This window comes from Bacillus proteolyticus, from assembly GCF_001884065.1.
Lineage (GTDB): Bacteria > Bacillota > Bacilli > Bacillales > Bacillaceae_G > Bacillus_A > Bacillus_A proteolyticus.
In genome coordinates this window covers 57,672-115,342 of the sequence record NZ_MACH01000142.1, presented here as the reverse complement: position 1 = coordinate 115,342, position 57,671 = coordinate 57,672, and the positions used below count along the sequence as shown (strand labels likewise).

At 34.4% G+C, this 57,671-nt stretch carries 55 protein-coding genes, 1 pseudogene and 1 riboswitch (1 of these 57 only partly in view); of the genes and pseudogenes, 39 read left to right on the top strand and 17 right to left on the bottom strand.

Annotation, left to right across the window (positions count from 1 at the left end):
* Nucleotides 1-499 carry the 3' portion of an exonuclease gene (locus BAQ49_RS25860; RefSeq protein WP_071747620.1) on the top strand. Its footprint begins 347 nt before the window's first position, so 499 of the gene's 846 nt are visible here — the last part of the coding sequence; its start codon lies beyond the left edge, outside the window; the stop codon is at nucleotides 497-499.
* 270 nt (nucleotides 500-769) lie between these two features.
* Nucleotides 770-1,117: a hypothetical protein gene (locus BAQ49_RS25855; protein ID WP_071747619.1), complete on the top strand. Its 348-nt coding sequence runs from the start codon at nucleotides 770-772 to the stop codon at nucleotides 1,115-1,117.
* 316 nt (nucleotides 1,118-1,433) lie between these two features.
* Here BAQ49_RS25855 and BAQ49_RS25850 read toward each other — a convergent pair whose 3' ends face one another.
* Nucleotides 1,434-2,525: a DUF3900 domain-containing protein gene (locus BAQ49_RS25850; protein WP_071747618.1), complete on the bottom strand. Its 1,092-nt coding sequence runs from the start codon at nucleotides 2,523-2,525 to the stop codon at nucleotides 1,434-1,436.
* A 115-nt stretch (nucleotides 2,526-2,640) separates the two neighbouring features.
* A complete protein-coding gene (locus tag BAQ49_RS25845; RefSeq protein WP_071747617.1) occupies nucleotides 2,641-2,967 on the bottom strand; it encodes a hypothetical protein in 327 nt (108 codons plus the stop codon).
* Between the two features lie 467 nt (nucleotides 2,968-3,434).
* On the opposite strand from BAQ49_RS25845, the gene BAQ49_RS25840 reads away from it, so the two are divergent.
* The 5 genes from BAQ49_RS25840 (at nucleotide 3,435) to BAQ49_RS25820 (ending at nucleotide 7,984) form a co-directional block, all read left to right on the top strand.
* A complete protein-coding gene (locus BAQ49_RS25840; protein ID WP_071747616.1) occupies nucleotides 3,435-4,346 on the top strand; it encodes a VanW family protein in 912 nt (303 codons plus the stop codon).
* Between the two features lie 225 nt (nucleotides 4,347-4,571).
* A riboswitch (SAM riboswitch) is annotated at nucleotides 4,572-4,678 on the top strand.
* A 69-nt stretch (nucleotides 4,679-4,747) separates the two neighbouring features.
* Nucleotides 4,748-5,416: an amino acid ABC transporter permease gene (locus tag BAQ49_RS25835; RefSeq protein WP_071747615.1), complete on the top strand. Its 669-nt coding sequence runs from the start codon at nucleotides 4,748-4,750 to the stop codon at nucleotides 5,414-5,416.
* A 19-nt stretch (nucleotides 5,417-5,435) separates the two neighbouring features.
* A complete protein-coding gene (locus BAQ49_RS25830; RefSeq protein ID WP_071747733.1) occupies nucleotides 5,436-6,197 on the top strand; it encodes an amino acid ABC transporter ATP-binding protein in 762 nt (253 codons plus the stop codon).
* Nucleotides 6,198-6,208: 11 nt separating this feature from the next.
* Nucleotides 6,209-7,000: an amino acid ABC transporter substrate-binding protein gene (locus BAQ49_RS25825; RefSeq protein WP_071747614.1), complete on the top strand. Its 792-nt coding sequence runs from the start codon at nucleotides 6,209-6,211 to the stop codon at nucleotides 6,998-7,000.
* 75 nt (nucleotides 7,001-7,075) lie between these two features.
* Nucleotides 7,076-7,984 (top strand): VOC family protein, encoded by a 909-nt coding sequence (locus BAQ49_RS25820; protein ID WP_071747613.1) that lies wholly within the window; start codon nucleotides 7,076-7,078, stop codon nucleotides 7,982-7,984.
* 21 nt (nucleotides 7,985-8,005) lie between these two features.
* Here BAQ49_RS25820 and BAQ49_RS25815 read toward each other — a convergent pair whose 3' ends face one another.
* Entirely contained in the window at nucleotides 8,006-8,923 is a 918-nt protein-coding gene (locus BAQ49_RS25815) for a GNAT family acetyltransferase (protein ID WP_071747612.1), read from the bottom strand.
* The gene (locus BAQ49_RS25810; protein ID WP_071747611.1) at nucleotides 8,920-9,438 is read right to left on the bottom strand and encodes a GNAT family N-acetyltransferase; all 519 of its coding nucleotides are present in this window, start codon (nucleotides 9,436-9,438) and stop codon (nucleotides 8,920-8,922) included. Before BAQ49_RS25810 ends, BAQ49_RS25815 begins: the two co-directional genes overlap by 4 nt.
* Nucleotides 9,439-9,752: 314 nt before the next feature.
* On the opposite strand from BAQ49_RS25810, the gene BAQ49_RS25805 reads away from it, so the two are divergent.
* Together BAQ49_RS25805 and colA are read left to right on the top strand one after the other, a co-directional pair.
* Nucleotides 9,753-10,430, top strand: coding sequence for an MgtC/SapB family protein (locus BAQ49_RS25805; protein WP_071747610.1), 678 nt, complete (start codon nucleotides 9,753-9,755; stop codon nucleotides 10,428-10,430).
* Between the two features lie 203 nt (nucleotides 10,431-10,633).
* Nucleotides 10,634-13,549 carry a collagenase ColA gene (gene colA, locus BAQ49_RS25800; RefSeq protein WP_071747732.1) on the top strand — a complete coding sequence of 972 codons (2,916 nt, stop codon included), beginning with the start codon at nucleotides 10,634-10,636 and terminating at the stop codon, nucleotides 13,547-13,549.
* Nucleotides 13,550-13,581: 32 nt separating this feature from the next.
* Here the strand turns inward: colA and BAQ49_RS25795 are convergent, their stop codons facing one another.
* On the bottom strand, nucleotides 13,582-14,085 hold the full coding sequence (locus tag BAQ49_RS25795; RefSeq protein ID WP_071747609.1) for a GNAT family N-acetyltransferase: 504 nt from the start codon (nucleotides 14,083-14,085) through the stop codon (nucleotides 13,582-13,584).
* A 255-nt stretch (nucleotides 14,086-14,340) separates the two neighbouring features.
* Here BAQ49_RS25795 and BAQ49_RS25790 point away from each other — a divergent pair, with 255 nt between their 5' ends.
* The 8 genes from BAQ49_RS25790 (at nucleotide 14,341) to BAQ49_RS33990 (ending at nucleotide 20,448) form a co-directional block, all read left to right on the top strand.
* Nucleotides 14,341-14,739 carry a DUF2871 family protein gene (locus tag BAQ49_RS25790; RefSeq protein WP_071747608.1) on the top strand — a complete coding sequence of 133 codons (399 nt, stop codon included), beginning with the start codon at nucleotides 14,341-14,343 and terminating at the stop codon, nucleotides 14,737-14,739.
* Nucleotides 14,740-14,871: 132 nt separating this feature from the next.
* Complete coding sequence (locus tag BAQ49_RS25785) at nucleotides 14,872-16,263, top strand: FAD-binding oxidoreductase (RefSeq protein ID WP_071747607.1); 1,392 nt, start codon at nucleotides 14,872-14,874, stop codon at nucleotides 16,261-16,263.
* A gap of 4 nt (nucleotides 16,264-16,267) precedes the next feature.
* On the top strand, nucleotides 16,268-17,236 hold the full coding sequence (locus tag BAQ49_RS25780) for a bile acid:sodium symporter family protein (RefSeq protein ID WP_071747606.1): 969 nt from the start codon (nucleotides 16,268-16,270) through the stop codon (nucleotides 17,234-17,236).
* A gap of 39 nt (nucleotides 17,237-17,275) precedes the next feature.
* On the top strand, nucleotides 17,276-17,623 hold the full coding sequence (locus BAQ49_RS25775; RefSeq protein WP_071747605.1) for a DUF4260 domain-containing protein: 348 nt from the start codon (nucleotides 17,276-17,278) through the stop codon (nucleotides 17,621-17,623).
* Between the two features lie 35 nt (nucleotides 17,624-17,658).
* A complete protein-coding gene (locus BAQ49_RS25770) occupies nucleotides 17,659-18,186 on the top strand; it encodes a GrpB family protein (protein ID WP_071747604.1) in 528 nt (175 codons plus the stop codon).
* A gap of 134 nt (nucleotides 18,187-18,320) precedes the next feature.
* Nucleotides 18,321-18,935 carry an FMN-binding negative transcriptional regulator gene (locus BAQ49_RS25765; protein WP_071747603.1) on the top strand — a complete coding sequence of 205 codons (615 nt, stop codon included), beginning with the start codon at nucleotides 18,321-18,323 and terminating at the stop codon, nucleotides 18,933-18,935.
* Nucleotides 18,936-19,222: 287 nt separating this feature from the next.
* Nucleotides 19,223-20,317, top strand: a complete 1,095-nt coding sequence (locus BAQ49_RS25760) for a response regulator aspartate phosphatase (protein WP_071747602.1) — start codon at nucleotides 19,223-19,225, stop codon at nucleotides 20,315-20,317.
* Nucleotides 20,314-20,448: a hypothetical protein gene (locus BAQ49_RS33990; protein ID WP_255444199.1), complete on the top strand. Its 135-nt coding sequence runs from the start codon at nucleotides 20,314-20,316 to the stop codon at nucleotides 20,446-20,448. Before BAQ49_RS25760 ends, BAQ49_RS33990 begins: the two co-directional genes overlap by 4 nt.
* Before the next feature lie 226 nt (nucleotides 20,449-20,674).
* Here the strand turns inward: BAQ49_RS33990 and BAQ49_RS25755 are convergent, their stop codons facing one another.
* From BAQ49_RS25755 to BAQ49_RS25745, 3 genes are all read right to left on the bottom strand, one after another.
* A complete protein-coding gene (locus tag BAQ49_RS25755) occupies nucleotides 20,675-22,141 on the bottom strand; it encodes a protein adenylyltransferase SelO (protein ID WP_071747601.1) in 1,467 nt (488 codons plus the stop codon).
* A 178-nt stretch (nucleotides 22,142-22,319) separates the two neighbouring features.
* Complete coding sequence (locus tag BAQ49_RS25750) at nucleotides 22,320-23,318, bottom strand: NADP-dependent oxidoreductase (protein WP_071747600.1); 999 nt, start codon at nucleotides 23,316-23,318, stop codon at nucleotides 22,320-22,322.
* 18 nt (nucleotides 23,319-23,336) lie between these two features.
* Nucleotides 23,337-23,681, bottom strand: coding sequence for an ArsR/SmtB family transcription factor (locus BAQ49_RS25745; protein ID WP_071747599.1), 345 nt, complete (start codon nucleotides 23,679-23,681; stop codon nucleotides 23,337-23,339).
* A gap of 510 nt (nucleotides 23,682-24,191) precedes the next feature.
* Between BAQ49_RS25745 and BAQ49_RS25740 the strand changes: the two genes are divergently transcribed.
* The 5 genes from BAQ49_RS25740 to BAQ49_RS25720 all read left to right on the top strand — a co-directional run bounded on the left by BAQ49_RS25740 (nucleotide 24,192) and on the right by BAQ49_RS25720 (nucleotide 30,026).
* A complete protein-coding gene (locus BAQ49_RS25740; protein WP_071747598.1) occupies nucleotides 24,192-25,808 on the top strand; it encodes an FAD-dependent oxidoreductase in 1,617 nt (538 codons plus the stop codon).
* A 211-nt stretch (nucleotides 25,809-26,019) separates the two neighbouring features.
* Complete coding sequence (locus BAQ49_RS25735; RefSeq protein WP_071747597.1) at nucleotides 26,020-26,604, top strand: TetR/AcrR family transcriptional regulator; 585 nt, start codon at nucleotides 26,020-26,022, stop codon at nucleotides 26,602-26,604.
* 58 nt (nucleotides 26,605-26,662) lie between these two features.
* Nucleotides 26,663-28,984, top strand: a complete 2,322-nt coding sequence (helD, locus tag BAQ49_RS25730) for an RNA polymerase recycling motor HelD (protein WP_071747596.1) — start codon at nucleotides 26,663-26,665, stop codon at nucleotides 28,982-28,984.
* The gene (locus BAQ49_RS25725; protein ID WP_071747595.1) at nucleotides 28,984-29,580 is read left to right on the top strand and encodes a hypothetical protein; all 597 of its coding nucleotides are present in this window, start codon (nucleotides 28,984-28,986) and stop codon (nucleotides 29,578-29,580) included. Before helD ends, BAQ49_RS25725 begins: the two co-directional genes overlap by 1 nt.
* A gap of 191 nt (nucleotides 29,581-29,771) precedes the next feature.
* Nucleotides 29,772-30,026 (top strand): hypothetical protein, encoded by a 255-nt coding sequence (locus BAQ49_RS25720; protein WP_244159144.1) that lies wholly within the window; start codon nucleotides 29,772-29,774, stop codon nucleotides 30,024-30,026.
* A 55-nt stretch (nucleotides 30,027-30,081) separates the two neighbouring features.
* Here BAQ49_RS25720 and BAQ49_RS25715 read toward each other — a convergent pair whose 3' ends face one another.
* The 3 genes from BAQ49_RS25715 to BAQ49_RS25705 form a co-directional block, all read right to left on the bottom strand.
* The gene (locus BAQ49_RS25715; protein WP_071747594.1) at nucleotides 30,082-30,759 is read right to left on the bottom strand and encodes a YdcF family protein; all 678 of its coding nucleotides are present in this window, start codon (nucleotides 30,757-30,759) and stop codon (nucleotides 30,082-30,084) included.
* A 93-nt stretch (nucleotides 30,760-30,852) separates the two neighbouring features.
* The gene (locus BAQ49_RS25710; RefSeq protein ID WP_071747593.1) at nucleotides 30,853-31,365 is read right to left on the bottom strand and encodes a DUF3916 domain-containing protein; all 513 of its coding nucleotides are present in this window, start codon (nucleotides 31,363-31,365) and stop codon (nucleotides 30,853-30,855) included.
* Entirely contained in the window at nucleotides 31,358-32,209 is an 852-nt protein-coding gene (locus BAQ49_RS25705; RefSeq protein ID WP_071747592.1) for a LysR family transcriptional regulator, read from the bottom strand. The genes BAQ49_RS25710 and BAQ49_RS25705 overlap by 8 nt, the downstream gene beginning before the upstream one ends.
* Nucleotides 32,210-32,321: 112 nt before the next feature.
* On the opposite strand from BAQ49_RS25705, the gene BAQ49_RS25700 reads away from it, so the two are divergent.
* Nucleotides 32,322-33,533: an MFS transporter gene (locus BAQ49_RS25700; protein ID WP_084667564.1), complete on the top strand. Its 1,212-nt coding sequence runs from the start codon at nucleotides 32,322-32,324 to the stop codon at nucleotides 33,531-33,533.
* A 109-nt stretch (nucleotides 33,534-33,642) separates the two neighbouring features.
* Here the strand turns inward: BAQ49_RS25700 and BAQ49_RS25695 are convergent, their stop codons facing one another.
* The gene (locus BAQ49_RS25695; protein ID WP_071747590.1) at nucleotides 33,643-33,870 is read right to left on the bottom strand and encodes a hypothetical protein; all 228 of its coding nucleotides are present in this window, start codon (nucleotides 33,868-33,870) and stop codon (nucleotides 33,643-33,645) included.
* A 256-nt stretch (nucleotides 33,871-34,126) separates the two neighbouring features.
* Between BAQ49_RS25695 and BAQ49_RS25690 the strand changes: the two genes are divergently transcribed.
* From BAQ49_RS25690 to BAQ49_RS25655, 8 genes are all read left to right on the top strand, one after another.
* The gene (locus BAQ49_RS25690) at nucleotides 34,127-35,254 is read left to right on the top strand and encodes a serine hydrolase domain-containing protein (protein ID WP_071747589.1); all 1,128 of its coding nucleotides are present in this window, start codon (nucleotides 34,127-34,129) and stop codon (nucleotides 35,252-35,254) included.
* A gap of 302 nt (nucleotides 35,255-35,556) precedes the next feature.
* A complete protein-coding gene (locus BAQ49_RS25685; protein ID WP_071747588.1) occupies nucleotides 35,557-36,714 on the top strand; it encodes an agmatine deiminase family protein in 1,158 nt (385 codons plus the stop codon).
* Nucleotides 36,715-36,884: 170 nt separating this feature from the next.
* The gene (gene psiE, locus BAQ49_RS25680; RefSeq protein WP_071747587.1) at nucleotides 36,885-37,304 is read left to right on the top strand and encodes a phosphate-starvation-inducible protein PsiE; all 420 of its coding nucleotides are present in this window, start codon (nucleotides 36,885-36,887) and stop codon (nucleotides 37,302-37,304) included.
* A gap of 176 nt (nucleotides 37,305-37,480) precedes the next feature.
* The gene (locus BAQ49_RS25675) at nucleotides 37,481-38,413 is read left to right on the top strand and encodes a bestrophin family protein (RefSeq protein ID WP_071747586.1); all 933 of its coding nucleotides are present in this window, start codon (nucleotides 37,481-37,483) and stop codon (nucleotides 38,411-38,413) included.
* Between the two features lie 231 nt (nucleotides 38,414-38,644).
* Nucleotides 38,645-39,622: an agmatine deiminase family protein gene (locus BAQ49_RS25670; RefSeq protein WP_071747585.1), complete on the top strand. Its 978-nt coding sequence runs from the start codon at nucleotides 38,645-38,647 to the stop codon at nucleotides 39,620-39,622.
* 41 nt (nucleotides 39,623-39,663) lie between these two features.
* Nucleotides 39,664-40,485, top strand: coding sequence for a MerR family transcriptional regulator (locus BAQ49_RS25665; protein WP_071747584.1), 822 nt, complete (start codon nucleotides 39,664-39,666; stop codon nucleotides 40,483-40,485).
* A gap of 81 nt (nucleotides 40,486-40,566) precedes the next feature.
* Complete coding sequence (locus BAQ49_RS25660; RefSeq protein WP_071747583.1) at nucleotides 40,567-42,309, top strand: amidohydrolase; 1,743 nt, start codon at nucleotides 40,567-40,569, stop codon at nucleotides 42,307-42,309.
* 107 nt (nucleotides 42,310-42,416) lie between these two features.
* On the top strand, nucleotides 42,417-43,463 hold the full coding sequence (locus BAQ49_RS25655) for an agmatine deiminase family protein (RefSeq protein ID WP_071747582.1): 1,047 nt from the start codon (nucleotides 42,417-42,419) through the stop codon (nucleotides 43,461-43,463).
* Nucleotides 43,464-43,514: 51 nt separating this feature from the next.
* Here the strand turns inward: BAQ49_RS25655 and pepF are convergent, their stop codons facing one another.
* Both pepF and BAQ49_RS25645 read right to left on the bottom strand, forming a co-directional pair.
* Nucleotides 43,515-45,302: an oligoendopeptidase F gene (gene pepF / locus BAQ49_RS25650; RefSeq protein ID WP_071747581.1), complete on the bottom strand. Its 1,788-nt coding sequence runs from the start codon at nucleotides 45,300-45,302 to the stop codon at nucleotides 43,515-43,517.
* A gap of 118 nt (nucleotides 45,303-45,420) precedes the next feature.
* Nucleotides 45,421-46,212, bottom strand: a complete 792-nt coding sequence (locus BAQ49_RS25645; protein WP_071747580.1) for an arylamine N-acetyltransferase family protein — start codon at nucleotides 46,210-46,212, stop codon at nucleotides 45,421-45,423.
* 216 nt (nucleotides 46,213-46,428) lie between these two features.
* Here BAQ49_RS25645 and amyS point away from each other — a divergent pair, with 216 nt between their 5' ends.
* Nucleotides 46,429-47,970, top strand: a complete 1,542-nt coding sequence (gene amyS, locus BAQ49_RS25640; RefSeq protein WP_071747579.1) for an alpha-amylase — start codon at nucleotides 46,429-46,431, stop codon at nucleotides 47,968-47,970.
* Nucleotides 47,971-48,063: 93 nt separating this feature from the next.
* Here amyS and BAQ49_RS32535 read toward each other — a convergent pair.
* Nucleotides 48,064-48,219: pseudogene (locus tag BAQ49_RS32535) on the bottom strand (exosporium leader peptide); the annotation flags it as partial.
* A 615-nt stretch (nucleotides 48,220-48,834) separates the two neighbouring features.
* On the opposite strand from BAQ49_RS32535, the gene BAQ49_RS25635 reads away from it, so the two are divergent.
* The 5 genes from BAQ49_RS25635 (at nucleotide 48,835) to BAQ49_RS25615 (ending at nucleotide 54,107) form a co-directional block, all read left to right on the top strand.
* Nucleotides 48,835-49,551 (top strand): hypothetical protein, encoded by a 717-nt coding sequence (locus BAQ49_RS25635; protein WP_071747578.1) that lies wholly within the window; start codon nucleotides 48,835-48,837, stop codon nucleotides 49,549-49,551.
* Between the two features lie 488 nt (nucleotides 49,552-50,039).
* Entirely contained in the window at nucleotides 50,040-51,941 is a 1,902-nt protein-coding gene (locus BAQ49_RS25630; RefSeq protein WP_071747577.1) for an endonuclease MutS2, read from the top strand.
* Nucleotides 51,942-51,947: 6 nt separating this feature from the next.
* On the top strand, nucleotides 51,948-52,472 hold the full coding sequence (locus tag BAQ49_RS25625; RefSeq protein WP_071747576.1) for a GNAT family N-acetyltransferase: 525 nt from the start codon (nucleotides 51,948-51,950) through the stop codon (nucleotides 52,470-52,472).
* Nucleotides 52,473-52,631: 159 nt separating this feature from the next.
* On the top strand, nucleotides 52,632-53,342 hold the full coding sequence (locus BAQ49_RS25620; protein WP_071747575.1) for a histidine phosphatase family protein: 711 nt from the start codon (nucleotides 52,632-52,634) through the stop codon (nucleotides 53,340-53,342).
* A 309-nt stretch (nucleotides 53,343-53,651) separates the two neighbouring features.
* On the top strand, nucleotides 53,652-54,107 hold the full coding sequence (locus BAQ49_RS25615) for a hypothetical protein (protein WP_071747574.1): 456 nt from the start codon (nucleotides 53,652-53,654) through the stop codon (nucleotides 54,105-54,107).
* A gap of 72 nt (nucleotides 54,108-54,179) precedes the next feature.
* Here BAQ49_RS25615 and BAQ49_RS25610 read toward each other — a convergent pair whose 3' ends face one another.
* Nucleotides 54,180-55,145, bottom strand: a complete 966-nt coding sequence (locus BAQ49_RS25610; RefSeq protein ID WP_071747573.1) for a quinone oxidoreductase family protein — start codon at nucleotides 55,143-55,145, stop codon at nucleotides 54,180-54,182.
* A 122-nt stretch (nucleotides 55,146-55,267) separates the two neighbouring features.
* Here BAQ49_RS25610 and BAQ49_RS25605 point away from each other — a divergent pair, with 122 nt between their 5' ends.
* Complete coding sequence (locus tag BAQ49_RS25605; RefSeq protein ID WP_071747572.1) at nucleotides 55,268-56,155, top strand: LysR family transcriptional regulator; 888 nt, start codon at nucleotides 55,268-55,270, stop codon at nucleotides 56,153-56,155.
* 133 nt (nucleotides 56,156-56,288) lie between these two features.
* Here the strand turns inward: BAQ49_RS25605 and BAQ49_RS25600 are convergent, their stop codons facing one another.
* The gene (locus BAQ49_RS25600) at nucleotides 56,289-56,777 is read right to left on the bottom strand and encodes a DinB family protein (protein WP_071747571.1); all 489 of its coding nucleotides are present in this window, start codon (nucleotides 56,775-56,777) and stop codon (nucleotides 56,289-56,291) included.
* Between the two features lie 204 nt (nucleotides 56,778-56,981).
* On the opposite strand from BAQ49_RS25600, the gene BAQ49_RS25595 reads away from it, so the two are divergent.
* Nucleotides 56,982-57,437 (top strand): DinB family protein, encoded by a 456-nt coding sequence (locus BAQ49_RS25595; protein ID WP_071747570.1) that lies wholly within the window; start codon nucleotides 56,982-56,984, stop codon nucleotides 57,435-57,437.
* Nucleotides 57,438-57,671 lie beyond the last annotated feature (234 nt).

The following is a 57,671-nucleotide window of genomic DNA, read 5'->3' as shown; positions in this document are numbered from 1 at the left end:
CCCATGTATGGAAAAAGAGAGCAGATTTGATGTGCAAAAATTTGTTTTCCAGGCGTATGAAGAATTATTTGAGCATACACCAAGTTTACAATTTGCAGTGGAGCAGCTTGATTTAACGTGGGAAGGTAGGCAACATCGTGCTTTCGCAGATGCTGAGAATACAGCGAATATATTTCTTAAAGCATATAGTGAGAGAGATATTAATAAGCGATACAAGAGACATGGTGAGCTTGAACTTGTAAAGAACGGAAAACTAACAGAAAAAGCGAAAAAAAAGATGCGAAAATGGGCATTTAAAGAAATGAAAAAAAGTGCAGAGCGTCCTTTTGTATGGAGTGTATTTGAAAGTAGTGACACGTGGGAAAGTATAACGGAAAGATATTATATAAGTGAATCTGCAGTAGAACTTCTAAAAAAACACTTTCCTACTGCAGTGAGAAAGGCAGAGCGGCAACTTAGGTATTTGGCTGAGATGGAGGAGAATACAGAGGTTAAATGAGATCCTCCTCCATTTCTAACTACATAAATTTAATTTTATCGCTTTGACGGTGGATAAAGTCTTCATATTAAATAGAAATTAATTTGTTGTTATAATTGCTTTGAAAATAAAGGCGTAGTAAGAATTGTAAAATGTATTAATAAAATAAGAACTCATAGAAATGAAAGAGTGGACAGTTAAATGGAAGCGATCTTTAATATTTTAACCGTGGGGTATTAACGATTAAAATATAAGAGTAAGATAAGATTTTTATACAAGGGAGGTGTGATAGTGGTAGACTTGGATATTAAAGACGTCAACGTACAGATGGAATTAAACGGAGTCTTTTGGAATGAGGATGGGATTGCTGAAATGATGGTGACTACAAAAGCGGAACATTCTCTTATTCTTCGTCTAGTAGTTGACCTAGAAAGTAAAACTATTCGTGCGATGAATGCCGAGATAGTGAGTGGGTTCTGCCCTCTATGCAAACAGAAAAAGAATGAATGTAGTGAACTTAATGACGCGCAAAATATAATGGATATTTTAGAAGAAGCCTACGATTGGGTGAGAGAGCATCCAAAATATCGTTTTCAATTATCTTTTTACGAGTACAATAAATTTGAGGTAGTGAAGTGAAATTTTAATTTTACCAACATACATAGTGACTAAAAGGACACCAAAAACTTATAGAAGGACCTTGGTCAACTAGAAATATTGAAGCAAATATCTGTAATGGAAATACGCTTGTAGAGCAAGGAAGGGATCTACTTGACCCTACAAAAAAATTTAAAAATAAGCATATTTTGTTATAAAGCAGAGAAACCGATTCTTAGTAGAATCGGTTTTTAATATAAATGGCAACTATGTTCCAAATAGCGAGCATGTAATGCTGTAAAACAAAAAGATACTAAATAGTTTGTTTATGTAAATAACGTTTAGTACATGGAAGCATTTATTCACTCCCGTTCGGATCATAAGAATACTGCTGCTTATTCTCAATCCGCTCAATTACGTCTTGCAACTCATCCGGCTTCAGAAACTCAATCGGAGAGAAGCCTTTTTCAAACGTAAGTGTGTCAGCCTCAATCATTAATACATAGCGGTCGTTTACCTTTGCAATATGTATTAAGTCTCCGAAATCAGCAAGCAACGCCTTCACAGAGATATGATCTGCTTTTAACTTTAATTCTACTTCAGGAGCATGCTCGACGATTTGAGCGGTAGCTTCCATTACTTCTTCGGTTGAAAATTGTTCCATAATTTCGCGTTTCGGACTGGCGGCCCATACTTCCATCGCTTGGTCGAATTGTTCGCGTTCTTCAGTACCTTCTTCAAATACATCTTCAATTTGGTCGTATACCATGTCCATTACTTGTGTTTTCATAATTTCAGGCATAGAGCGTTCGTATTCGACGAATTTTAAGAAGTCTTCAAAGTAACGGGCGTGTGATGCTTGGTGTATTTTTAGTTCGCCTACTTCGACCATGCCTTCCTCAGGCATGTACGGATATTGGATAGATTTCATGTTTTTTGTTGTGATGGCCATTTCAACGTTACGAATCAGTGTTGATTCATCTGAAATAGAAGCAACTTTCGGTTCAAAGTCACATTTCATAACGAAAACGAATGGATCATCAAAGTATTTGCGTAGTTTTGCTTGAGCGATTAAAAATACACCACCACGTACAGCGCTTGTGTCAAGATATGTATAAACGAGAGGTTCGCTCATATCTTTGAAGTTTTCTTTTGTTTCTGCAAAGCGAATACGATTAAAAAGGTTGTAATGAGGGTTTGAATCAAGTTCATGTCCTTCTTCTACAATAAAGCGACCAATTTTGGTTGGGGCTTGTTCTGTTTTTGCGTGACGTTCTACTTTTCGCTTTGAAATTTTTAATAATTCACCATTCAAAAATTCTTTTAAAGAGCTATCTTCATACTCTTCAGCGTCTAATGTTTGAAAATGTTTATAGCGTTTATCAACTGCTTCACCTTTTCCTTCTACTTGTACTACATAAAAGGAAAGAAAATTTATTTCAAAATCCATATTTATCACCTTGTTTCATTTCATTAACTCTTATCAGTATAGAGATGGAAAAAACTTTCGTCAATTTATATAAGGAAGGGGGAGCCCCTTCCTTATATATTTGTTATTTTCGAAATTAAAAGCCGTCTTCTAATGCTGAAAATGGAATGTTTAGTCTATTTTCTACTGTACGTAAACGCTGATTTAAGCGGTTTAATCTACGCGTATGACGCTCAACTGTGTTTTCTAGTTGACGTACTCTTTGCTCAAGCTCATTTACTCGTCGTTCTAGTTGACGGTTTCCAGTACCAGGGAAAGAGATTGGAAGTTGAAATTGGCGATTTTGATCATATGGATTAACTTGTTCTGATTGATCTATATATTGTTGGTATTGTGTCTCTAAATCATACTGAGGTTGGTAACCATATTGGTTATATGGATCATAAGGATTGTAGGGATACATAAACACATCCTCCATTTCTTTATAATTAGGTTAAATTCACCATAATGTATGTGCAGAAGCGGAGTAGTGGCACGGCAAATACCTAGATGCGCTGAAGGGATTGATTGTTTTGATCTATAAAAATTTGGTTTCAGTTGTTTAATAATGATCATATATGAGAAATCAGCATTACGTTTTATGAAGCATGTAGGTGAATAAAGAGGTGAAATGAAAGAGTTTTACAATTGTATTTCATGCGTTAAATGGTATATACTGGATAGGGATAGGTTACATAAAAGTTACAATCTTATCAAACTCGAAAATTTATATTAATATGTATAGACATTTACAAAAGAAAAGAGTAATTTAGATAGAGTAAAAAATAACTTGTAACATTTTCTAAATATATTGTAAAATGATTGTAACAAAACATACATAAAAATGAAATAATACATAAGAAATGATGTTGGGGAAAAGGAGAGAGTATATTGTTCCGAAAAATAAAGGGTATATTAGTAGGGGTGCTATGCGTAGCTATAGTAAGTGGTTGTGGCGCAAAAGTAAGTGATGTTGCATTAGTGAGTGATATTGGTGGGAACGTTGTAGAGGCTAAGGCTGATGTACAGGATTCAATTAGCTTAGTGGATGGTCGTACTGGTACTGAAGTGAAGAAACTAGATTTATCGAGTTTAGGCTATTTTGAAGATGAAGCGAAATTCAAAAAATCGGTAACGAAGGTTGCTGGTGAAGTTGGGAAAAGCGTCGATAAAAAGATGGTCCCTTCGCGTATAGCGCCTGATGGATCATGGCAAGAAGGAAAACCTTCGTATGAATTAATGGAAAAAGAGTTAGTAGACAAATTATTAAATGTAGGTATGTGGGATTCTACTTATCAGTTACCAATTGTGGAGAAAAAACCTACTGCAACATTAAGTGATGCGCAAGGCAGTGGTACTGTAATTGGTAGATATGAAACGAATTTAGGTGGTTCAACAGGTGGTCGAATTGAAAATATTCGTTTATCTGCTCAGAGCGTAAGTGGAGTTGTTTTAGCAAAAGGAGACCGTTTCTCTTTTAATGCACTAATTGGAGATACAACACCAGATAAAGGGTACCAATTAGGAAAAGAAATTGTAGATGGTAAATTAGTAGATGGATATGGTGGTGGTGTTTGTCAAACATCATCTACTTTATTCAATGCGGCAGATCAAGCTGGTTTGAAAATGGTAGAGAGAACTACACATTCTAAAACAGTAGGTTATGTACCACAAGGAAGAGATGCTACAATTGCGTATCCATATTTAGACTTAGTATTTGAAAACACGAATGATGCTCCTGTTAAGTTGTATATGGGCATACAAGGTGGAAAGCTAGTTGCTGAAGTACATAAAATGAGATAAATATCATAAGCTATAAGAGTAAAAGATTGGAAGCTGGTATTTCTAAGTTTGTTAGAAGTACCGGCTTTTTGTGTGCAATTTATTAAGAAGAGTAATTTTGATGGCGTATTGTTCGTATGTACGAAAAAAAGACTGGGTTTAATTCTTAGTTTTCCTATTGACATTGTTTTAATTCAGCTGTATTCTTCATAATAACAACTTAATAAATGGAAAAATTTATTAGTTTTCTTATCAAGAGAGATGGAGGGATTGGCCCGATGAAATCTCAGCAACAGGCTACAAAAGTACTGTGCTAATTCCAGCAAACGAATGATGCGTTTGGAAGATGGGGGGAAATGGATTAACATTCAACTCTTCTTATATGTATAAGAAGAGCTTTTTGTTTAGAGAGGGGGGATAGAATGAAATTTGATGTAACGTATTTTTTAGAAAGTTTTCCGCAATTATTTAAGTATGTATACATAACTTTAGGGATTACTGTTGTTTCCATGATTATTTCTTTCTTTATAGGGATTGGCTTGGCAATCATAACAAAAAACAAACCGAAATTTTTATATCCAATTGCAAGGGTGTATATCTCTTTCTTTAGAGGAACACCGTTATTAGTTCAATTGTTTGTGTTGTATTTCGGATTGCCACAAATATTTCCGGCTTTTACAGTACTTACAGCTATGCAAGCAACCTTAATTGGTCTCAGTTTAAATAATGCTGCTTATTTGTCAGAGATAATTCGAGGTTCATTAAATGCTGTTGAATCAGGGCAAATGGATGCTTGTTTATCAGTAGGGATGACAAAAGCACAAGCCATGCGGCAAATTATCTTTCCGCAGGCTATTCGTGTAGCAGTGCCGTCACTTGGAAATAATTTTGTTGGATTGTTAAAAGAATCTTCGTTATCTTTTGCGCTTGGGGTGGCTGAAATTTTAGCACAAGCGAAAATGTTAGCTGCTCAATCGTATCGTTATATGGAAAGTTATTTAGCGGTAGCGATTGTGTATTGGATTATTACAATTGCAATTAGCTGGGGGCAGAAAAAATTAGAAAAGAAACTTGATGCGCCGTATTTATAACAGAAATGAGGTGAAGTATGTGATTGAGATAAGTGATTTGTATAAATCCTACAAACTTAATGAAGTGTTAAAGGGAATTTCACTTACTGTGAAAAAAGGGGAAGTGGTAGTAATTATTGGACCTTCTGGTTCAGGGAAATCGACCCTATTGAGATGTTTGAATTTATTAGAACAACCGAATGATGGAAGTATTAGAATTGAAGATTTAGAGATTCATGCGAAGAAAATTTATAAAAAAGAAATAATACAATTACGGCAAAAAACAGCTATGGTTTTTCAAAACTATAATTTATTCAAAAATAAAACAGCACTGCAAAATATTACAACGCCATTAACGGTTGTACAGAAAAAAAGTGAAGAAGAGGCAAAGAGAATAGCGAGAGAAATATTAAAACAAGTAGGATTAGCTGATAAAGAAGATTTTTATCCAACGATGTTATCAGGGGGGCAACAGCAAAGGGTAGGGATTGCTAGAGCAATGGCTTTAAATCCCGTTGTATTATTGTTTGATGAACCGACTTCTGCGCTTGATCCAGAATTAGTTAATGAGGTACTGCAAGTTATTAAAGACTTGGCAAGACAGCATATAACGATGGTTATTGTTACGCATGAAATGAATTTTGCAAAAGAGGTGGCGGATCGCATTATATTTATGGCAGATGGAATTATCGTAGAGCAGGGAACGCCAAAAGAGATTTTTAGAAACCCACAAAATGAACGTACGAAAAAGTTTTTACGACAATTAAATGCATCTGAAGAAGGAAATCATTTCGTTATTTAGGAGGAAGAGTTATGAGGAAATCGTCATTATTACTAACGATAGCATTAACATTATCAGTTGGAGCTTTGTCTGCATGTGGTTCAAACGTATCAAGTGAAAAAACGAATGAAAAAGTAGTGAAAGTTGGGACTTCTGCAGGTCGTAGTCCATTTATTTTTAAAGAGGGTGAGAAAGTAAAAGGTTTTGATGCTGAAATTATTGAAGCAGCTGCTAAAAAAGCTGGATATAAAGTAGAATGGAATGTTTCTGATTTTGAAGGATTATTTGGTTTATTAGATTCTGGTCGTATTGATACGATTGCAAATGAACTATCCGTTTCTCCGGAAAGAAAAAAGAAATATGATTTTTCAATCCCGTATGTGTATTCAGGATCTGTTTTCGCAGTGAAGAAAGATAATAATACAATTAAATCGATAGAGGATCTGAAAGGGAAGACTGTAGGTGTTGGACTTGGTACGGCAGGAGAGCAAGAGTTAAAAGCTTTAAATAAAAATAATGCTTTTACGATTAAAACATACTCAGAGGATCCGACAGCGGAATTGAATGAAGTAGGATTTGGACGCGTCGATGCTTATTATAATGATAAAGTTCAAGTAGAAACAACAATAACAAAGGCGAAACTAGATAATGTGAAAGTAGGATTTGGTCCACTTGAATGGGGAGAGATTGCATTTCCATTTGCAAAAAAGAGTGAAAAGTTAGAAGATATAAATAAAGCGTTAAAAGAATTAGAACAAGATGGAACATTAAGCGATATATCGAAAAAATGGCTAAAAATTGATGCTACAAAAAAACAAAATTAAGGTGTATTCGTTGAATGGGCCTATTGCCTATCAACTTACATAAAAAACTAAAGGGAACTGGAGAGGAAGCTATTCATGGTACAAATTCATTCGAAAACATATATTGGTCATGTGGAATTTAAAGTTAAAGATTTAGGGCGTCAAATTGCTTTTTATGAGAATGTAGTAGGATTAGAAGTAATTAAACAAGAGGGGAATAAAGCATATTTATCTGGAAAGGGTGGTAAGAATACGCTGCTTGTTCTTGAAAAGTTGGAGGATGGGGTACTGCAAGAACCACGTACGACTGGTATATATCATGTTGCCTTTTTGGTTCCGACTCGTGAGGCTTTTGCTTCGGCATTATTTGGTGTGCTTCGTAATAAGAACGTAATTGATAGTCCAGCTGAGCAAGAAGGGCGTTATACATATTCAAATGAAATTTTACCAATTTCAAGGTTTAATAGCGCAAGTGATCATACGTATAGTGAGGCGTTTTATTTACAAGACTTAGAGGGTAATGGTATCGAAATATATGCAGACCGACCGCGAGATCAGTGGGGAGAAGGGCCAGGAGGAAGTACGCCACTTGATTTAAAAGAACTAGCAGTGCTCGTTGATTATGAGTTTGATGGCCTACCAGCCGAAACGGTGGTTGGGCACGTACATTTACGAATAGCTGATGTTGAGAAGGCACATGAGTTTTATGTAGATACAGTAGGTTTTGAAGTACAACAGCGTGAAGATGATTGCTTATTTATTTCGGCAGGAGGCTATCATCATCATATTGGTGCAAATACGTGGAACGGGGTAAATAATCCACATCCACCAGCATATGCAACGGGACTAAAAGTGTATACGATTGTACTGCCTCATAAAGAAGCGTTAGATGAAGTGAAAGAAAGATTAATAGAAAAACAACATGAACTAAATGAAACTTCAAATGGATTTACGGTAGTGGATCCAAGTGGTGTTACAGTACAGTTTGAAATAGAAGCAGTATAAAAGAAACCAGAAAGTGTGTAATCACTTTCTGGTTTCTTTTTGATACGTAATCCAAGTAGGGCAAGGATTAAAAGGAAAGGATTTTAATATTTCCATTGCATATATACTCGTTGAATCGAATTCACCTTGTATGAAAGAATAGCTGTGTTTATTTGCATATGTAGTTTGTTCGAAAACGAGCAGTTTCAGTAATGGTAAATCTTCTGTAGTGTGAGTCCCACACCATCCTAATTCTAACGTATTATCCTTTTCTGATGTATGGAGGAAAGAGTACGCAATAATTTGATTCTCTTCATCTATAATGAGAAAGCTCCCATCTAGTAGTACATCATCAGCCAAAATCATTTCTTGCCAAGTTTCGAGAGGGAATGAGGCAACAGGATTTACTAAGTGAGTATGCTCGTAATTTGCTTTTACTAAGTGAGCTAGTTTTTTAAGTAAACTATTATCGGATAAAATATTTGATATAGTTTGTAAACGATAATTTGAAGTAAGAACTGTATTGGTAAGAACTATTTTTTGTAAGTCTAATATCGGCATATATGTTCTTCGGATTTCAATAAAATTATTTTCTTCATAAAAGGCTTTTAGCTGAGCTAAAGTTTCCCATATGGAAGTCTGCAATGGTAGAGTGAATTTTTCTCGTTTTTGAACCTCAGTTAATAAATGTTTTTTAATTTGTAGTTTTGAGCAGAGAGGGTTCGTGTATATTCGAAAGTATGTGCAGTATGGATGGAAGTTACTGCTCCAGGCGATAAAAATGCCTACTACATCTTTGTTATAGTAGGCAACATACGCACATTTTACTTTATTATTTCGTAATAAGTGAAGTAGATTAGATTCTTCATTGTATAAAGCAATAAGTTGTTTTACTTCTAATTCATTGCTTGCTTTATATTTCTTTATAAAAAGAGTGTTTTCGTTGGATGATTTATTCATAGTTCAATCCAAAACCTTCTTACAACATTACCATCTTCTTCAGTGAAATCTTCATCACGAAGACCGCCGTTATGTAAAATCGTTTTTTCTGAAGCCGTATTCACTTCGTCGCAAACGACAAGTGCTTTCGTGATGTTTAATTCCTTCGTTTTTTCTAATGATAATGCTAGTAACTTCGTAGCATAGCCTTTTCTTCTTTCAGAAGGACGAATGCCATAACCGATATGGCCTCCAGCATTAAACAAATGATCAGTTAAACTATGACGTATATTAACAGCTCCTACAATTCTATTTTCAGCTGTAACGAGCCAATATGTAGAATCCGGTACCCAAGTTTCAGGGATATTTATTCCATTATGGGCATCGAGTAGTTCTTGAATCATAGCTGGGAAGTTGGCAGGATCTTTTGAGATAACCCACGGAATCATCGTTTCACCGCTATCTTTCCATTCGTTATAGAAATCTAAGTATTCTTCTTGTAAATCGGTAGTAGGTGTAAGTAAAGAGACGTTCATTGTTAGTAAGCTCCTTTTATTTTATGTATTATTTCACAAAAATTGCGGCATAAAATGAAAGCGTTTTCTTATTTTCTCAACTTCATTTCATGCAATCCACATTCTGTTTTCAAATGAAAATGAGTTGTGCTTTGAAATTTAAAGGTTTTCGTATGAAAAGTAGGATGTTTTTATTTATGTTAATATTTAAAATATTAACATAAATATATCGGGATATTAAGTGAATTTTAATGGAATGATTTTATATCGATAAATGGATGTGTGTGATAATTTTTGTTGCATCTATCTATAATGAATGAAAGGGGGAAGTGTTCGTGAGCTTACATATTGATTTTATTATGCGAATCGGTGTTGCTGGTTTATTAGGAGCGATGATTGGTATTGAAAGGGAAATTCGATCAAAAGAAGCGGGATTAAAGACTCATTTCCTCGTAGCGGTAGGGAGTGCTTTAATAATGGTTGTTTCAAAATATGCCTTTTCAGATATTATATTTGAAGATCATATGTCTCTTGATCCAAGTCGTATTGCAGCGCAAGTTGTTAGTGGAGTGGGGTTTTTAGGTGCAGGTACAATTATTATTCAAAAGCAGGCAGTGAAAGGGTTAACGACAGCGGCTGGTTTATGGGCTACAGCAGGAATTGGGCTAGCAATTGGAGCGGGTATGTATGTAGTAGGGATTGGAGCTACGATTCTTGTTTTAATTGGTTTAGAGATTGTAAGTCGTATTTTTAAGTTGCGATTTTTATTTTCGCAAAATATTACAGTCCAAATTTGTATGAATAAACATGAAGCGGTGCAACAAATATTAGAGACGCTACAAGTACAAGGTATTCCAATAATTTCATATGAAGTTGAAGCTTTACAGCAAGATACAGGTGTGGTTTATAAGGTAGGAATGCAGCTGAAAAGTATATCACCTGAAGAAAAGAATGCATTCATTCAGTATATGCAAACATTACCGGAAATCACGTTTATAAAGTTAAAATCATAGTGTTGAAATATAGGATAGATGTAGCAGGAATTTCGCTATTATCTATCCTTTTTTTACATAAATCACATGTGAAGTCAAGTGTTAATTTCACTTTGAATGGATACATGTGTGAACGTTCCCTTCTTTTTTCTCAATACAGAATAAATAGCCAGAATAGTAAAATAATGGTGTGGGACACTAAAATATGTAAGGTAGGGGAGAGCATAAAAGGCTATTCAAAAAAAGTTTTAGTAGGGGTAAGTTTTGCTAGTTTAATGTTAGGGAGTTTTCAAGGAAGCATATTGGCGGAAGATACTAAGGGAGAGCAAGTTTCATATCGAAATGTGCTAAAAATGGAGCCGGTTGGTGTACAACTGCCAGTGGAAGAATTAGCTCATTCATCGAAAGTATTAGAAAGCAAGTCTTTTGAGAAAAGGCTACAATTTGCTGATTTATCGCAAAGACCGCCTGAAGTAAAAAAGGAAAGTAAGCAATTAGCTGTAGCGAAAACTTATACAATTGCTGAATTAAATCAATTAAGCAATCAACAATTAGTAGATTTACTTGTAACAATCGATTGGGAGCAAATTACGGGGCTATTTCAGTTTAATAAGGACAGCCTTGCATTCTATCAAAATGATAGTAGGATGCAGGCGATTATTGATAAATTGAAGCAGCAAGGACAAGCTTATATGAAGGATGATTCAAAAGGAATTGAGACACTAGTAGAGGTATTGCGCTCTGGATTTTATTTAGGTTTTTATAATGCAGAATTAAGTAAACTTAATGAGCGGAGCTATCATGACAAGTGCTTGCCGGCGTTAAAAACGATTGCGAACAATCCAAATTTCAAGCTCGGTACATTGGAACAAAATAGAGTTGTATCATCATACGGAAAATTAATAGGAAATGCTTCGAGTGATGTGGAAACGGTAACATCGGCTGCAAAGATTTTTAAGCAGTATAATGATAATTTTTCTACATTGGTAGATAATCTTTCAGCTGGAAATGCGATTTACGATATTATGCAAGGTGTTGATTACGATATTCAATCGTATTTGTACGATACGAGAAAAGCACCGAAAGATACAGTATGGTATCAGAGAATAGATAGTTATATTAATGAGTTAAGTAGATTCGCGTTAATGGGAACGATTACAGAGAAAAACGGATGGCTTATTAATAATGGTATTTATTATACAGGTAGACTCGGCACATTCCATAGTACAGGGACAAAAGGATTACAAGTTGTAACAGATGCGATGAAAATCTATCCTTATTTAGGTGAGCAATATTTCGTAGCAGCTGAGCAAATTACGACGAATTATGGCGGAAAAGATGCAAATGGAAATACGGTTAATTTAGATCAAATACGAGAAGATGGTAAGAAAAAATATTTACCGAAAACGTATACGTTTGATGATGGTGCAATTGTTTTAAAAGCTGGAGATAAAGTGACTGAGGAAAAAGTAAAACGCCTATATTGGGCAGCAAAAGAAGTGAAGGCACAATTCCATCGTACCGTTGAAAGTGACCAGCCCTTAGAAAAAGGAAATCCTGATGATGTATTAACGATGGTTATTTATAATAGCCCAGATGAATATCAATTTAACCGTCAATTGTACGGATATGAAACAAATAACGGTGGTCTTTATATAGAAGGAACAGGTACGTTCTTTACTTATGAACGTACGCCACAAGAAAGTATTTATAGCTTAGAGGAATTGTTCCGCCATGAGTTCACGCATTACTTACAAGGTAGATATGAAGTGCCAGGACTTTGGGGACAAGGTAAGCTGTATGAGAATGAGAGGTTATCTTGGTTTGAAGAAGGGAATGCTGAGTTTTTTGCAGGTGCAACGAGAACGGACAACGTCGTTCCAAGAAAGAGCATTATAGGAGGACTATCTTCAAATCCAGCAGAACGTTATCCAGCAGAACGGACGTTAAATGCACAGTATGGAACTTGGGATTTTTATAACTATTCCTTTGCTTTACAATCTTATATGTACAACAAGAGATATGATATGTTTGATAAAATTCATGATCTTATTAGAAAAAATGATGTAACAGCATATGATGCTTATCGCTCTGCTTTAAGTAAAGATGCGAATTTAAATAAAGAATATCAAGACTATATGCAAATGTTAGTTGATAATCGTGATAAATATAACGTTCCGTTAGTATCAGACGATTATTTAGCAACTCACGCACCGAAACCAGTTTCGGATATTGCAGCAGAAATTACAGCAGAAGCAAAATTAAGTAATGTATCGGTAAAGAAAAATAAGTCTCAGTTCTTTAATACATTTACACTACAAGGAACATATACAGGAACAGCTGCAAAAGGAGAAAATGAAGACTGGAAAACAATTACGCAAAACGTTAATGATACGTTAAAACGTTTAAGTGCGAAAGAATGGACAGGTTATAAAACAGTAACTGCGTACTTTGTGAATTACCGTGTGAATGCATCAGGCCAGTTTGAATATGATGTTGTGTTCCACGGCATTAATACAGAAGAAGGTGCAGTGAATAAAGCACCAGTTGCGGTAATAAATGGTCCGTATAGCGGAAATGTGAATGAAGCAATCTCGTTTAAAAGCGATGGATCAAAAGATGAAGATGGGAAAATTGTTTCTTATAAATGGGAGTTTGGCGATGGTACTGTAAGTAATGAACAAAACCCAACGCACGTTTATACAAAAGAAGGAACGTATACAGCGAAATTAACAGTAACAGATGATAAAGGATTAACTAATACTGTTACAACGAATGTAACGGTTCAAAAGAAAGAAGATAACAGTGTAGAAAAAGAATCAAACAATTCATTCCAGACAGCAAATAAACTGCAATTAAATCAAGTTTTACGTGCTAGTTTAGGGAACGGTGATACGAGTGATTACTTTGAAATAAATGTGGAAACTGCAAAAAACCTTCAAATTAACGTAACGAAGGAAAATAATATTGGAGTAAACTGGGTTCTTTATTCAGAAGCTGATTTAAATAATTATGTTACGTATGCTAAGACGCAAGGAAGTAAATTAGAGGGTAGCTACAATGCGCATCCAGGTAAGTATTATTTACATGTATATCAATATGGTGGGGGATCAGGGAATTATACGGTAGAAGTGAAATAGCAAAAAGGTCGCCATGAATGGCGACCTTTTTATTACGCGTTATACCCAAATAATTTTAAATCTTCTCCTGAGTCTGAAATTATTTTTTCGAATCGCAATCCTACTTTTTCTAACAGATTGCCTGAAGCAGCATTATCTATAGAAGTAATTGCTACAATTCGTTTCATACCTAGCTTATGTACACCGTATTCGATTACCGCAGCAGCTGATTCATAGCCGTATCCTTTTGAACGGAATTTTTCTAAAAAGGCAAAGCCGATATCAACATCTTCTAATGAATCCCTTTTAATAAGGCCGCACATACCAAGTGGAGTGAGATCTCCTTTTCGTTCAACTAAGTAAAGACCAAAGCCCATTTTATTATACATATCGATAGGTCCGTTTAAGATGTAATTTTTTGCATCTTCTAAGTTTTTAACCCTTTTATCACCGATAAACTGAATCCATGCAGGATCGTTTACTAACTCGAGAATGAACGGAGCATCTTGTATATTGAACCAACGAAGAGTGAGTCGTTCAGTTTCAAGAACTATCAATCTATTGCACCCCCTTTAAAAGTTATAATAATTAGTATGGATTGTGTAACACAAAAGCGCAACATATTTTAATAGAGCCCTGCTTGTTCACATAAAGTTCGGTTGTTTTGTATAAAAGGATATTTTATAATTAGGATTGACTGTAAAGAGTGAGATGCTTATACAATGACTCCTAGGAAACTAGGGGTTTTTACTATATAACTATCATTATTACTAAATATGACGCACTACACATTCTACTTAAGGAGGTACATAATGAAGAAATTATATAATGCATCGTTTACGTATTTAATTATTGGTTTACTATCAGGAATATTCGCTAGAGAGTATGGAAAATTTAAAGGGATTCTAGGATCTACACTATTAAATCTTTTGCATACACACACGCTAGTGCTTGGCTTTTTCTTCTTTTTAATTGCTTTAGGATTAGCAAAAGTATTCGCGTTTCATGAAGTGAAAGGATTTAATAACTGGTTTATTTTACATAATATTGCGTTAACATTAATGTTAGGTTCGCTGGCAGCGAGAGGTCTTCTTCAACTAAATGGAGCGGACTTTAAAGGGTTAACTTATATTGTAGGGTTCTCTCATTCTCTGATGGCATTCACATTAATTTGGTTTATGCTGTTAATAAAGAAATCATCTAAAATGTAGTTAAGAAGAACTTGTAGCGTGTGCTGCAAGTTCTTTTTTTATGTGTAAACAAGGTAAACTTACTATTCTGATTATTTTGTATAAAAATGGTATAATTAATGTAGAGTAAATAATATAAAAGGAGAGTACGTAATGGAAATAACAATTGAGCGTTTAGTAAATGAATTAAAGGATGTACTTCCTGAAGATCAAGTAGTGGTTAATAAGACAGTAAGAGAGTTACATAGTAAAGATGAATCTTACCATACTAGTAGTTTACCTGATGTAGTTGTTTTTCCAAAAACGACGGAAGAGGTTAGAGCAATAATGAAAGTAGCGAGTGAGCATAAAAAACCTGTCATTCCATTTGGAGTAGGTTCTAGTTTAGAAGGTCATATAATTCCTTATGAAAAGGGGATTACAGTTGATTTTTCATTAATGAACAAAATACTTGAAATAAGAGAGAAAGATTTTCTAGTGAAGGTACAACCGGGAGTGACACGCTCTCAGCTCAATAAAGAATTGAAAAAGTACGGTCTGTTTTTTAGTGTAGATCCAGGTGCAGATGCAACGTTAGGTGGAATGGCTGCTACGAATGCAAGCGGAACGACAGCGGTGAGATATGGAGTTATGCGTGATCAAGTTCGTGATTTAGAGGTGGTACTTGCTGATGGACAAGTGATACATACTGGAAATCTAGCGGCGAAGTCATCATCAGGTTATCATTTAAATGGAATTTTCGTAGGATCAGAGGGTACGCTTGGATGCTTTACAGAGCTAACATTAAAAGTATACGGCATACCAGAACATGTTATGGCTGCGAGAGCATCGTTTCCGGCTATAAGTGATGCAGTTGAAGCTGTTATTAACATATTGCAAGCTGGTATTCCAATTGCGAGAATAGAGCTCGTTGATGAACTATCTATGAAACAAGTAAATCATTATAATGAAACAAATTATAGAGAAGAACCAACACTGTTTTTAGAATTTCACGGAAATGAAGCGGGATTAACGCAAGATATCGAGTTTACGAAGGAAATTGTTTTTGATCATAAATGTAAAGAAGTTGCTTTTGAAACTGAAACTGCGGCGAGAAATAAATTATGGGATGCAAGACATAATTTAGCTTACTCTTACGTTCATAGTTATCCTGGTAAAAAACTAATGAGTACGGATGTTTGTGTACCAATTTCAGAATTAGCTGGTGCAATACAGCATGCGAAAGAGACTTTAGATAAAGTTGGTCTTGTTGGTGGTATTCTTGGCCATGTAGGAGACGGGAATTTCCACGTGCTATTAATGATTGATCCGAACGATAAAGATGAAGTGAAAAAAGGGGACGAAATAAACGAAAATATTGTACTGTATGCTCTTAAACGTGGCGGAACGTGTACAGGAGAGCATGGCGTTGGAATAGGGAAGCGGAAGTATCAAGAAGAAGAACATGGGACCGCGCTTTTAGTAATGGAGAAAATAAAGAAAGCTCTTGATCCGCAAAATATTTTGAATCCGAATAAGGTGTTTCAATTAAAGGATAGGGGATGATTGGGTGAAAGTACTAGAAGCGATAAGTAATATAGCTGGAAAATATTTTGCGTTGTGGGTTATTTGTATTGCAGCTATTGCATATTTCATTCCCGCGCCATTTCTTGGGTTAAATAGTTACATAACGATTTTACTTGGAGTGGTAATGTTTGGGATGGGATTAACATTAAAGGCTGTTGATTTCAAAATCATTGCTACAAAACCATTGCCAGTTATTATCGGTGTATGTGCTCAGTTTATTATTATGCCACTTGTCGCATACGTACTAGCCTACGTTATGAATCTACCAGCGGAATTAGCAGCTGGATTAGTGTTACTCGGTTCAGTACCGGGTGGCACTGCATCAAATGTTATGGTGTACTTAGCGAAAGGGAACTTAGCGTTGTCTATTGCAATGACTTCATTATCAACTTTATTAGCACCAATTGCTACACCTCTCATTTTATTATTACTTGCGGGGCAATGGATGCCAGTAAATCCTATGTCTATGTTTCTTTCTATAGTACAAGTCATTATTGTGCCTATTATTTTAGGACTAGTAGTGAAGAAGTTTTGCCCTAATACCGTTAATAAAGGGATGCCAGTTATTCCTTTAATATCAGTTATAGCAATTATAATTATTGTTTCTGCAGTTGTTTCAGCAAATGTAGGTAGTATTACTTCTTCAGGCCTTCTTATCTTTGTAGCAGTTATGCTCCATAATGCATTCGGTTTTTTACTCGGGTATATAACAGCGTTTGTACTTGGGCTAGATGAAGGAACTAGAAGAGCCATTTCAATTGAAGTAGGAATGCAAAATTCAGGCTTAGGTGTTGCACTGGCGACAGCACATTTTGGACCAGCTGCTGCACTCCCAAGTGTATTAGCGGCAGTATGGCATAACATTGCAGGACCGATATTAGCAACCGTTTGGTCAAAAAATGCAAAGGATACTTTCAGTGATAAGAATTTATCGGTAAATATTGAAAAATAAGAGAGAAACCTATCATTTGAATTAGAGGAATGAAGAAGAATGCAAAAACGTATTGTACATTTTGAAGGACTAGTGGTATTCTTAGCCACGATTTATACGTATTCAATATATGAATTTAGTTGGATTATATTTTTGGTGTTCCTTTTAGCACCGGATTTATCAATGGTAGCGTATGGGATAAATAACCATGTTGGTGCTAAAATTTATAATTTATTTCACACATATATCATATCCATATTAATTGTTCTAATAGGTGTCTTTTTTAAGGTAGACATCGTTATTATGATAGGGTTAATATGGACAGCACATATCGGAATGGATCGAATGTTTGGATATGGATTGAAATATGAGACGGATTTTAAAGATACTCACATTCAGAGGTTATAAATTGTTTTTATATATATTTTGAGAAGAGGGATACATTGAAGCAGAGAATTACTATCGAAGAATATAACATCAAATGGGAAAGTGAATTTTATAAACTACAATCTCTCATTAACAATGCAATGGAAGAACTTGTTTTGTCCATTGAACATGTTGGGAGCACAGCTGTTAAAGGGCTTTCGTCTAAACCAATATTAGATATTGATATAGTAATAGAAGATTACGAAATTTTTCCTGGAGTAGTAAAAAAGCTTGAAACGGTAGGATACTATCATCAAGAAGAATGGAGCTTCAAAGGGAGAGAGGCGTTTGGACGAAAGGATGCTTTCGTTCCATGGAGCGGGAAAAGTACAGTTTGGATGGAACATCATCTATATGTGTGTGATAAGAATAGTGAAGAGTTGAGGAGACATGTAGTGTTTCGGGATTACCTTCGTGAATATGCCGATGTTGCTATTGAATATGGGCGCTTAAAGGAAAAGTTAGCAAGAGAGTCGGAAAATCGAGCCAGCTATAGCAAGGGTAAGACTGCATTCATTACAAATATATTAGAAAAAATGCACTAAGGCGGCATGAAGTACATACCGCCTATTCTTTTGGAATAGAAAGCTGTCATTATAAAACAAATATAAACTGGCTCTGTTGAATGATACGATTCCTAAATATAATGAGAAATAAAAGATCGGAAAAGAGGGAGATTATGTACATACCAAAATATTTTACAATACAAGATGAAGAGATGAAGTACGAAATAATTGAACAAAATAGCTTTGCGACGTTATTTTCTCAACATAACGGGGAACCATATGCAACGCATTTGCCGTTGTTACTGAATAGAGAAACCTTTACATTATATGGTCACTTTGCACGTCCGAATGAACAGTGGAAAGATGGTGGGAAACAGCAAGCACTAGCTATATTTCAAGGACCGCATAGTTACATATCACCGTCATGGTATGAAACAAACAATGCAGTACCAACATGGAATTATGTTGCAGTGCATGTATATGGTGAATTAGAAATTGTTGAGGATGAAAAGGAATTAATAGACTCTCTTCAAGATTTAGTACATGCATATGAAGATCCACAGAGTACCTATTCACTTAATGATGTAGACCCGAATTATATGGGAGGATTAAGTAAGGGGATAGTTGGATTCAAAATAAAGATAAATAAAATAGAAGGAAAAGCGAAGTTAAGTCAAAATCATTCGGTAGAGAGACGGAATTTAGTTGTGGAGGAACTTGAGAAAGTTGGTAGTGAGGGGAGTAGGGGGATTGCGGAGTTGATGAGAGATGAGTTTTATAATAATTAATGTGAAGATGAACGAATGAAAGAATTTATTCTGCAAAGTGCTTATTAGCGTTCATAAAGTCAGTGAAGTTAAGGAGATTAAAGGATAACAGCAAAATATAAGTGGTGGTAAAAACTTACTTCTATCCTTTTGGTATCATAACTTGAGTTCAAAGATAGAGTGCTCCATTTAATAATAATCTTATTGGTATTTGTTCCTTTAAAAGTTTCTCAATATTATAAAGTCAGAAAAGAAAGTTAATTATGGTAATATGAGAATGAAACTAAGTAAACAAAGGGGGCTATGATATGAACGTTCAAATAAAAGGAAATGAAAGAATCATACACATGTTAAGCGATTTATATCATGAAATTCGCAAAAGAAATATAACAGAATCAAGAAATTTGAAAAAAGAAATTGATAAGCAAATCCAAGGTATTGATAATGATCCAAATGTACAGTTATATTACGCTCTATTAGAGTTTAGATACCAGTATCTAATAGATAGCTTAAGTATTAGTAAAGATAGTTTTAATAAAATAGAAGCACTTGGTAAACCATCTGATAGTTTATTATCATATTATTATTATTTTTTTAAAGCGATGCATTCCACTATAACTGGAAACTATATTTCGGCTAAAGAACTATATGAAGAAGCGGAAAAGAAATTGCTTCAACTTCCAGATGAATTAGAACACGCAGAATTCTATTTCAAACTGTCTACTTTCAGTTGTCATAAACAGCAATATGTCTTGGCATTAAAACAAGTTTCGATGGCTAAAGAAATCTATGCTAAACATCGTGATTTTGAATTAAATATAGGGTATTGTGACAATCTTTATGGATTAACGTGTATTCACTTAAAAGAGTATGAGTTAGCGGAAGAATACTTAATCTCGGCATTAGATGTATTTAAAAGACTAGGGGAAGAACACGCTAGCCTCTATAGCCGTCACAATTTAGCGTTTTTATACGGCAGTCAAAATTTATCTGAACTAGCTATTCGATATATTAGTGAAGTAAATGAAAAATCTCCAAATAATTATAAAGCTCTATTCATTGAAGCAAGAGAACATTTTAAATTGAAAAATAAAGAAACTGCAAATACACTTATTGAAAAAGCGTTAACAATTTGTGGTGAGTTGAAAAATGAAGAATTTTATCATCGCCTAATGATCTTAAAGTCTATGAATGACAATTTAGCTGCGAATGAGTTTGAAAATATTGTTTTAAAAGGAATTGAATACTTCAATCGAGAAGAACTATATGAGAATATAGAAAAATATGAAGAATCTTTAGCCTTAAAATACTATGAAGAAGGAAATACACTTAAAGCAAGTGAATATTTCTATTCAAGTTCTCAATCAAGAAAAAAAGCTATAGAGAGGGAGGGACTAAAATGAAAAAGGTAACTATTAGTTTATTAGGAATCATAACAGCTGTAACCTTCACGTTCGGTGGTTTTGTAGTTTCAAAAGAGAATGTAAAGCCTGTAGATGTTATTAAGTACTCTGAAGGACATACTGGCGGTTGAAAAAAAGCATATAATATAAAAAAATAAAAACCGTTTGCTACACCGTAAATTAGGATGTGGCAAACGGTTTTTATTTTGTGTAATTCCATGGCACACGTATATTTAATCTAGGAGATTTACTGTTTCTTCAGTTTTAGCATGTAAGTTAGTGCCGGAAAAAGTAATAAGGTTATTCTGGAAGGTGCACATAATTATAAGAATACACCTTTCTAAAAGTATTACATAATCAAGTCCCACAAAAAGTACGATAAGGACGATTCGTCGGTGCAGGTGGAACACAGTATTCTTCTTGATTTGTAGAGTATGCATAAGGGTTTGATAAAGCTTCAAGAAGTTTCTCCATTACGCTATAATCTCCACCTGTAACAGCAGCTTCTAGTGCTTCTTCTACGCGATGGTTTCTTGGGATGATTGATGGGTTATTATTTTTCATCATCTCATAGGCGTTCTCTTTCGATTCTTCTTGTCGTTCTAATCGAGATTGCCATTGATTGTACCATTCTTTAAATTCATCGCTACCAAAGAGAGGACTACTTTCTAACGTGTTAAGAGTTAAAGAACGGAATGTATTTGTGTAATCCGCTTTATATTTCTCCATCATTTTTAAAAGTTTCTCAATAAGTGCTTTGTCTTGTTCGTCTTCGTTAAATAGTCCTAATTTCTTCTTCATACCGAGGAACCAATTGTTTTCGTACTGCACGCTGAATTTTGAAATTTCGTCTTGTGCAATTTTTAAGGCTGCTTCTTCGTCTTCGTGTAGAATCGGCATTAAAGATTCAGCTAATCGCGCGAGGTCCCATGCGGCCATATATGGCTGATTTCCATATGCGTAGCGACCTTGTGTATCAATAGAGCTAAATACTGTTCCTTGGTCGTAATTGTCCATAAATGCACAAGGACCGTAATCAATCGTTTCGCCACTAATTGTTATGTTGTCAGTGTTCATTACGCCGTGAATGAAGCCGACGAGTTGCCATTTTGCGATGAGATTTGCTTGTCGTTTAATGACTTCTTGAAGTAGCGCAGTATATCGGTTTTCATGAGCTTCAATTTCTGGATAATGCCTTTTTATCGTATAGTCGGCTAGTGATTTAAGGTCCTCGTTTGAGCCACGAGCTGCAGCGTATTGAAATGTACCGACGCGTATATGGCTGCTTGCTATCCTTGTTAAAATTGCTCCAGGTAACTTTGTTTCACGATATGTTGGTTCACCAGTTGTGACGACTGCTAAACTACGAGTAGTCGGAATATCAAGTGCATACATTGCTTCACTAATAATATATTCACGTAGCATTGGTCCAAGGGCAGCGCGACCATCTCCTCGGCGTGAATATGGAGTAGGGCCAGAACCTTTCAATTGAATATCAAAACGTTCACCTGAAGGGGTAATTTGTTCTCCAATTAAGAGGGCACGACCATCTCCTAACATGTTGAAATGACCAAATTGGTGCCCAGCGTATGCTTGAGCTAATGGATAAGCTCCTTCTGGTGTTGCGTTACCAGCAAAAATCGCAATTTCGGCTTCCTTCTTCAGTTCTTCTGGATTAAAGCCAAGAGATATTGCTAATGAATGGTTTAGTTTAATTAACTCCGGTGAACTTACGGGAGTAGGGGGGATTTCTGTATAAAATGATTGTGGTAAAGTCGTATAACTATTATCTAAATTCCAACCAGCTTCATTATTTTTAGTCATTTTATCTCCTCCTTGTTTATTTTTTTTATTATGTATTTGTACGTATGTATTCTTTGTAAAGTTAGCTAAAAGTATAATATGATATTTCCCCTTGAAATCTATTGTAAGGACTTCACTGCACTATGTCTATTTAACAGCAAATATAAAAACTCCATTTTAAAAAAATGAGTTTTTATTATTATTTAATTTTTACAATTATTTTTCCTTTTGCTCTTCCAGCCTCCGAATATTCCATTGCTTTTTGAGCATCTTCAAAAGGGAAAACACGATCGATTACCGGTTTGATTTTTCCAGCTTCAATATAATTTGCAATAGTACGTAATTGATCTCCGCTTGGTTTCATAAATAAAAATGAATATTGAGCATTATGTTTTTTTTCAAGTGCAGTAAGTTTTTTACTTGCTAATGAAAATAAGAGTGTTTTGAAAAATCCTGAACCGAATTCTTTACCGAATCGAGCATTCGGCATCCCTGAAACGGAAACAATGTTGCCTCCGCTTTTTATAATATTGAATGATTTTTCAAGTGTTGTACCACCGATTGTATCAAATACCGCATCATAATTTGTTAGTATATCTTCAAATTTTTCTGTTTTGTAATTAATCATTTCATCTGCGCCAAGAGACTTTACTAAATTCGCACCAGCCTCACTAGCAGTCGTTGTAACGGTAGCGCCCATTATTTTTGCTAACTGAATTGCGAAAGTACCAACTCCACCAGATCCAGCGTGAATCAAAATCTTTTGTCCTTGTTGTAATTGCATAATGTCATGTAAAGCTTGATAGGATGTTAAGCCAACGAGAGGAATCGACGCCGCTTCCTCAAAACTTAAATTTTTCGGTTTTAAGGCTATATCATCTTCATGAATGGCTATATATTCCGCGAAAGTACCAATCTTATTTTTTCTTGGACGTGCATATATTTCATCACCGACTTTAAAGTGAGTCACTTTTGATCCAACCTTTACGATGACACCAGAAAAGTCATTCCCAAGGATTAGGGGCATTTCATATTTCAGTAACATTTTTACTTTGCCATCGCGTATTTTAAAATCAATTGGGTTAATACTAGCTGCATGAATTTCTGCGAGCACTTCATGCTCACTTATTTCAGGAGTAGGTACCTCTGCCATACGCATTGGAACTTTGCCGTATTTATCAATTATCATCGCTTTCATTTCTTATACCTCCAAATTTCAATAAAAGTTGTGCAATAGCTTTTCAATATCTAATACAAGGTTCTTTAATAAACTTAATTTTGTACGTATATCAATATAATAAAAGTTTTTTGTACCTTCTTTTCGCATTAAAATAATACCGGCTTCTCGTAAAAGCCTAAGGTGATGTGATACCGCTGGTCGAGAAAGGTGTGTTTGTTGCGTGATTTCTCCTACACGTAATCCTGTTTGACATTCAGTTTCCATGAGAACTAACAAAATAGCTTGACGTGTTTCATCACCAATTGCCAATAATACTTTTTGAGAATCAACAAAATTTTTTTTTATAACATTTAATTGTTCTTGTTTATTCATTTTAATCACTATACCTCCTGGTAATGAGTCGAAAGGTTTAAGATGATGGACCATTACTTCGATACGGTAATGCTACATGATTGTTGTATGAGCTGCAATATTGAGAAAGAAAATCGAGACGAATGAATTTTTTATTGTTGAAAATTATAGGGAGATAGAAAAGGGATTGGAAGGACTACATAACACAATAGATGAAGTTTTAAAAACAAAAAATGATGTAACAATAAAATAAGCGGCCGCAACCTTATATAATCCATAAGGTTATGACCGCTTATAATGTTTGTATTATTTTTGATTTTTACGATAGAACATGATTCAACGTAAAGTAAGTTCTTTTGTTTTACACTTTCATACAGACACAATTCAGGTGGATTATAAATGTATGAAAAGGTAAAAGAAATTTTGGGGCGTAATCTATCTATATGATAATTCAAAATGAAATATAAGTCTATATTTTTGTTGGTTTTTTGATTATATTTATGTCACTGAGCTCAGAACAATGATGTGGAGGGTAAATATATGAAATCGAATTATGTACCAGTTTTAATTGTTGGAGGGGGATTATCCGGGTTAGCGTCTGCGTTATTTCTTGCAAAACATAACATTGAGTACTTACTTATTGAAAGGCATCCGTCTACTGCCATTCATCCGAAAGCAGGCGGTCTTACTTTACGTACGATGGAGTTATTTCGAGAATTAGGTTTGGAACAAAGAATTAAATTGGCAGGTAAAGCATTAGAGAACTGCCGAGGAAGAATAGCAGTTCATACAATAGCTGAGGTGAATAAAGAAGAATTGGAACAAATGAGAGCGACTCAATACGGAAACGATGAAGAGTTACTTCAAAAAATAGAAAAGATTAGTCCATCAAAACAAACTGCGTGTTATCAAATTATTTTAGAAGAGATGATGTTACAATACGTGAAAAAATTAGGCGGAAAGCTATCTTTTTATCATGAATTAGTTTCTTTTGAACAAAATGAAAACGGAGTAATAGCAATGATTCGAGATCGAAAAACAGAAAAAGAGAGTGTCATACATTGTGACTATGTAATTGCAGCAGATGGAGCCAAAAGTAAAATACGTGAGCATTTAGGGATTACAACTGAAGGTCGCGGTACAATCGGTGGCTATTATATGAATATTTATTTTGAGGCTGATTTAAGTGGATTTATACAAGGAGACGCCTTTGGTTTTTCTATGGTACTTCATCCGGAGGTTCTTGGTGCACTTATTCCGGTCGATAACGTGAGTAAATGGATCTATCATGTAGCTTATGATCCAATAAAAGGAGAGCGACCAGAGGATTTCACTATAGAACGCTGTAAACAAATTATTCAAACAGCAATTGGAAGCACAAATGTAGAGTCAGAAATATTAAGTGTTTTACCTTGGGAAGCGACTGAAAGTACAGCTACAAAATTTCAAGAAAATCGCGTTTTTTTAGTTGGCGACTCAGCGCATATTATGCCGCCAACAGGAGGATTTGGTTCAAATACAGGAATACAAGATGCGCATAATTTAGCTTGGAAATTAGCGGCTGTTATAAAAGGGGCAGCAAAACCAAAATTGTTAGAAACATATCATGAAGAAAGATACCCTGTTGCAAAATTAACAACGGACCACGCGAGTAGTATATTATTTCGTGCTGCGGGCAGAGAGGAAGGTAATTTGAGTAATTTGGATAGTTTAGCTGTCACTGTTGGGTATCAGTATTGCTCAGAAGCAATTATAGACGAAAGTAACACACCGCATAGAATGGATATAGTTGATTTGAACGGACGCCCGGGAACGCGTGCGCCACATTTTTGGGGAACTTATGAAGGAAAAGAAGTTTCTATACTTGATCTATTTGGTAGCAACTTTGTATTACTTTCTGGAGGAGAGTCTAGTGCTTGGACTGAAGCTGCAAATGTTGTTTCATCGAGATTAGGCGTAAAGATAAAAGTGTATCAGGTAGGTTTAGCTGGTGATTTCATCGATCAAGGTAACTTTTTTAGAAAACTATACGGGATAGAAAATGGGGGAGCGGTAGTAATAAGACCAGATGGATTTATTGGATGGCGTACGGAAAATGAGGTAGTAAAGCCGGGTATATTACTTGAAGAGATAATGAATCGTTTATTATGTAATTAATATAAAACCACCGCTTGTATTTCAAAAGCGGTGGTTTTATTGCTTACAACTTACAAAAATAAAATATTGTAAGTTGTAAGCAGATGTGCTAATCTTATAACCTACTTGAAAGATGAATTTTTTGATTGTAACTTACAAATAATAAAAAATGTAAGTTGTTGAAATAACAGAAGATAATTTTATTATGTAAATAAAGTGGACGGTGAGAAAAATGACAGAAAAAGCATTAACGAGAAATGTTGTTTTGGATGCAGCGGAAAAGGAATTGATTAAATATGGATGGAGTAGGACGACGCTTGTTAGTATTGCGAAATCGCTTGATGTTAGTCATGCAGCTTTATACTCCTATTTTCGTAGTAAGGCAGCACTTCGCGACGCTATTTTGGAAAGATGGTTATTAAAGTATTCGGACCAACTTGAGAAAATTAGTGGAGAAGACGGAGAAACAGCAGTGATTTTACAAGAGTGGTTCTTATGTTTGTTCCAACTTAAAAAGAAAGAGTTACTGGAAAATGAAGAGCTATTTACATTGAATAGTTCGTTAGTGCAGCAAAAGAATGCTGTTATCCGTAAACACGAAGAAAGATTAGTTAGGCAACTGGAGAAGGTTATAAATCAAGGGATAGAGCGTAACGAGATTGAAAAACAAGACAGTTTATTTTTAGCGCATATGATTTTTGGACTCCTATCACCGTTCTACCACCCTACTTTTTCTGAGCGATGGAAAGAAGAGAAGATAAACGAAGAATTTCAAAAGTCATGGGAAATTGTTGCGCGTGGTATTTTTCAAAAGTAAAGAACTTCGTATCATATAAGGCTTTCAATCAGGAAACGTAATGAGAGGGGGAGATTATATGAGTCATTATAAAGAAGAACAACAACGTGTAAATGTAGTCATTGAAAAAGTAGACGAGGAACTGAATGAGCTGGACAGCCGAGTTGGTTCGGTGAAGTCTGAAATTGTAAATATAAGAAAAAACTTTTGGGAAGATGTAAAAGTAAATATAGATAATATTAAAGAGGCGGTTGAAACGGCGGCCAGTATTAGGCAAGAGGCCGAGATTCTTTCGGAAAGGGAGCATACCCATCGACATGCGAAAAATGAATATAATCTTTTAACGAAAATAAAAGATACACCCTACTTTGGAAGAATTGATTTTAAAGAAGAACAAGAGGCGGATACTGATGAGATCTATATTGGTATCGGCTCTTTTTATGATAAAGAGACAGATGAATTTTTAGTATATGATTGGCGCGCACCTATTTCTAGTCTTTATTACGATTATTCTTTAGGAAGTGCAAAGTATATAGCACCAATGGGGACAATATCAGGTGATTTACTTTTGAAACGTCAATATATTATCCGAAATGGTAACATTCAAAGTATGTTCGATACAGGTGTAACGATAGGGGATGAACTCCTTCAAGAAGCGTTAGGAAGAAATGCAAGTGAACAGATGAAAAGTATTGTAGCGACAATTCAAAAGGAACAAAACAAAATTATTCGAAACGATAAAAGTGATGTATTACTTGTGCAAGGGACGGCTGGAAGTGGAAAAACTTCAGCAGCTCTGCAACGGGTTGCGTATTTATTATATCGTTACCGCGGGACAGTAAACGCGGATCAAATTTTGCTATTTTCTCCGAATGAGTTGTTCAATAGCTATATTGCTAACGTCTTACCAGAGCTTGGTGAGGAAAATATGCAGCAAACGACTTTTCAGGCGTATGTGGAGCATATGATCAGCAAAAGTTTTATTGTAGAAGATTCTTTTTCACAGCTAGAATACATGTTAACGAAAGAACAGGAAAACATGTATGAAACGAGACTAAAAGGAATTCAATATAAATCATCAATTGAATTTATGGGACTGATTGAGAAATATGCGAGAAGTCTAAGTGAAAAAGGACTAGAATTTCATGATGTCACATTTAAAGGTGAAGTGTTGATTGAGGCAAGAACGATAGATGATTATTTTTATGCGTTAGAAACGTCTATTTCCATACCGAATCGAATGCAGCTTACAGCGGAATGGATTCTTAAGAAGATAAATGAATTTGCAAAGAAAGAAGCGAAAAAAGACTGGGTAGAACAAGAAGTTCAGTATTTAAATAAAGAAGATTACAATCGTTTTTATGAAAAATTAGAGAAGGATAACCAATTTGATTATTATGAGCAGGAACATGAATTATTAACGAAATATGTAGTGAGAAAACATTTTCGTTCATTGCGAAGAAAGGTGAAATCTTTAGCTTTTGTAAATCATTCTGCAATATTTCAGCAGTTCTTTGAAACCATCCAGAAAGATGTTTTTGTACCAGATGGTTGGGAAGAGATATGTAAACAAACAGTAAATCGGTTGGAGAGAAAACAATTAGCGTATGAAGATGCAGCGCCGTATTTGTTTTTAAAAGAGTTAATTGAAGGATTTAAAACGAATCACCTTGTTAAATTTGTATTTGTTGATGAAGTACAAGATTATACACCATTTCAGTTAGCGTTTATGAAGCGGCTGTTTCCGGAGGCGAAATGGACAATGCTTGGAGATGTAAATCAAAACATTTTATCACACGCTAGCAATAGAGGGATGGATATGATTTCAACGTTGTTTGCAAATAGAAAAGTAGAAACAATTCAGCTTAACCGTAGTTATCGCTCGGCAAAACCGATAATTGAATTTACAAAACATATCATTCCAAATGGAAAAGAAATTGAAGCTTTTAACCGTAACGGGAAGAAGCCGTTATGTGTAAAAGTGAATGATGAACGAGAGCGCGCAGAAAGTATCATAGATAAAGCAAGAGATTTGCAAAAGCAAGGTCATAAATCGATTGCAATCATTTGTAAAACAGATGAAGAATGTATAAGGGCTATGGAGTTAATAGGGGATAAATTAGATTTTCATCTTGTAAAAAAAGAAAATACGACTTATGAAAAAGGCATTGTGATTATTCCTACTTATTTGGCAAAAGGGATAGAGTTTGACGCTGTTATTATATTTGATGCTTCAAATGACATGTATAGCAAAGAATCTGAACGGAATTTATTTTATGTAGCATGTACACGAGCGATGCATGAATTATATGTTTATTATACAGGAGAGATTACGACAATGCTTTCGAAAGTACCGAAAGCATTATTTCAAAACGAAACGAGTAAAGGGAGAGATGCTTAATGGCTAATCAATTAAATGTTTTTCAAAACTGTAGTAAGGAAGTTTCAATGTTATTACCAATTCCGAAGTATGTAAAATTAGTGCATGAGCATGAAGAATTGCGTGATGGTGTAAATGTTGAAATACATCGTTATCAAGCAGAAGAACGACTAAATTACGGTGGTTCTCATATAACAACGATTACTTCTCAAAAGGATAAGCATCTTTTAAGTTATACGAATATGATGCCAGTATACTCTAATAAACTACTTCATAAGGATGAGGCAGAGAAAATAGCGATGGATGTAATGGAAAAGGTTGATCGACAATATGCAAAGGGCCTAACTTTACTTCGTATGGAAAAACAAACGAGACATTATGTTGACGGGAGACAAACTGTGGAGTTTCCTGTTCTATGGATAAAGATGATGCATAATAACGGAAGTTTTAACTGGGTGACAATTGGTGGTGACGGAAAAATCATTGAATTTGAGCGGGAAGTACGCTGGGATTATATGATGAGCCGCCGTCAAACAGAAATGTGGTATTACGATGATTGGGTATTGGCGCGCACGGGGAAAGGACCGCAATTATTGCCGCCGTCTGCGTTGGCTTAATATGTGTACAATGGTAGGCGTCTATGATAATATACCGCTAGCTATGCCTTATCTGTATAATAAAATGAACATAAAGGGCTGAGCGTTATGAGAAGAAAAGGTTATTTTATAGACAATGAAAGTAAACGATTGTACAACAATGAAATAGTAGTTTCAAATAAAGTTATCCTAATAATCCTACGTTAGAAGAAATGAAACAAATGGTTTTTAACGGTGGAATAGAAGAAGTATTTATATCCCATTATTTTGACGGTCAAAAAAGTAATTTAGAGCGTGAATCAATAGATGATGTGAGAACCGAATGGGATACAAAATATCACAATAATATTTGTCTTACTGGTGAACCAGTATCTTTAGAAGATGTCCCAGATGAATATCTTTTCTTTGTTGAAATGTGGGAAAATGAAAGAGGAAAAGTAATTTTAGTGTTATTTATGCATCATTAGAATGTTCGGGAAGCCTTTATATTGGCTTCCCGATATTTTTTATGTTGAAAAAATATTATGCAAGATGTTGGTAATATGATACGTATTTTTCTAATCCTTCAATCTCTTTCTCAGGAGGTTCAATTCCGCCTTTTCTACCATAGCAAACATTTCTCAAGTATTCTCCGAAAATCATAGAGCGACTTTTCTCATTTTCCATCCAACTATATCTGTTAATTATAAAATCACCATCAAAACTTGTATCAAATGTATATGGAATACAAGTTATATGTTTTGGTAAATGTTTTTTTAATACTCTATATTGCCGACCTGCTCCTAAACTTTTACATACAAACAGTAAACTATTAATTGTTGTAAAATCAAAAATCTTCTTAGCTTCAATTACATTTGCGATAGAATGGAGAGAGTTTTTCTCGAAAATGATAGCATCTTCTGGTACACCGTGTTCAATTAACTTGTTAACAATTACTTCTGATTCTGATAAATCTCCATAATCCCAGTTTGGATGTTTCATTCCATGTAAACTAGTACCACCTGTGACGATAATTTGTGCACCTAAACCTTGTTGATAAGCATGTAGAGGAGCTTGCCAATTACCAGGATGGGAACCACCGAAAACGAAAATTGCATCACACTCTTGTGGTGTTGATTCTTTTAGGAAAGTGATTTCGGTTATTTCTTCAATTTGTTTTTTCGTAAGATATGGGACTTCAGGGTATTTAGGGATTACCATATGAAAACCTCCTATATAGTGAAACGTTAAATTCATTATATAGCGATGTTATTTAGTGGAAAAAGGGAAGTTTTTCATTTGACAGTTCCCCTTTTATGATAACTCTCCTATAAACAAAAGTTCTACTTCATCATAAAATTCATCTTCATCCTTGATTATCTCTTGGAAATGCAATGTTTGGATGCTGTTAGAAATTGATATTCCCCATTCATGCCCGAAGTCGAACTCATTGGAAAGAGGAATCCATTTTTGAAATTCGTTATCTCTATTGAAAACACTGTGAAAGTAGTCATTGTTTTTAAAGATGATGATTTGTGAGTGCCATAAACTTGCTATTGTAATCATAACAACGACTCGATATGTATTTGTATCGTTCGGTTTCATTTTCATTAAAAGATCCGCTCTATCTAATAATGTTTGAATGCATAATCGCTTTACTTTTCTAGGTGTTTTAATAGAATCGATAAAAGCTTGAGTGCCCGGTAAAGGCATATGCCAGTATGCACCGTTATAGAAAGTAGATGGAAATGCTTTAGTGGCGTCTGCAATTCTATTTATAAGAGTTTTTGTTTTTCGTTTCATGCCGCGTATTTTCTTTTCACGCATTGTTGATCATCTCCATAAATTTTTGCAAGGCAGCTGAGTGGAAAATATCTTTTCGAGTAATAAAGGTAGTAGGAACCTTTTTAAAGTGATTTGGTAATGTCTTTAAAGATAAAACATGTTCGTAATCTGGAATAATAGATTTCAGCATAATAGCCGTGCCCATACCTGATTTTACACATGCAAGTATTGCTTCAATTGTTCCGAACTCTAGTATTCTTTTAGGTGAAATCCCTTCTTCTTGAAGCCAGTTTTCTAATAGTTTTCTGTAATAACATCCTTGACTAAAAGCGAGTAAATTCAGTTCTCCTATTGTTTTAAAGGAAGATAGAGGAGTCTTGCTAATGAGAACGAGTTCTTCTTCTCGAAATGAAAGTGTATGAAGTTCAGTATGCTGAATATTTCCAGCGATAAGAGCTCCATCTAGTTTTCGCTCTAAAACGAGCTGAGTTAATTGGTCTGTCGTATTTGTTTCTAGAATCAATTCAACTTCTGGATACTTTTCATAATAGGTCGTTAATATAGGTGGGAGACGAACGGCTGTTGTCGATTCTGTACACCCGATTTTTAACGTGCCTTTTGGCTCGGTTCCGTTACTTTGGACAGCTTGAATGGATTTATCCATTAAGTGGATGATTTGTTTTGCATATGTTAATAAAATTTCTCCGTTAGAAGTTAAAGTAACGCCTCTTCCGTTTCGATAAAATAAAGGCACACCTAACTCGAGTTCTAGTTGTTTTATACGCATCGTTACACCTGATTGTACATAGTTTAAGTTTTTAGCAGCATGAGATATATTTCCTACTTTCGCAACTTCGTAAAAAACCGTTAAATCTTTTATGTCCATTTATTATCACCCCGAAAAAGGTATCAATTTTTTTGATGGATTCTATTATTAACACTTATTTTACATGATATCAGAACCTTCATACAATGAAAGGGATATGGGGGAGATAACGTTGATAAGTGAAGGGGGAATTGCAAAGTACAGTAGTTCTAATAAATGGATCATGTTAACTTTGGCAACGGTAGCACAGGCAAGTGCAACACTTATAACATATGGAGTAGGGGTACTCGCTTTATTTTGGAAACAGAAATATGCACTTTCGAATATGCAGGTTGGGTTGTTAATAAGTGCTGTAAATATAGGTCCGCTGTTTTGTATGCTTTTTGTCGGAAGGTTACTTGATCGATATAGCGAAAGAATATTAATTGGAGCGAGCACTGTATTACTTGGCGGGGCGCTTTTACTTGCTCATATAGCAAGGGAATTTATGGGGCTATTATTTGTCCTTCTTTTAATAGGAACGTTTTATAGCGTATCCCAGCCAGGGGGAAGTAAAGTAATCTTGAAATGGTTTCCGAAAGAAATGCGCGGATTAGCTATGGGAATACGGCAAGCTGGTATACCTATTGGCGGGGCGTTAGCAGGAGTTACGATCCCTTTGCTTACACTTAAATTTAGTTTATCTTATACGATAAATGTTATTGCAACTATATGTATAGTAGGTGGGTTATTGTTTTTCATATTTTATAAGGAATCGATCCCCCGAGAACACACTAGCCGAGAATATGTAAGGCTTTCTTTTTGGATGCAATTAAAAAAGGTGATATGTAAAAAAGAGCTGTATCCAATTTTTATTACAGGTATTTGTATGATTTCTTTACAAATGATATTAGTCGGACATTTTATGAAATTTTTAACTGTTGAAAAATCGATAACACCTATTTTAGCAGGGAAAGTATTTTCGATTATGCTATTTGCAGGAATGATAGGCCGAATTATATTAGCTACAATAAGTGATACATATTACAAAGGGAATCGTCGTACACCGTTGTTTATATGTGTATGTATTTCTTTTTTCTTAATTTTAGTTGTTGTGATGAGTATACATACAATGAGACTTGGGGCAGTATTTGTGGTAAGCGGACTGTTAGGCTTTTTTGCAATTGGTTGGTTTAGTCTTTTTATGGTCGAAGCTGCTGAGTCTGCAAGTGAGGAATCGGTAGGTTTAACAGTGAGTTTTGCGCTTACGCTTAATCAAATTGCTATTATCTTTGCACCTGCTTTGTTTGGTTATATAGTAGATGGGAAAGGCTACACATATGCATTGATGGGTATAGCTGCATTACTAAGCGTTTCAGCAGTGAGTTTATGTAAAAGTAAATGAATATTAAAAATGTAAATCTTTTATGAAGAAAACCTAAAGAAATGTCATGGGAGTGACATTTCTTTTTTTATATGCTGTATAATCAATTTAGAAATGAGATTCGTTTTCATTAACGCTCATTTCCTCTTTTGAAATTACCTGTAATTTTAGCTATAATAAGTTGTTTTTCTTTTTCGTTATTTGCCCGATTTATTTTGTTTAAAAATTTGTCAGCTTCATTTCCTTTTAAAATCATGATTTGTTTTCCGTAATATTCAATTAAAACTATATCATTTTTTGTTACTCGATAATGAAACATCATATCATCTAAACGATTGCGTTTATCGGTCTTTTTCAAATCACCACCTCCATTCTTGCTAATGTGTAACGAATGTTACATAAAAAATGTAAATTAAAGTTGGATGTATCCGATTGTTAGGTAGAAAATTTGTAAAAAAGAACTACAATAGAGAGTAGTTAAAATTTGAGTGTGAGAAAAAGGAATCTAGTGTAATATAATGAATGATAGATAGATTATAAAGTGTTTGAAAATTAAAAGATATAGAATAGAATGGAAAAATATAAAGTGAAACTGGATAAAAGAGGGTCCCTATATGTTTAAGAAATGGCTAATTGTTTTCTTTATTTTTGCTGTTTTTTGTGGGAGTGTCGCTGCACTAACATATGCAAATAAAGATAAGAAATATAATTTGAAGGCATTTTCAGGTTATAAGAATAAATTTGAAAATGATAAACCGAAAGTCGATGCGAATCAGCAAAAACGTTATGAGATTGCAGCAGCAAAACTAGATCAATATTTAAAAGATAAAGGATTTAATGGGAGTGTTCTTGTAGCTAGTAAAGACCATGTAATTTTAAGAAAAGGTTACGGGTATGCGAATGTAAAAGATAATGTATTAACAACGCCAAGAACGAAATATCGCATTGGTTCTATTACGAAAACAGTCGTTGCAATATCTATCATGCAACTAAGAGAAAAAGGGAAATTAAATATTGAAGACAATGTAAATAAGTATATTCCATCGTTTCCAGCAGATAAAAACATTACGTTACGAAATTTGTTAACACATACGTCCGGGTTACCAGAACAGGGGCAAGGTAGTGTTGATGCAGCGTCACGTTTAAAGTTAGTAACTTGGATCGGAGCGCAAACGTTACAATTTCCTGCAGGAACGGGATGGAGATATACAGATTATAATTATATGGTACTTGCATATATTGTAGAAAAGATAACAAATGAACCACTTGCTGACTATGTGAAAGAAAACATTTTTACTCCTGTTGGAATGCATGAATCTGGGATGGGTGCCACTTTCCCAGGAGATATGTTTTTAGCAGAAGGATATACGAAAAAAGATAATGAGTTAGTAGCTACGCCTCGTTTAAGGATGAATTGGCTATATGGTTGTGGTGAAATGTACACTACAGTTGATGATATGAAAAGGTTAGATGAGGCAATTATGGATGGGAAGCTGCTTTCTAAACAAAGTTTGTCAGATATGTTTACTGTATCACCCGCTAGAAAGTATGGATTTAGTTTCTATATTTACCCAGATTATTATCATAATCATGGTGTATTAGCTGGTTGGAACACTTTTAATAATTTTAACTGGGATAAAAGAACGTTTGTAATATTATTCTCTAACGTACAAAATGGTATGAATGATACATTTAATCAAGAGTTTAGGAAATTAGCGAATGATTTAATAGAAGAAAAATAATTATTTTAAAATCGGTATTGATATGTAATTATCAATACCGATTTTTTTATTTAATAATGTTTTATTTAGTGAACAAGCATGTATGAGAGGGGATTAATATTAGAATAAATTTATGAAGGAAGTTAAATGATATTAATGTTAAATATAGGGGATTTGTTTTGTGAATGTCATCTATTTGTATTGAAATTATGTAATTTATCATGCGGAAGAATAATTGGTAATTTTTACATTGATGAAAAAGCTTGAGCTTCACACTATGTGAAGCTTTACATTATTGGAGACACGAACAGGAGGTTGAAAAAATGAAAAAAGTAGTAAAGTTTTGTTTAATAGCTACATTATCTACAGCGATTATTAGTGGATGTTCTTTTGAAGGGAATAATGAAAATGCTAAAGGGAAAGAGGGTGAAAAAGTAGAGGTACAGAAAAACGTTGGGAAATATACGATGCCGGATGAAAAAGATAAACATGAAGGTACATGGCTACAATGGCCACATGAATACACATACGGTCAAGAGTATAAACAAGAAGTTGAACCTATTTGGGTTAAGATGGCAAGTACTTTAACTGAGGGTGAAAAAGTCCACATTGTTGCATATGATCAGGAAGAAAAAGAGCGAATTAATAAGCTTCTAACAGATGAAGGGCTAAATATGGAGAAGATTGATTTCTTTATAGCGCCTACTGATGATGTTTGGGCAAGAGATAGTGGACCAATTTTTGTTTATGACAATAATAAAAATCTAAAAATATTAGATCCAGCATTTAATGGTTGGGGGAAGAAAACTCCTTATAAAAATGATGCCCGTGTACGGGAGAATGTTAGTAAACAATTAGGGATTGAAAGAATTGATTGGGGGGAATTCGTCCTTGAAGGTGGCGCAATTGAATTAGACAGCAATGGGACTGCTTTATTAACTCGAAGTGCAGTAACGAATAAAAATAGAAATCCTGATTTATCAGAAAAGGAAATTGAAAAATATATAAGTGACCTTGGGGTGACAAACTTTATTTGGTTAGATGGAGTGCCTAATTTAGATATTACGGATTTTCATATTGATGGATTTGCTAAATTCCATGATAAATCTACCATTGTAACGATGAAAGAAGATGACTTGGCTGAATGGGGCTTGTCAAACAAAGATATGGATAAATTGTTAGATGCAAAAAATGCTTCAGGAAAGAAATATAAATATGAATACTTACCGCTTAGTAAAGATAAAGTTACTTTAGAAGGTGGAAAAACTCTCGATTATAAGGGATCGTATATCAATTATTATATTGGGAATAAAGTTGTATTGGTGCCTAACTATAATGACCCAAATGACAAAATCGCAAACGATACGATTCAGAAGTTATACCCAGATCGTAAAGTAGTCGGTATTGATGTGAGAGAGCTTTATAAAAATGGCGGAATGATTCATTGTGTTACACAGCAACAACCGATTCAATTGAAGTAATCGATTATAGTTTCGTTATGTTGCTTTATAGACAAAATAGGTGAAATGCTATTTTTACTTATTTTGTCTTGTTTTAACATCTGTAATAAGAATAAAATGTATAATTTTGATGTAATGATAATTAAATATATTGTCATTATTGTTTTATATGGAAAAGGAGAAAAATATTTGTGTTAAAGAATATAAAAAGAGTTTTTTCGTTGTTCCCTATCGTTCTACAGTACATTTTAAATGTTGCTTTGATCTGTTTGGGAATGGTTTTAAGTGTGTTTCTTATGAAAGAAGTTATTCAATTTATACAAGAACTTAAATTAAATAGTGAGGAATCTAGTTATCATTTGATTGATAGTATCGTCGTATTCTTTTTATATTTTGAATTCATCGTAATGATTATAAAGTATTTTCAAATGAACTTTCATTTTCCATTACGTTATTTTATATATATAGGTATTACGGCTATTGTTCGTCTAATTATTATAGACCATGATAGTCCAATGGATTCATTGTTATATGCTTGCGCGATTCTTGTATTAATTAGTGCTTTATTCATTGCAAATTCTAAAATAATGCGTCGTGATTTAGAAGAGTGAAGATTTGTTGTTGAATAAATAAGGTATTTTATCTTTTTGAAAAAAGGAGTAACAGTATTGAAAGAAATAATCTTAACCAGCCTCATAATGATAGGGTTTATGAGTCTATTATTTAATTGTATACTTTCATGATTTAAAAGAATAAAAGGTTAATAGAGAAAGAGGTTTTTGTAAATATGGTTCATTACAATAATCAAAATAGTTTACATCAAATATTTACATTAAAAGGGACAATTATAAGAGATATTTTCCCACAAATCGTATTATATACGTGTATTTCAACGATAGTAGCTGTGATTAATTATTACTATGCAGAAATAAATATAAATCAGACTCCTTGGGTAATCGTCGGAGGAGCTTTAGGATTACTATTAGTGTTTCGTACGAATACTGCCTATGATCGGTACTGGGAAGGTAGAAAGCTATTTGGCACGATTGGTGCTTGTACTAGAAATTTAGCAATTAGTTTTTTGTGTCATTGGGATTCTAAAGGGAAGAGTATGGAGCAGGAAAAAATAAAATTTTTACATTTATTAATTGCATTTCCAAAGTTAGCGAAAGGGCACTTGAGGGAGGAAAAAGATTTATCTGAAGTGAAATCATTGCTTGCTGTCTGTTCTGAGAAGGAAAAAGCATTTTTGGTTGAGTCCAATCATTTACCGATTAGTATAGTTTTTATGTTGAAAACTATACTATCAAAAGGTTTGAAAACGGGGCAAATTCATCCAAATGCGATAATTAGTATGGAAACGGATTTGAATACGTTACTTACATCTGTGGGTGGATGTGATCGTATCAAAACAACACCTATTCCTTTTGCATATTTTGCTCATATAAAAATTTTATTGATTATATTTTGTGCGACTTTACCGATTGGTCTTGTTGATAGTCTCGGATGGTTTACAGTACTTGCGACTACGTTTATAAGTTTTGCATTCATAGGTATTGAAGCAATAGGGGTTGAAATTGAAGATCCCTTTGGTCAGGATCCAAATGATCTTCCGCTAGAAGGAATTTGTATAGGAGTAGAAATGCATTTAGTGAATTTATATAATCAAAACGATCTATTAGAAGTAATGGGTTTGAATCGTGATAAAAAAATCATTTAATCATTTATTGTTGTTTTAAAATATGGTATTTAAAAAACTTGTCAAGAGTCAATTTAAGGCTTAACGTCAGCTTTATATTTTTTATATAAATATATAATATTTCTCCATGCTATAATCCATTCATGAAATGTACATGTTGCATGAGTTGTAATGAAAAAAGACATGAATTGAGGAATAGTTGGCTTTGTAAAATCAGTTATGTAACTACTATTAAAAAGCGAGGTAAATAATATGGAACAAAAACATAATGGCATTATTTTTACTGCAATACCAGACGAATCGAATGAATATTATCAACCATTTTATGAAGACTTGATTTACTTTAATGAATGTTTAAATGAAAAGAAATCAATTGCGGATCAACTTATATCTTTATCTGTTGAAGAGCAAGACTTTCATACAAACTTCTTTGAGTATGATGATATTTGGTTAAGAGATGTTGCGCCAGTTGTAACGAATCATCTTGTTAAATTTAAATATTACCCAAATTATTTACCAGAGGATCAGGGACGATATTTAGATCAACAATTTAATAAATGGTTGAAGAAAAATGACTTTGAGTATGTGAAATCACCATTAATATTGGATGGTGGCAATCTTATTTGGAATAAAAAAGATACTGTTATATTAACAGAACGCATATTTGATGACAACGATGATTGGACGGAAGAGGAAATAATTGAGCAATTAGAGTGGGACTTAGATGTGAGCCGGGTTATTATTATTCCTGCTGAAGAAGGAGATGTACTTGCGCACGCGGACGGAATGGTTAAATTTATTGATGAACACACAATGTTTATTAGTGATTTTCTAGGTGATAATGAATTTAGATATCATGTGCAAGAGATTATTCAAGAGCAAATGCCAGAAGCTGAATTTATCGTTGTTCCTTCCTCATATACAGAGAAAGGACAATATGATCAAGAAATAGCATCGGCAAAAGGTTTATATATAAATATGTTAGAAACATGTGATGCCCTTTATGTTCCTAAGTTTGGATTAGCAAAAGACGGGGAAGTTTTACGATATATTCAACAGCATACAGAGAAACAAGTTATTCAAATTCATGTAGGAGACATTTCGACTATGGGAGGCGCAATGAATTGTTTAACGTGGTATTGTCCGAGTCATTTGTTACCTTCAAAAATGAAAGGATTGAGTAATCAGAATGAAGTTTCTTCAATTAAAAAGTTTTTTGATTGGTTTTAGTAAATAAATTTAAAAAAGAAATATACTCAAGGGGTATGTATATGTATACAATTACTGAATTTTCTCGGATTTGTAAAATGAGTACACGGATGCTAAGACATTATGATAAAGAGGAAATATTGAAACCGGCATATGTGAATCCGGTAAATGGATATAGATTTTATGAGCAAGGGCAGCTAGAAATAGCACTGAAAATTAAAAAGCTCAGAGAGTACAAGTTTCCTTTGCCGAAAATTAAAGTAATTCTGCAGTCATCAGATCAAGATTCATTTATTCACCATATGCAAGCGCAAATTATAGAGTTGTCTCATGAGGTGAAACAAAATTTACAGGTTATTTCTGAAATGAATGAAATGGTCAATATGAATCATGCTTTAAATATTGCTCGCCATAGAAATTACGATATATTAAATGGAACGAGAAATGAAATAACAGTAATTGCTCAAAGGTTACAAATAGATATAGATCATATGGATGATTATTTTTATGACTTATATGAAGAAGTACAAAAAAATAGTTTGCAAATAGTAGGCTCTCCTTCTACTGTTTTTTATGATGAAGAGTTTATGCCGGGTCACAGTGATCTTGAATTAAGAATTCCAGTTATGGATAGTGACGATAAAGATGGATTACAAGGATACGAAATAAAAAAGATACATCAACATCAAATTGTTACTACTATGCATTATGGTAGCTATGACTATATAGGTTATGCCTATATGGCATTAGAAGAGTGGGTGGAAAAGAACGGTTATAAAATAGATGGTCATCCATATGAAGTTTATATAAAGGGACCTGAATGTGATTGTTTAGCAGAAGAGTATGTGACACAAATTTGTTTTTTAGTTACGAAAATAGAATGAGAATAAGGATTGACATTAACATTATGTCAATCCTTATTCTATGTACGAAAGCAATTTATCATAATAAAAAGGAGAGAGAATATGAGAAGAACAATCATGATTATTTGTCTGATTCTAAGTATGGTATGGATTTCGGCATGTACTTCTGGAGTAGGAGAAGGTGAGAGTGGTAGCGCTGTTTTACCTAATCAGTTACCTAAAAATATAGTGTTTAAAAATGGTACAATCTATACTTCAAACGGAAAGCAAGACATCGTAGAGGCTGTAGCCGTTAAAGAGGGGAAAATTACATTTGTTGGTTCAAACAAGGATGTAGAGGGATTTATAAATGAAGATACGAAAGTGGTGGATTTACAAGGACGTTTTATCCTCCCTGGTTTTGTGGACAATCATAATCATATATTTGAAGCAAAATCACCAGCAGCAGGGAATTGTAGTGTCTCACCAGATGCTTCCCTGCAAGAACAACGCTCGTATTTAAAGGCTTGTAAAAAAGATGTGAAAGATGGCGAATGGATAAGTGGAACGGGATTTAGTTTGGAAGAGCTGTTAAAAGATATGGACGAAAAGTCAGAACAACAAACTCCATTACAAGTTCTTGATGAGTTATTTCCTAATAATCCAGTATTAATTATGGAAAGAACCTCCCATTCTGTATGGGTTAACTCGAAAGCGTTGGAGTTAGCTGGGATAAATAAAGATACGAAAGATCCGCAGGGTGGAAGAATCATTCGGGATTCAGAGACAAGAGAAGCTTTTGGTATTCTTTATGATACAGCTGGAGATATTGTGATGGAAAAAGCATGGAATTCTCAGCCGAAACTTTTTGAAAAGAATTATGACGGTTTGTTAGACGGTTTAGATGAAGTTGCGAAGAATGGTATAACTACAGTTGGTGATGGCCGTCTTTATTGGAAACGAGGCTGGTTAGATGTTTGGAATAAAGTACATGATGAAAAAAAGTTAACAACGCGAGTAGTACTTCGTCCATGGGTATATCCGAATTTAAATGAAGCAGAACAAATGGAGTATTTTAAGAAAATTAAACGTGATGATTTGTCATCCCGCATGCTTATTAATCAAGTGAAAATGTATAGTGATGGAATTAGTATTAATAGTACAGCTAAAACGCTTGAAAAATATAAATTTGAGTGGTTTCAAGGAACGCCGTATGGTTTGAACTATATTCCAGAAGAAAAAATGAAGTGGTGGTTGACGGAACTTAATAAAATTGGTTACGGTGCACTCATTCATACAATTGGGGATGGTGGAGTAAGAGAGAGTTTAAATGCGATTGAGGCAGCGAAAAAAGAAGGGGCGAATCAGCCTTATACGCTTACGCATGTGGAAATGGTAGAAGATAGTGATATAGATCGTTTTGCTAAATTAGGTATTAGCGCTGATTTCCAAGTAGGGCATGATTTTGCGGAAGATCCTAAACAAAGCTGGGCAAGTACGTATTTTACAGACCAGCAAATGAAACGAATTATGCCGTTAGGACAAATTTGGAAAACAGGTGCAAATGTATCACTTAGTAGTGATTGGGATGTAAATGAACTGAATCCACTTGTGACGATTTCGAATGCATTAAGCATTGATGAAAAGGGCTTGTCTGATGTATACGCAGCTATTGATGCCTATACAATTAAGCCAGCTAAAGCGCTAGGTCTTGATAACACTACAGGTTCGATTGAAGTAGGGAAATCAGCTGATATGGTATTACTGAATGAAGATATTACTAAAATGAGTGCCGATAAGATTCCGAATGCGAAAGTTTTAGTGACGGTTTTACAAGGAGAAATAGTGTATCACAAGGAGAAATAAAGAATCGCTTTATAAAATTACTACAAGTAAATGAATATATTTCTGTTGACCTTAACACGATGTCAAAGTATAGACTGTACTTACATTCAGAGAAGGGGTGAACATGTATGAGAAATATAGAAAATAGTTTGTTTTATATGCCTGCAGAATGGGAGAAACATGAGGGGACATGGCTCCAATGGCCTCATGATAAAGCGCATAGAGGTGAAGGTTACAGAGCTAAGTTAGATGATATTTGGGTAACGATGGCAAAGGAGCTTCATTACGGAGAAAATGTGCATATTGTTGTATGTGATGAGGAAGAGAAAGTACATGTCCAATCAAATCTAATGGAAAAAAAAGTAAATATGGATAAAATTGATTTCTTAGTTCAGGAAACTGACGATGTTTGGATCAGAGATAATGGACCAATCTTTGTGAAAGATAAAGAGGGAAATCTCCGCCTAACACACTGGGTATTTAATGGTTGGGGGGATAAATATCCGTATGAAAACGATGCTATAATACCAACTAAAATAAGTGAGAGGTATAGCATTCCAAAAGTTGAATCTAGTGTCTGTATAGAGGGCGGGGGAATTGAGGTAAACGGAAACGGGACCTTAATGGCAGCGAAAACTTCTATTATAAATGAGAATCGAAATCCTACACTAAGCCAGGAAGAGATTGAAATGGAATTAACGAAGTATTTGGGAGTAACGAATTTTATATGGATAACTGGTATTCGCGGAGAAGATAATTATGATGAAGATACGGATTACCATATTGATGGTGCAGCACGTTTTGTAAATGAAAATACGATTCTATATGAATATGATCCTTTTGAGGAAGGAGAGTCGTACCTTTTGGAGGCGCAAGAAAAACATTATCAAGAATTGCGACAAGCAAGAAATATAGATGGAAATCCATTTCAGCTCATCCCAGTACCTGTAACAAGACAAGTGGTAAAAGAGGCAGACTGTAAAGGTTCGTATTTGAATTTTTATATTGGCAATGAAGTTGTATTGGTTCCTATATACGGTGATGAACATGATAAGTTAGGGCTTCAAATTATTGAAGGGCAATTTCCAGGTAGAAGAGTTGTTGGTGTTTATGTAAATGAATTGTATGCGTATGGTGGTATGATTCATTGTGTGACGCAGCAGCATTTAGAGTAAAGTGATTCAAATGAAAAAAGGATGCAGAGCATATACTCTGCATCCTTTTTTCTACAATGCTGAAAACTCTTCAACAAGTGAGCTAAAACGATTTAGTGCACTTTCAATCGGTTCTGGCGTAGTTAAATCAACGCCAGCTTTTTTCAGTAGGTTTAATGGATAGTCAGAACTTCCACCTTTAAGGAATTCAATATAATTTTTCTGAGCATTTGGATCGCCGCTTAATAATTTATCGGCGATTTGGATTGCAGAGGCGAAGCCCGTTGCGTATTTGTACACGTAAAATGGACGGTAGAAATGAGGGATTCTAGACCAGCCATATTTTACTTCTTCGTCAAATATGAGGGAGTCGCCATTATATTCTCTAAATAACTTTTCATAAATTTCACTAAAGACTTGGGCATTTAATGGTTTACCTTGCTCGGCCATTTCATGTGTGATCTTTTCAAACTCAGCAAACATGATTTGTGTAAAGAAAGTACCTTTAAAGCTCTCGATAAAATGGTTAATTAAATGATTACGCACGTTCGTTTCTTTTGCTTCTTTTAATAAATAGTGAATTAATAACACTTCATTTACTGTAGAAGCGACTTCTGCAACAAAGATAGTATAGTGTGCAGAAATTCTTGGTTGGTATCCGTGTGAGTAATGCGTATGCATACCGTGGCCACATTCATGAGTTAGAGTGAAAAGGCTATTTAAATCATCGTGATGATTTAAAAGAATGAAAGGATGAACACCGTATACACCAAAGTTATAAGCGCCAGAACGTTTTCCAGGTGTTTCTCTCACGTCTATATAGCGTTTATCTTTAAAGCTTTTTAATGTTTCGATATATTCTTCACCTAAAGGAGCTAGTGACGCGATCATTATGTCAAACGCTTCGTCGTATGGAATGTCTTGCTTTACACCTTTTACTAAATCAACACTCAAGTCGTATTGTCTTAGTTCATCTACATTTAATTTTTCTTTTCTAAGTTCATTATATGTATGTAATGATTGAATGTTTTTTTTCGTCGTATCGATTAAATTTTCATATACTTCTTTCGGAACCATATCGCCAAATAATGATTTTTCTAAAGCTGATGGATATTTTCTTAGCTTTGAAACAGTAACATTATTTTTAATAGCAGCAGATAGAGTAGAAGCGATAGAGTTTTTTAACTGAACATATGGTTTGTAATAAGCTTTATAAGCTTCTTTACGCTTCTCACGATTCTCATCTTCTATTAACTTTGCATACATTCCACGCGTTAAATTTACTTTTTCTCCATCAGCAGTAGTCACGTCGCCAAATAGTATATCTGCATTATTTAACATGCCAAATGTATGCTGCGGGGAGGAAAGTGCTTCACCCATTTGTGATAAAATCTCTTCTTGGTCCTTATTCAATACGTGTTTTTTATAACGGTATAGTTCAAATAAGTCTTCTTTATAATATTGTAAGCCTTCTGCTTCTTCTATGTAAGCATGTAATGTGTTTTCATCTACGCTAAGTAAGAATGGGGAAAAGAAAGATTTAGCCGCACTTACTTTCACGTGTAATTGTGATACTTTATCGACGAGGGATTGAGCGTCAGTATCGCGTGTATCAAGATCAGATTGTAATCGTGCATAAGCGAACATTAAAGATATTATGCTAGAAATTTCTTCACTCTTTGTTAAATAAGCTAATAAACTATTGCCATCGTGAATATTTCCATTAAACTTGTGTAATTCATTCGTTAATACTTCAATTTTATGAAAATCGCTTTCCCAATCTTCAATTGTATGGTAAATATCCGTTAAATCCCATTTTTCTTTATCAGCTACTTGTAGTCGATCTTTAAGTTCAGTCATAATCATTTCCTTTCTAAATATGTAGTTATATTCCTATATAACTATGAAATACAACAAATTGCAAAAAATCCCTGCTGAAAATTGAAAAGCCTTGCTGTAAATAGCAAGGCTTAAACAGTTATAGTGTAATTCCGAACTTCGAATGTAAAAGATTTGTATATTGCTCGTCTGTAACTTCTTCTTTAGATTTTTTACCGTCTTTTGTTATTGTAAGACTATCTTTTGTTAAAGAAGCGTGTCCGTCATGTGTAAGTTTTACAATAAGAGGTACTTTGTTAAATGGTGAGCCCTCATGTTCAACGATGATTTTTTGTGCTGCATTTGCTTTCGTTTCATCCACTTCTTCTATATAAAATGCATAACCTAACGTCCAATCATCATTAGAAGATTGATCCAGAAACTCATTGTTTTTACGCATTTCTAAAATGTAATTTCCTTTTTCAGTTGTTTCTTTGCGAACACGATAATCTCCTGTTACTGAGTGAACGACTTCACCTGAGAAAGGAACAGGTGCAAGAGGTAAGTATGATCCGAATCCTACTTCAATTAAATAAAGTTCATGATGATGTTTTAAAACAGTTGCGATATGTCCGGAATCGACAGCCCATATAGAGTTTGCAGCATTATAAACTGTCCCTGAAACTAAATAAACATCCAATCCAAAGTCTTTAAGAAAGTAATACATAGTAGGATTTAGTTCATAACAAAGACCGCCACGGTTGTTTACTAAAATTTTTTCTTTTAAATTCTCTTTTGATATTTCTTTAAAGTTATTTTCGAGAACATTTAAGTTTTCAAATGGAACAGTTTGCGCCATTCTATACATAATTTGAGATAAATCTTCAAATGATACGGTTTCTTTTTCTTCTATATGTAAACGTGCGAAAAATTGTTTTTGAAAGTCTGTCATAGAAATCCCTCCGTCATACTTTTATAGATAAATTGTATACAATTTTGAATACGATGTGAATTTTAAACTATGTGGGGGTACTTGTGGAATAGTTGAATTCATATTTTGAAAAATAATGTGAGAGATTAAAAGATTGTTACTTTACTAACTGTAGAACGAATATTATAATAATTTGAAGAATTATGCAAACGTTTTCTTGAAGGGGATGGTGTAAATATGTTGAAAAGGATTACGGTAGTCTGTTTATTTTTTATTTTGCTTTTTCCTAATATATATGAGGGAAACAAGGCAGAAGCAGCAACGATAAACAATGGAACACTAATGCAGTATTTTGAGTGGTACGCTCCGAATGATGGGGATCATTGGAATCGTTTGCGTTCTGATGCTGAAAGTTTAGCCCATAAAGGAATCACATCTGTATGGATACCACCTGCATATAAAGGGACTTCGCAAAATGATGTAGGGTATGGGGCCTATGATTTATATGATTTGGGAGAGTTTAATCAAAAAGGAACGGTGCGGACGAAATATGGGACAAAAGCACAGTTGAAATCTGCAATTGACGCTTTACATAAGCAAAACATCGACGTATACGGTGATGTAGTTATGAATCATAAAGGTGGGGCTGATTATACTGAAACCGTAACAGCTGTTGAGGTAGACCGTAACAATCGAAATATTGAAGTGTCAGGTGATTATGAAATTAGTGCATGGACGGGTTTTAACTTTCCAGGGCGCAGAGATGCTTATTCTAATTTCAAATGGAAATGGTATCATTTTGACGGAACGGATTGGGATGAAGGAAGAAAATTAAATCGAATTTATAAATTTAGGGGGATAGGTAAAGCGTGGGACTGGGAAGTGTCTAGCGAGAATGGAAATTATGATTATTTGATGTATGCAGATCTTGATTTTGATCATCCTGATGTTGCGAATGAGATGAAAAAATGGGGAATGTGGTATGCGAATGAATTAAATTTAGATGGTTTTCGTTTGGATGCTGTTAAACATATTGATCATGAATATTTACGCGATTGGGTAAATCATGTCAGACAGCAAACGGGGAAAGAAATGTTTACGGTAGCAGAATATTGGCAAAATGATATTCAGGCTTTAAACAATTATTTAGCGAAAGTCAATTATAATCAATCTGTGTTTGATGCACCGCTTCATTACAATTTTCATTATGCTTCAACAGGAAATGGGAATTATGATATGAGAAATATTTTAAATGGAACAGTAATGCAAAATCACCCTGCACTCGCAGTTACTCTCGTTGAGAATCATGATTCTCAACCTGGGCAGTCATTGGAATCTGTAGTAAGTCCGTGGTTTAAACCGTTGGCATATGCATTTATTTTAACACGTGCAGAGGGCTATCCTTCAGTTTTCTATGGTGATTACTATGGGACAAGCGGAAATAGTAGTTATGAAATTCCAGCGTTAAAAGATAAAATTGATCCGATTTTGACGGCGCGAAAAAACTTTGCATATGGTACGCAACGTGATTATTTGGACCATCCAGATGTGATTGGCTGGACAAGAGAGGGTGATGGTGTACATGCTAATTCTGGTTTAGCGACATTAATCTCTGATGGACCAGGAGGATCAAAGTGGATGGATGTTGGAAAGAATAACGCTGGGGAAGTATGGTACGATATTACGGGTAATCAAACAAATACTGTAACAATTAATAAGGATGGATTGGGGCAATTCTATGTAAGTGGAGGCTCAGTTTCCATATATGTTCAGCAGTAAATTGGTGATGAAAAGAAGAGGTAGACTGAAATATAAGTCTTCCTCTTCTTTTTATATTGTTATCATACCTGAATTTTTATTTTAATAAATGAACTAGTCGACTTTTGAAACAACAAGAGATGCGTTGGAATAAATAATGTCACCCGTGGCTTCTCTTATTCGTACTCGAAGAACATCTCCTTGGTTTAAAGGTAATAGATCAGTTCTGGCGGATGTAGCTCTTACCCCAGAACCACCAACAACTCGTGAAATTCTTTCGTTAATACTTCAATTTTATGAAAATCGCTTTCTTAATCTTCAAATATATGGTGAATATCCGTTAAATCCCATTTCTCTTTATCATCTACTTGTAGTCGATCTTTAAGTTCAGTCATAATCATTTCCTTTTTAAATATGAGTCATATTCCTGTATAACTATGAAATACAACAAACTGCAAAAAATCCCTGCTGGAAATTAAGAAGCCTTGCCTGAAATGGGGAGGCTTCAAAAATTATAATGTACGACCGAGCGTTGAATATAAAAGATTTATATATTGTTTTTCGTAATAATAAAAATCGTACTGTGATTGCTATAGAACTAAATATTAGTATGTTTTTAACGTGATTTTAATAGATGTTATATTTGCTTTACGATAAAATGATTATAGTGTAAAATTACACTATAAGTGTAAAATAATAATGAATGGGTGTTTTTACACTTTTGGTTATTAGGGCTTTCTAAAGCAAGATGATGAGTTTTTATTATTAATGTTAGCGGAGACAATTTGATGTAGCGGTTATTAGAGGAAGTTCTTTATATAAATCGTAATTTTAAATTTTTAAGGGTATTTCTGTATAGGAAGTAGTAGAAAAAGGAGAGGAAATATGAAAAAAACAAAAATGAAATATAGCATAGTATTTATTTTATTACTATTAACATCATGTGATATAACGGATGAAGAACTTGAACAAAAAGCACAAAGTTATACAAAATCGGAGTATGGTATTTCTGTTAAACTAAACCAAGTTGAAACACTGGATAGCGGAAAAGATTTCCTTGGTCCAAAGTGGCGGATAGTTTCTGTACAGCAAGTCGATGAACCGTATTTGCAATTTCAACTTTCTTTCGAGGGACAAATCTCTCCAAAAGTAAATAATGATAACTATAAAATAAAAAAAGAAGCGAATGATTTACAAGAAAGATTCAATACATATTATGAAAAAAAAGAGAATAATACTATCCTTATTTTCGCTCAAATACAGGCGGGGGATACTGTTTTCGATAAGAATGCCGAGAAAGAAATAGCGAAGAAAAATTTGAAGCAGTATTATACGGCAGTTTTTAGAAGTAATACTGTTTTAGATGTAAACAATCCTGTACATATGGAAACATTAGCGGAGGCTGCAAGAATTATTAAGGAATTTAATAAAACGATTGAAAATAGTAAGAGTAGTGTGGAAGATATAACGATTAAGCTGCCAGACGTTAATAAGGATGTATTAAAAAATATTGCAGTAGATTATATATTAACGGCTGAAGATGCGAAAAAGACCCTTGAGAAAAAGGCTGATTATATGAAAGTTTTACAGTCTACGAAGTGAAAAAAGGGACCTTCCTCAGGTGTGAAAGGCAATAGTCTGGCACCTTTACTTATTACAAAACATATAGTATGATGATTTCAGTAAATTAGATTTCAATGACTATAATATAAATTAATGAGAGGTGCTTTTTGTGAGTGCGGTAGGTACTAAATAGGAAAAATTTAATGAAATAAATCGGATGAGACCAGGGGATTTTTATGTACATCATACCCCTAATTTTGTCATGGATTTATTTCGAAACCTATGAAGATACCTACAATACTTTATAAAGCGTGTAATAAGGGGATTGCCATCTGTTTTTTATGGCTTATTTCCTCATATGTTATTACACTTGCCTTGTAAATGTAAAAGCTGCGGTATCCCCGCAGCTTTTTTGTATATGTTTTTGATGTATAAAAATGGTAATTGAATAATGTAGAACTCATTGGAATCTAATGAGTAGGTATCTTCATTTATGATATAAATCAATCATAGTGAGGAGAAACAAAATGAATACGATGACTTTTGAAAAGTTACAATATAACGGATTAATGGAAATAGTGAAATCATATTGTGTAAGTGGATTAGGTAAGGAATTATTAAATAAATTAGAGCCGAGTACAAGTATAAAAGTAGTGAGAAATCGCTTAAATGAAACGACAGAAGCACGAGCTATAGTAGATGCAGAAGGGCATGTTCCTTTCTTCGGAATTTCCAATATCGCTAGTACAATTCAAAAATTAGAAAAAGGGATGATTTTAGACCCAGCAGAGTTAGTGAGCGTTTCAGACTTTTTACGTGGGTGCCGAAAGATTAAAAGGTTTATGCTAGATAAAGAATTCTTTGCTCCAGTATTAGCCTCTTATGCAAATTCAATGACTGAATTTAAAAGTGTCGAAGAAGAAATTAACTTTTCGATTAAAGGAAATAGCATTGATGCGGCGGCTAGTAAAGAGTTAAAACGAATTCGAAATAACATTAATTCTGTTGATGGAAAAATAAAAGAACGTTTAACGAAGTTTTTAAATAGTAGTGCAAATAAGAAGTATATTCAGGAATTCTTTATTAGTAAAAAGGATGATCGCTATACGATTCCAATCAAATCTACCTATAAAAATCAAGTTGCCGGGAGTATCGTTGAAGCTTCGGCTAAAGGTTCTACTGTATTTATAGAACCACATACGGTTACAAAGTTAAATGCGGAGCTCGCAAGTTTGAAAGCAGAAGAAGCGATGGAAGAGTATCAAATTTTAGCGACTTTATCAGGAGTGGTATTAGAAAATATTTATCATATAAAAATTAATATGGAATTGATTAGTCAATATGATATGGTATTTGCGAAAGCGAAGTTCAGTAAATCAATCGATGGAATAGAGCCGAAATTAAATGATCATGGCTACATTCATTTAGTGAATTGTAAGCACCCGCTTTTAAGTGGGAAAGTAGTACCATTGAACTTTGAAATCGGTCAAAGCTATCGAAGTTTAATTATTACAGGACCAAATGCGGGCGGGAAAACAATTGTGCTAAAAACAATCGGATTGTTAACATTAGCGACAATGTCAGGCCTTCATATCGCTGGAGATAAAGAAACAGAAATTGCTATTTTCGAAAATGTATTTGTAGACATTGGTGATAATCAAAGTATCGAAAATGCACTAAGTACATTTTCGTCTCATATGAAAAATCTTTCTGAAATCATGAGGATGTCAAATAATAATACGTTACTGTTATTTGACGAAATAGGAAGCGGTACAGAACCGAGTGAAGGTGCGGCGCTTGCGATATCTATTTTAGAAGAATTTTACCTTGCGGGATGTATTACAATTGCAAGTACGCATTACGGTGAAATTAAACGCTTTTCAGAAATGCATGGTGATTTTATGAACGCAGCAATGCAATTTAATAGTGAGACACTAGAGCCACTTTATAAATTAGTGATCGGTAAATCAGGTGAAAGTAATGCACTTTGGATTGCGAATAAAATGAATGTGAGAGAACATGTACTGCAAAGAGCGAAAGAGTATATGGGAAATAAAGAATACGCTCTAGAAAAAGTGAATGAAAGTAAAATTAGAAAACCGAAATTCGTGCAGGAAAAAAGAGAAGAGCACTATGAATACAGAAAAGGCGACCGTGTGAAATTGTTAGATCATAACGATTTCGGGATTGTATATAAGGAAAAAGATAATTTCTATAATGTCGTTGTATATTATAACGGTGAATTCGTTGAAGTGAATGTAAAACGTATTACTTTAGAGGTAGCGGCGAAAGAATTATACCCAGAAGGATATGATTTAAATACACTATTTGTTGATTATAAAGAAAGAAAAATGCAGCATGATATTGAGCGCGGATCGAAAAAAGCGCTTCGTAAAATTGAAAAGGAAATAAGAAAGAATAGAGGATAAGTTAAAATGGTAGCAATTAGACAAGAACAAAAAAACGATTATAGAAAAACAGAAGAAGTTGTACAACAAGCATTTTTAAGTGAAGAATTTAGTGATAAAAAAGAACATGAACTTGTAAAACGTATTAGAGAATGTGACGCGTTTGTTCCAGAGTTATCTATCGTTGCGGTAGATGAAGAAATAGTTGGTCACATTATGTTATCAAAAATTACAATAGAAAAAGATGGAGCGTCTGTAGAATCATTAGCGCTTGCGCCAGTGTCGGTTACTAGGGGCCATCAGAAAAGAGGAATTGGCGGGAAACTTATTGTAGCTGCATTAGAAAAAGCGAAAGAACTTGGATATGGATCGGTTGTTGTGTTAGGGCATCCAGAATACTATCCGAAATTTGGTTTTAAGAAAGCAAGTGAGTGGAATATAAAAGCGCCATTTGAAGTGCCTGAAGAAGTGTTTATGGTAATGGAATTAACAGAAAATGCTCTTGAAGGTGTAGAAGGAATTGTACAATATTCGAGTGCTTTTGCTGAGTAGGGGTATCAGTTAAGAAGTGTAATCATAAAATACGCTACCTTTTTGTAGGAATATACAGAAAGGTAGCTTTTTTATTAAACGAATCTACTTACATATATTTTGCTCAATGAATAATTAAGGTGGTAAAATTGATATAGAAATGTAAAGGGAGAGAATAAAATGAATAAGCGAGAAAAAGATAGCAATGAGAATGTAGTTACGTTATATGTTACGAGACACGGTAAAACAATATTAAATACGAATCATCGCGCGCAAGGTTGGGCAGACTCTCCGTTAGTAGAAAAAGGTGTGGAAGTTGCCACAAATTTAGGAACGGGATTAAAAGATATTCATTTTACAAATGCGTATAGTAGTGATAGCGGCCGAGCGATTGAAACTGCTAATTTAGTATTAAAATATAGTGAGCAATCAAAATTGAAACTTGAGAAAAGGAAAGATTTACGAGAATTAAATTTTGGTATTTTTGAAGGTGAAAAGCTTGAAAATATGTGGGATGTGGTTGGAAAAGCTGCGGGCGTTGCATCACCAGAAGAACTCATGAAGTTTTCTATTCAAGAAGTGATTAATCTTATTAGAGCAGCAGACCCTACGAAACAGGCGGAAGATTGGGAATTATTTTCTACTCGTATAAAAGCAGAGATTGATAAAATTAGTGAAGAAGCTGCTGGAAATGGTGGCGGTAATGTTTTAGTTGTCGTTCATGGGCTTTTGATTACAACCTTAATAGAAATGTTAGACAGTAGCAAAACAAAACTTGGAGTGGAAAATGCTAGTGTGACGAAGATTGTATATCAAGATGGAACATATACAGTCGAGTCGGTTGGAGATATGAGTTATGTTGCAAAAGGGAAAGAAAGTGTAGAAATATAATTATATCTCAAATAGAAATAAGAAAACGAAGCTAGAAAGATCTTAATGAAATCTCTTTAGGGTGAGTTTTACTCAAAATAACAAATAAGTTCGTATGCCTTTTCGCATAAGCGGAAGGGTCTTTTTTTATTGATTTAAATCACTTTTCGTTGACTTTGTACCAAAAACAGTACCACTTTCAACATAAAGTAAGAGTGTACAATGATTTATGTTACAGTTGATTAGAATAGGTGTATAAAATCTTGGTTGAGTAGTAATGTAAAGAGAATCGCAACTGTTTCAGATAGATTTTCAAAATGGGGGGAAGTAATGGATTTTCAAGATTTGATGGAATTTAAAGGATATATATATTTAAACAAATTGTTTGAACCTGAAGAAAATTCACTGAGGGTACTTATTGATAGGTGTAAAGTTAACAAAACTAAGGGACTCACGAAAATTACAGATGAGGTTGAAATAGAAGCATCATCCATTGATGTTGATGACAATCTGCCAATTGTTCAATTGGATTTTGACTCGTATATTGCTTACTCCGTTACTAATGAATCGTTTACTGTAATGGATGACTACGAAATTTCAGAAGGTAGAATTTTTAGAGTTTACTCAAAATCAAGATATTTAGATTTTGTTAAAGCAGGAACAATTGCTGAATTTATATTTCCTGAAGAGCAGTTCATTCACTATCAAATTCCTTGTTTGAACCATATAATCGACATTATTTCATATGATGAGCTGGAAATTACTGAAATAAAAAGAAACGAATAAAATTCCATAATAAAAGAGCATCGTAATCGATGCTCTTTTATATGTTTATTTTTCCTTTTTAAATTGGAACGATTACGGGATTAATAAAATCTTCCCTGTACTTTTTCTGCTCTCTAATAATTCATGAGCACGGGCACCATCTTGTAAAGAGAATGTCCTAGGACTCGCGATATTTAATTCTCCTGCAGTGATCCAATCAAATAATTGAGTAGAGCGTTGCTTGCGTTCTTCATACGTAGTAAGAACGTTCCAAAGGTCTCCGCCAGTTAAAGTTTTTGAAGTATCCATAAGCATACGTGGATCTACAGGCGCAGGATTACCACCAGCCATTCCGTAAAATACAACGGTACCACCAATTTTAGTAGCGCTAAAGCTTTCCTCTAATGTAGAACCTACTGATTCATATACTACATTTACGCCAGCACTACTAGTCATTTCAAGTACTTTCGTATGCCAGGATTCAGTATATAAAAATACGTGATTGGCGCCGGCTAACGTAGCTACCTGTGCTTTTTCTTTTGATGATGTTAGACCAATTACTTTTCCGCCTTGTAATTTAATCATCTGAACGAGAAGTTGACCAACACCGCCAGCCGCAGCGTGTACTAAAGCTATATCACCTTGTTTTATTTGATAGCTATCTTTTGTTAAATAGTGTGCAGTTAATCCTTGTAATAATACAGAAGCAGCTGTTTCAAAAGAGATAGATTCAGGAAGTGGAATTGCTTTCTCTGATGGAACAGCTACTAGTTCTGCGTTTGCAAATGGGACATCAGCAAATGCAATACGGTCTCCAGGATGGATAGTAGTAACTTCAGCACCTACTTTTTCAACAATCCCAGCGCCTTCATAACCTAATATATAAGGCGGATTGCCAGCGAGATGATAATCGCCGCGGCGTCTATAAATATCAGCGAAATTTAAACCGATTGCTTTCGTGCGAACAAGAATTTCATTTGGATTTATGATTGGATCATGTATTTCTTTATATTGTAGTACATCAGCGTTTCCGAATGTTTCGAAACAAAGTGCTTTCATATGGAATACCTCCATTATATTGTTTGTCGATGCTCTTTATCATACAATATAAATATCAATAGACAAAGAGGATTATTTCGATGGAATCAATCGGAAATACTGATTGAAAAGAGGGATGATAAATGGAGATAAAACAATTAATTACATTTAAAGTAGCAGCGGACACTTTGAATTTTACGCAAACTGCGAAGAAATTGAACTTTGCTCAGTCGAGCGTGACAGCGCAAATTAAAACGTTAGAGGCAGAGCTTGGTACACCATTATTTGAAAGATTAGGAAAACGTCTTTTCTTAACTGAAGCGGGCAGGAAGTTTCAACTATATGCCGACAAGATGATTGCACTTAGTAACGAAGCGAAAATGGCAGTGAAAGATGATGAGGAAATAGCAGGTACGTTAATAATCGGTGCACAAGAGAGTCAATGTACATATAGACTTCCTTCTATATTAAAGAGGTTTAAAGCACAATTTCCTCAAATAAAGCTTATATTTAAACCCGCACATTCCAATAAAGATGCGAAAGAACAATTGATGGAGGGAAAAGTCGATCTTGCATTTATTTTGGACGAATGTAAAACAGAAGATGCTTTACATGTGGAGCCGCTTATGAAAGAAGAATTAAAAGTAGTAGCTGCTCCAGGGCATCGTTTATTTGAACAAACTTCCGTTTCTATAAAAGATTTAGAGAGGGAAACACTTTTGTTAACAGAACTAGGGTGCTCGTATCGAACTTTATTTGAAGAGCTGTTTCGTACGGAAGATGTGTATCCGGCAAATAAGATTGAGTTTGTTAGTGTAGAGGCAATTAAACAATGTGTTATTGCAGATTTAGGTATAGCCGTGTTACCAGCTATAGTAGTAGAAAAAGATATACGAGAAGGGACGATAAAAGAGTTACATTTAGAAAATGCAATTTCTCCGATTTATACACAAATTGCTTGGCATAAAGATAAATGGATGGCATCGCCGTTACGGCAATTTATTGAGGTAACGAGGGAGTCTTTTAATTAACAGGTGTTATAGGTGAGCAAGTAATATAATAAACGATTAACTTATTTACGGAAAGAAAGAGCATGTTTTGAAAAAGATTAATCAAAACGTGCTCTTTCTTTTTGTGTTTATTAAGTATAGTTGCAGTAATTAACTAACTAAGGTCTGTATCAGGAGGTGTGTATCCAAGGTGACGAGCCATTGATACGATTTGTCCTTTATGATGAAACTCATGTGTCTCCGTATGAGTTAAAAGCCATAGCGGAGTTGTACTCCAAGGTTCTTTTTGCCATTTCACTTCATTTGCTATATTTTCGAGCCAACGGTCATTGTATTCATCTAAAAAACGTTGTACAGTTTCATCTACTAACTTAAATCTAGCACGGACCTTCGTGACATCTGCATGCTCAATTTCATAATCACTAGCAAATGAAAAATCTGCTCGCTTTTGTTTGAATGCGAATGATCCAAGCCAGTATCGATAGCAATCGGCTACATGAATATGCGTCTTTATAATACTACCGCTTCCGAAATTCGGAACAGTGCTATGTAATTTTTCTAGTGAGATTTCTTCCAAAAACGAAAATAGAGTTTCTCTTGTAGAGCTAATAAGATTATATTGTTGTTTTAAAACATGTAACATGCAACTACACTCCTCTTTTATTTACTAAACTATTTGTGTAGTAAGTAATTCTATATTTACGAGAGGTGAACCTTTTTATTATTTTTACTAAGCATATTAGATGTGTTTTTTAATTGTTTCTGATAGATTAAACAAGGTGAAACTTTAATAAGTTTAACATTCTTAGTTCATAATAAATAGTACATCAAGAAGGGGAACGATAAAATGAATAGACTAGTTGGCTTAAAACAATTTGAAATAACGCGCGGGGCATTACTTAAATTTATGGAAACATTAGATGATAAAACTGCGGATACGCAGCCGGATGGCTTTAACAATACAATTCGTTGGCACATTGGTCACGTGTTAACAGCAGCGGAAACATTCATGTTCGGAAGAGAGTTTAAACAATTACCAACGGAATATCCAGATATGTTTGGATATGGATCAAGACCATCTAAATGGAAAGCAGAAGGACCATCGTTAGAAGTGTTAACGGCCCAATTAAAAGAACAAGCAAAACGTATTAACGAAATTCCAGCAGAAGCATTTGAAAATAAACTTCCAGAGCTATTTTTAGGGTTGGAAACAGTTGGAGAGCTTTACGGTATGATGCTTTATCATGAAGCAGACCATATTGGGCAAATGAAGGCGATGGAACGTATTATTAAGGCTCTTTAGTCTTTGGTAATGTTAAATAATATATAGACAAAAAAGGGTAGATAATTTATTATCTATCCTTTTTTGTTGTTGAACTTCTTGAAGGATTATGAACGCTAATCATCGTGATGCTGATGAAGAAGGAAAGAAAACCAACCTATTAGGATAAAGAAGCATCCTAAATTTTATGGTAGTTATTATTTTTTTGTATTACTTAATAGAAAAATATTGAAAATAATACAGAAGAAAGTATAA

Bases quoted from the DNA above. Each gene is read 5' to 3' on its own strand.
- BAQ49_RS25850 (WP_071747618.1), bottom strand. From the start codon at position 2,525: ATGGATTTTGAAATAAATTTTCTTTCCTTTTATGTAGTACAAGTAGAA.
- BAQ49_RS25610 (WP_071747573.1), bottom strand. From the start codon at position 55,145: ATGAAAGCACTTTGTTTCGAAACATTCGGAAACGCTGATGTACTACAA.
- BAQ49_RS25825 (WP_071747614.1), top strand. From the start codon at position 6,209: ATGAGGAAATCGTCATTATTACTAACGATAGCATTAACATTATCAGTT.
- BAQ49_RS25845 (WP_071747617.1), bottom strand. From the start codon at position 2,967: ATGTATCCCTACAATCCTTATGATCCATATAACCAATATGGTTACCAA.
- BAQ49_RS25600 (WP_071747571.1), bottom strand. From the start codon at position 56,777: ATGTTACATGTTTTAAAACAACAATATAATCTTATTAGCTCTACAAGA.
- BAQ49_RS25765 (WP_071747603.1), top strand. From the start codon at position 18,321: ATGTACATACCAAAATATTTTACAATACAAGATGAAGAGATGAAGTAC.
- BAQ49_RS25755 (WP_071747601.1), bottom strand. From the start codon at position 22,141: ATGACTAAAAATAATGAAGCTGGTTGGAATTTAGATAATAGTTATACG.
- BAQ49_RS25760 (WP_071747602.1), top strand. From the start codon at position 19,223: ATGAACGTTCAAATAAAAGGAAATGAAAGAATCATACACATGTTAAGC.
- BAQ49_RS25670 (WP_071747585.1), top strand. From the start codon at position 38,645: ATGGAACAAAAACATAATGGCATTATTTTTACTGCAATACCAGACGAA.
- BAQ49_RS25605 (WP_071747572.1), top strand. From the start codon at position 55,268: ATGGAGATAAAACAATTAATTACATTTAAAGTAGCAGCGGACACTTTG.
- BAQ49_RS25715 (WP_071747594.1), bottom strand. From the start codon at position 30,759: ATGGTAATCCCTAAATACCCTGAAGTCCCATATCTTACGAAAAAACAA.
- BAQ49_RS25665 (WP_071747584.1), top strand. From the start codon at position 39,664: ATGTATACAATTACTGAATTTTCTCGGATTTGTAAAATGAGTACACGG.
- BAQ49_RS25625 (WP_071747576.1), top strand. From the start codon at position 51,948: ATGGTAGCAATTAGACAAGAACAAAAAAACGATTATAGAAAAACAGAA.
- BAQ49_RS25615 (WP_071747574.1), top strand. From the start codon at position 53,652: ATGGATTTTCAAGATTTGATGGAATTTAAAGGATATATATATTTAAAC.
- BAQ49_RS25810 (WP_071747611.1), bottom strand. From the start codon at position 9,438: ATGAACGTCTCTTTACTTACACCTACTACCGATTTACAAGAAGAATAC.
- BAQ49_RS25620 (WP_071747575.1), top strand. From the start codon at position 52,632: ATGAATAAGCGAGAAAAAGATAGCAATGAGAATGTAGTTACGTTATAT.
- BAQ49_RS25635 (WP_071747578.1), top strand. From the start codon at position 48,835: ATGAAAAAAACAAAAATGAAATATAGCATAGTATTTATTTTATTACTA.
- BAQ49_RS25735 (WP_071747597.1), top strand. From the start codon at position 26,020: ATGACAGAAAAAGCATTAACGAGAAATGTTGTTTTGGATGCAGCGGAA.
- BAQ49_RS25660 (WP_071747583.1), top strand. From the start codon at position 40,567: ATGAGAAGAACAATCATGATTATTTGTCTGATTCTAAGTATGGTATGG.
- helD (WP_071747596.1), top strand. From the start codon at position 26,663: ATGAGTCATTATAAAGAAGAACAACAACGTGTAAATGTAGTCATTGAA.
- BAQ49_RS25750 (WP_071747600.1), bottom strand. From the start codon at position 23,318: ATGAAAGCGATGATAATTGATAAATACGGCAAAGTTCCAATGCGTATG.
- BAQ49_RS25705 (WP_071747592.1), bottom strand. From the start codon at position 32,209: ATGGACATAAAAGATTTAACGGTTTTTTACGAAGTTGCGAAAGTAGGA.
- BAQ49_RS25785 (WP_071747607.1), top strand. From the start codon at position 14,872: ATGGAAATAACAATTGAGCGTTTAGTAAATGAATTAAAGGATGTACTT.
- BAQ49_RS25790 (WP_071747608.1), top strand. From the start codon at position 14,341: ATGAAGAAATTATATAATGCATCGTTTACGTATTTAATTATTGGTTTA.
- BAQ49_RS25775 (WP_071747605.1), top strand. From the start codon at position 17,276: ATGCAAAAACGTATTGTACATTTTGAAGGACTAGTGGTATTCTTAGCC.
- BAQ49_RS25645 (WP_071747580.1), bottom strand. From the start codon at position 46,212: ATGACAGACTTTCAAAAACAATTTTTCGCACGTTTACATATAGAAGAA.
- BAQ49_RS25655 (WP_071747582.1), top strand. From the start codon at position 42,417: ATGAGAAATATAGAAAATAGTTTGTTTTATATGCCTGCAGAATGGGAG.
- BAQ49_RS25820 (WP_071747613.1), top strand. From the start codon at position 7,076: ATGGTACAAATTCATTCGAAAACATATATTGGTCATGTGGAATTTAAA.
- BAQ49_RS25630 (WP_071747577.1), top strand. From the start codon at position 50,040: ATGAATACGATGACTTTTGAAAAGTTACAATATAACGGATTAATGGAA.
- BAQ49_RS25725 (WP_071747595.1), top strand. From the start codon at position 28,984: ATGGCTAATCAATTAAATGTTTTTCAAAACTGTAGTAAGGAAGTTTCA.
- BAQ49_RS25740 (WP_071747598.1), top strand. From the start codon at position 24,192: ATGAAATCGAATTATGTACCAGTTTTAATTGTTGGAGGGGGATTATCC.
- BAQ49_RS25710 (WP_071747593.1), bottom strand. From the start codon at position 31,365: ATGCGTGAAAAGAAAATACGCGGCATGAAACGAAAAACAAAAACTCTT.
- BAQ49_RS25675 (WP_071747586.1), top strand. From the start codon at position 37,481: ATGGTTCATTACAATAATCAAAATAGTTTACATCAAATATTTACATTA.
- BAQ49_RS25835 (WP_071747615.1), top strand. From the start codon at position 4,748: ATGAAATTTGATGTAACGTATTTTTTAGAAAGTTTTCCGCAATTATTT.
- BAQ49_RS25690 (WP_071747589.1), top strand. From the start codon at position 34,127: ATGTTTAAGAAATGGCTAATTGTTTTCTTTATTTTTGCTGTTTTTTGT.
- pepF (WP_071747581.1), bottom strand. From the start codon at position 45,302: ATGACTGAACTTAAAGATCGACTACAAGTAGCTGATAAAGAAAAATGG.
- BAQ49_RS25685 (WP_071747588.1), top strand. From the start codon at position 35,557: ATGAAAAAAGTAGTAAAGTTTTGTTTAATAGCTACATTATCTACAGCG.
- BAQ49_RS33990 (WP_255444199.1), top strand. From the start codon at position 20,314: ATGAAAAAGGTAACTATTAGTTTATTAGGAATCATAACAGCTGTAACC.
- BAQ49_RS25595 (WP_071747570.1), top strand. From the start codon at position 56,982: ATGAATAGACTAGTTGGCTTAAAACAATTTGAAATAACGCGCGGGGCA.
- amyS (WP_071747579.1), top strand. From the start codon at position 46,429: ATGTTGAAAAGGATTACGGTAGTCTGTTTATTTTTTATTTTGCTTTTT.
- BAQ49_RS25720 (WP_244159144.1), top strand. From the start codon at position 29,772: ATGAAACAAATGGTTTTTAACGGTGGAATAGAAGAAGTATTTATATCC.
- BAQ49_RS25815 (WP_071747612.1), bottom strand. From the start codon at position 8,923: ATGAATAAATCATCCAACGAAAACACTCTTTTTATAAAGAAATATAAA.